This window comes from Dactylosporangium siamense (assembly GCF_016862795.1).
Taxonomy (GTDB): Bacteria; Actinomycetota; Actinomycetes; order Mycobacteriales; family Micromonosporaceae; genus Dactylosporangium; species Dactylosporangium siamense.
Genome location: NZ_BONQ01000091.1, coordinates 55,292 through 100,174 on the forward strand (window position 1 = coordinate 55,292; position 44,883 = coordinate 100,174).

The window sequence follows — 44,883 nt, forward strand, 5'->3', positions numbered from 1 at the left end:
CAGCCACTGGAGGCCATGGCCGCCGCTGCGGTGCGGATGCTGGCCCGGCAGGTGGAGGGGACAGCACTGGACACGCACCGCGTGGAGCTGTCGACCTCGCTGGTGGTCCGGGAGAGCTCGGGCCCGCCGCGCTGACGTTCCCGCGGCCCGGCGATCAGCGCGTCGGCGGTCGATCAGCGCGTCGGCGGGGCGGCGGTCGAGGCGCGGTGGACCAGCCGCACCGCGAGGCTGGTGTCGCGGCTGCTCAGCCTGGGCTGCTGGATGCGCTCCAGCAGATGCCAGACGGCCTGCGCCCCGAGCAGCTCCTTGTCGGCGGCCACCGTGGTGAGCGGCGGCACCGTGTGCGCGGCCATGGCGATGTCGTCGTAGCCGATCAGGCTGATGTCCTCCGGGACCCGCAGCCCCCGCGCCCGCACGGCCTCCAGGGCGCCCAGCGCCGACTCGTCGTTGGCGCAGAAGACCGCCGTCGGCGGCTGTCGCAGGTCGAGCAGCTCCGCCATCGCGGCCGCCCCGGTGCGGGTGTCGAAGTTGCTCCGCCGCACGTGCTCGGGGCGCTCGGTCAGCCCGCGTTCGGCCAGCGCGCGGCGGTAGCCGGCGAGCCGGACCTGGGCAGGCAGCACCTCGGCCCGACCGGTGATGATCGCCGGCGCCGGATCGGTGTGGCCGAGGTCGAGCAGGTGCGTGGTGGCCTGGTATGCCCCGGCCTCGTCGTCGTGGCGCACGTAGTCGACCGGCAGGTCGGTCACCTCGTGCTCGAGCAGGACGCACGGCATGCCGGTGTCGATGATGCGGCGCAGGAACGCCCGGTCGCTGGCGTGGCTGAGCACGAGCAGCCCGCCGACCTGCCGGCGCTGCACCGAGAGCGGGAGCCCGCCGGCGGCCGGGTCGAACACCTCGTAGTTGGTGGAGATGTTGAACCGGGCGCAGGCCTGCTGCGCGCCGAACAGCACCGAGGCGAAGTACGGGCTGGTGGGGACGAACATCTCACTGATCTGCGAGACGAAGCCGATGCTGCTGACACCGGGCGCGGCGGCGGCGGTCACGGGACGGCTGCTGCGCGGCCGGTAGCCCAGCTCGTCGACGGCCGAGCGGACCGCCGCGCGGGCCTTCGCCGAGACCCAGGTCTTGTCGGACAGGACCGCCGAAGCCGTGCCGATCGAGACGCCCGCGCGCTCCGCCACCTCCCGCAGCGTCGACCGTCCTTGTGCCTCGGTCACCGCTGCCCCCCATCGTCGTTCATCGAGTGCCAACCTTATCGAACTGCCGAGATCCGACCCTGGCGCCGTCAACCCCGGCGCTGAGCGACCTGCCCGCCGCCGGTGGCACGGGTGGTCGCGGCGGCGGCGCGCAGCGAGACATCGACGAGCGTGACCCGCCGGGGCAGGTCGGGCTGGCGGACGCGCTGCGCCAGGTGCCGGATCCCTTCGGCGCCGAGCAGCAGCCGGTCCGCGCCCACGACCGTCAGCGGCGCCGGATCGGGCGCGCCGATGCGGTCCAGCGGGTCGGGAGATGAGCTGGTGAGACCGTCGAGCGCGACCACCGAGACGGCGCCGGGAACGGCGATGCCACGCTCGGCGAGTGCGGCCAGGACGCCGCGCGCCAGTGCGACGCTGCCGCACACCACGGCGGTGGGTGGCCGGACCAGGTCGAACAGCGCGTCGGCGGCGGCGCGGCCGTCGGCCGTCGCGCTCCCGGCCGGCAGCCGCAGGTAGTCGGCGTGACCGCTGCGCTGGTGGTGCCGCAGCGCCGCGCGGTGCCCGGCGAGCTGGTCGGCGGCGGCGCCGTCCCGGCCGATCACCAGGGCGGGCGGCGGGATCCGGTGGCCGAGCCGCAGCAGGTGGTCGGTGGCGAGGAAGGCGGCGCGCCGGTCGTGCGGGCGCACGGCGTCCGCCGGCTGGTCGATGCCGCCGGGCTGGATCACCACGCACGGCACACCGGCCTCGCGCAGGTGACGGACCAGTCGCGGGTCAGGGGCGCCGACGAGGAGCGCGCCCTGCGGCCGGTCGCGTGGCACGGCCCACCGCACGACGGCGTCGCCGACCGGAACGACGGTGAGGGCCGCGCCCAGCTCCGTCGCCGCCTGATGGGCACCGACGTGCAGCGGGTCCGGCGAGCTGGTCGGCGGGTCGGTCAGCAGGGCGAGCGCGGTCACCGGCCGGCCGAGCGGCACCGCACGGCCGCGGGGGCGGTAGCCGAGGGCGTCGGCGGCCTTCAGCACGGCGTCGCGGGTCTGCCGGGCCACCGGCTGGCGGCGGGTGAACGTGCTCGACGCGGTCCCCATGGAGACCCCGGCCAGCGTCGCGACCTCCTGCAGCGTCGGTCGGCCACCGCCACGCATCGCGCGCCTCCAGAATGAACTTTCAAATTTCGTTCAATCGGGACGGTACGCCGACCCGGCCGAGCGGCGCAACGGCTGCCTGATCCGGCCGCGGATATTTCCAGGTGAAGCGGTCCCCGACGGCGGGTCGGGAACCTGAACCTTCAACTCGATCGTCGCCGGTCGGGGTTGAACGTGTCAGGGTGGCCGCGGTCCGCTCCCCCACCAGCCATCCGTCAGGAGCCACCGTTGACCCGACCCGCCGTTGCCGACCCCGCGTCCGCCATCCGTCCCGGCGTCTTCACCCGCGTCGGCCACCGGCTGTTGCGCGACGGCCGGCGGACGTTCCTGCTCGCCGACACCGCCTGGGCCGCCTTCGTGCGCGCCGAACCCGACGAGTGGTCCGGCTATCTGGCCCTGCGCCGCGACCAGGGGTTCAACGCCGTGCTGATCAGCGTGCTGCCGATCCCGCACGACCAGTCCGTCGGGCCGGCGGACCGCCACCCGTTCCCGGTCGACACCGCTGGGCGGCGCCGCTCGACCGAACCGGACCCCGGGTACCTGCAACGGGCCCGGCGGATGGTCGAGGCCGCGCTCGAGCACGGCATCACCCCGGTGCTCGCCCTGGTCTGGAACAACTACGTGCCCGGCACCTGGGGAGCCGAGCTCACCCCGCACGCACCGATGGACGCCGAGCAGACCCGCGCGTACGTCCGGCGCGCGCTCGCGGCCTTCGCCGGGCTCGACGTCATCTACTCGATCAGCGGCGACGAGGCGTACGCCGACACCGCCCAGACGGCCCGCTATCAACAGGTCCTCGACGAGGTCCGCGCGCACGTCCCCACCGGCCTGGTCACCGCACACCCGGCGACCGGGCTGCTGCCCCCGCCGGCGCTCACCCACCAGCTCGACCTGCTCGGCTACCAGTCGGGCCACGACGTCGAGCACCTCGGGCGCTGCCCGGACCTGGCCGGCGAACTCCTGCGCCGGCTGCCGGCGCGGCCGGTGCTCAACCTCGAGCCCTGCTACGAGGCGCACGGGCGGGTCGACGGCGTGGGCCGGCACGGCCGTGGTGCCGTGCGCGCCGCGATCTGGTCGTCGGTGCTCGGCGGCGCCACCGCCGGGGTCGGGTACGGCGCGCACGGGGTCTGGTCCTGGCACCGCCAGGGCGACACCTTCGGCAACGTGGCGTTCTCCCGCCTGCCCTACCCCATCGGCCAGGCCATGCACCTCGACGGCGCCCACGACGCCGCCCTCGTCCGGCAACTCGTCGAGCTGCACGACCTGTTCGATCTGCGGCCCTGCCAGGAGCTGCTGGTCGGCGGACAGCCCCGGGTCCGGGCCGCCGCCACCGCCGGCCTCGCGACGGTGGCGGTCTACGCCCCGCCGAACCTGCCGGTGCTGCTGCCCGATGCCGTCGCCGATCACTCGGTGCTCACCATCGACCTGAGCCGTCGCCGCCCGGTCGCGGCCCGGCGCGGCATCGACCCGTCGCGGCGACTCGTCCTGGACCCGGAGCCGTCCGGGACCGACCTGCTGCACCTGCTGCGCCGCCGGTGACGGCGGGTCCACCTCAGCCGCGGGCCGGCGGCGGGGCGACGGACTCGCGCAGGGCGAGCTGCACGTCGACGTAGGTGAGCCGCGGCGGCAGCTGCGGTTCGCGGATGCGCTGCACGAGGTGCCAGATGCCCTGCGCGCCGAGGAGCCGCTTGTCGACCCGGACCGTGGTCAGCGCCGGGCTGGTGTGACCGGCCAGGTCGATGTCGTCGAAGCCGAACACCGAGCACTGGCGCGGCACCGCGATCTGCCGCTCGCGCATCGACTGCAGCGCGCCGATGGCCGCGGTGTCGCTCCAGCAGAAGACCGCCGTCGGCGGGCGGGGCAGGTCGAGCAGCTGGTGCATCGCCAGCCGGCCACCGTACGGCTCGGCGTCCGGTGCCCGGCGCACGTACCGCGGGTCGAGCGTGACGCCGCTGGCGTGCAGCGCGGCCCGGTAGCCGGCGTACCGGTCGGCGATCGGCAGCAGATCGGTCGGTCCGGTGATGAGGGCGGGCGGCGGGTCCCGGTGGCCGAGCCGGATCATGTGCTTCGTGGCCAGGGCGGCGCCGCGCGCGTCGTCGGCGCGCACGCTGTCGACCGGCAACCCCTCCGCCGTGTGGTCGACCAGAACGCACGGGATCCCGGTGGCGACGATGCGCTCCAGCAGCCGGGGGTGGACCCAGCCGAGGATGAGCAGGCCCTGCGCGGCCCGGCGCCGGACCACCAGCGGCAGGGCGGCACCGGCACCGTCCACCGGTAGCGCCTCGTAGGTCATGGTGAGCCCGAGGTCCGCCGCGGCCCGCTGGGCACCCTGCAGGACCACCGAGTAGTAGGGGTTGGTGGGGCCCGGGTAGTGGATGGGCCGGGCCAGCAGCCCGACGGTCTGCAGCCCGGGCACGTCGGGAGCGCCGAACCGCGGCCGGGGGCGGTAGCCGAGCTGGGCGGCCGCGCCGAGCACCGCTTCGCGGGTCCGGGCGGCGACCGGCTGCCGCCGCGAGAAGACGCTGGAGGCAGTGCCGATCGAGACACCGGCCAGCGTCGCAACGTCCTGCAGGGTCGGACGGCCCGAGGAGCGCACGTACCCTCCTCGTCACTGAACTTCATTATGGATTTCAAACGATAGGGCGGCCATTCGACGGCGTCAACGCTCGGTTTCAGATTGTTCAGTCGTCCGCCAGCATGGAATCTGCCTGGAATTACGCTGCTCCGGCCAACGCGTACACGTATTGAACGTTCAATCGGGAGCTGCCGCATGACCACCGCCATCGCCTTCACCGGTGTCGACCGGGTGGAGGTCCGCCAGGAGACCGACGTTCCACCCGGCCCCGGCGAGTTCACCGTGGCGAGCACCGTCTCGCTCATCAGTTCCGGCACCGAGGGGATCTGCCTCGGGCGCCGCTTCGAGGCGGGCACGCACTGGGACGAGTGGGTGCGCTACCCGTTCGCCCCGGGCTACAGCCTCGTCGGCGTGGTGGCGGAGCTGGGACCGGGGACGACCCGGGTGTCGCTCGGTGACCGGGTCGCCGTCCGCAAACCGCACCGGGGCCGGGTCGTCGTGACCGCCGACGACGACGTCTACCCCATCCCCGACGAGGTCGACGATCTGGCCGCCAGCTGGTTCCACCTGGCGACGATCGCCCAGGTCGGGGTGCGGCGGGCCGCCCACCGGCTGGGCGACCGGGTCGCCGTGGTGGGGCTCGGCCCGGTCGGTCAGCTCGTCGTGCGCTATGTGCGGGCGGCCGGCGCCGCCGAGGTGATCGCCGTCGACCCGATCGTCCACCGGGTCGAGCTGGCGCGGGCGGGCGGCGCCACGGTGGGTCTCGCCATGGGCGTCACGGAGGCCGTCGAGGCGATCCGCGAGCACTGCGGCGGCGTCGACGTCCTCTACGACGTCACCGGGGCGGCCCCGGTGCTGGGTCAGGCACTCGGCGCCCTGGACCGCTTCGGCCGCCTCGTCCTGCTCGGCGACACCGGCAGCCCGTCGGCGCAGCACCTCAGCAAACACGTCATCGTCGAAGGTCTGACCATCGTCGGCGCCCACGACATGCACGGCGAGCACCCCGCGTCGGCGCACGCGCCGTGGAACAACCCGCGGATGGGCGAGCTCTTCTTCCGGTACCTGGCCCGCGGCGACCTGCGGGTCGCGGAACTGGTCAGCCACCGCTTCCCGGCGCACCGCGCCGGCGAGGCGTACGAGCTGGTCAGCCGCCGCGACCCAGCGGCCATGGGCATCGCCTTCGACTGGTCCTGATCGGCGTCTTAGTCCGCGGCGCCGAGCACCCGGACCCCGCCGGGCGGCAGCGTCACCGCGGTGCCGGCGTCGCCGCCGATGATCAGGTCCGGCCGCGACGCCGGGCTAGGAAATCCAGAAACTGGCCTCTGAACTGCAAGAACGGTGGTGCCCTCGGCCAGAGACCAACCTGCACGGCTCGACCTTGCCGTTGCCTACGTCGAGCTGGACCGATGCGCGTGTTGACCTCGTGTTTGAGCTGCCGAGAAGATTGCAGGTTGGTGGTTCCGAGCTGGCCTCGTGTGCACGGCCGACCCGTGGCCGGCAGGTCGCGGCGGATCGGGGACAGGTGGCGGCCAGATCGGCGATTATGGATGGGTCAGGTGTTTCGGCTGGGGGTGGGGGTAGGGCTCCGGCAAAGTCGTGCGGGTGATGCCGAGTCGGTTAGGGCGTTGTGAGTCAGCGGAGGTCGGCTGCGGGTGCGGGCGGGCGGGCCTCTGGGACGCCTCGGGCGCGTAGTGCGGCCGTCACCTCGGCTGGGCCGCCCGGGAAGAGTCCGACCTGCACGAAGTAGCTCCGCCGGCCGTCGCGTGTGCGCGTCCGGGGTAGCTGGCCGTCCGCGTCCTGCAACGCCGCTATCGCCGTCGATTGCGGGACAACGTCAAGGCCGGCAAGGACCGACCGACTACGGAGTGTCGCCGACTCCACGGCCGACCACGGAATCAGGACCGCCCGAGCGTGGGGCGTACCGATCTCCACGCCGGCCGCGGAGAGCCGGACCCAGGGCGGGCTGCGGATCAGCAGCGCGAGCGACACGCTGACGATGGTGACCAACGGCATGAAGACAGGCAGAAGGGTGATGAGGTCGACCGTGCGATCGACCGGCCGGCCGAGCAGCGCCGCCAGCCCCACGTAGACCCCGGCGGCGGAAAGCCCGACCAGAACGGCGACGCCGGCAGAAAACGCGAGGATCCGGCCCGTGGAGCTACGAAACAAGACAGCGTCAGGCGCTGGCGGCGGTGGGATCACCGCCTCATTGTGAGGGGAAGGATCCCAGGTCTTGGCAAAGTCGTAACTGCTGTCCGGCTTGAGATGATTGGCGAAGACACGCCCCTGCGGGCGGCAGCAGGGCGGGCATGACCGGTTCAACAGATCATCGAGGTTCCTACGCCTGGTGATCGTTTCCGAAGTGAGTCATGCCCGCGTCCCCGTCATCGCTGATCGCCTCGTTGTCTGCCGCACCGGCCGGATTGAGCCCACCGGCCGTGAGCACGGGTCTTCCCGCAGCCCTCGCCGCGGTGCCGGATCCACGTGCCCGCCGCGGTATCCGCCACCAGCTGACGGTCGTGGTCACTGCCGCGATCTGCGCGGTCGTGGCCGGCCACCGTTCCTACACCGCGATCGGCGAGTGGGTCGCGGACCTGCCAGAGGATACCGCGACACTGCTGGGCATCGACACCGGTCGCAGACCGTCGGAAGCGATGATCCGCAGACTGCTGCAGGCGATCGACCCCGACCTGCTCGCCACGGCGATCGGCGCCTGGCTCGCCGCCCACCTTCCCGCACCGGAACCCGGATCACGGCGGGCGATCGCCGTGGACGGCAAGACATTGCGAGGTTCCGGACCCGCGACCAGGCCACGCAGCACGTCCTGGCCGCCGCAGACCAGGACAGCGGCGTCGTCCTCGCGAGCACCGGCGTGGACACCAAGACCAACGAGATCACCCGCTTCGGCATCCTGCTCGACCAGATCAGCGACCTGACCGGCGTCGTGGTGACCGCTGACGCGTTGCACTGCCAGCGCGAGCACGTCACCTACCTCGCCGGCCGCGGCGCGCACTGGATCCTGACCGCGAAGGGCAACCAGCCCGCTCTCCACCAGCAACTCACCAACCTGCCGTGGCATCAGGCCCCTGTCGCCGACCGCGACACCGCACGCGGTCACGGCCGCCGCGAGATCCGCACCCTGAAGACCCTTTCGGTGTCCATCGGGATCGCTTTCACCGGCGCGGCCCAGGCGATACAGATCCGCCGTCGTCGGCGACGCCTCAATCAGCCCCGCCGGTTCACCACCGAGACGCTCTACGCCGTCACCGATCTTCTTGCCCACCAAGCGAAACCGTGGCAACTCGCCGACTACACCCGCAGGCACTGGTCGATCGAGAACCAGACCCACTGGGTCCGCGACGTCACCTACGACGAAGACCGCTCCCAGATCCGCACCGGCACCGGCCCCCAGGTCATGGCCATCCTCCGCAACGCCGCCATCGGCGCCCTCCGCTTGACCGGCGCCACCAACATCGCCGCCGCCAACCGCCACCATGCCCGCAACCCCAACCGATCACTGGCAATACTCGGGATCACCTAAGCACTTTGCCGGGGCCCTGGGGTGGGGGTTGGGTGTTGTCCGCTGGCTCGCCATTCGAGGGCTTCGGGTTGATCGCGGTATTCGATGAGGTGTTGGCCGGCGATGCGGGCCAGCGTCTGTCGGACTTCGGCGGGTGTGGCGTAGAAGAACTCGCGGTGGGTGTTGACGCGGTTGACACGTTGGGTGGTGAACTCGGTGTGGAGCCGGTTCTCCAGGCCGACGGCGTCATGGCTGAAGATCAGGGCATGGACGTCGAACCGGAACGGGACCGATGCGTCGCCGAGTTCCCGGACGCGGTCCATGGGCTCCAGCCGCCGGGTCATTCCAATTTTGATCATGTTCGGGCCGAAGGCTCCGATGTTCGAGATCACGTACACGTAGCCGGCGCGGATGTTGGCCGCGCGGTCCTGCACCCCGCGGATGGCCTCGTCGATCTCGCGGAGCTTGGCTTCCATCTCGGCGACCGCGGCGCTGTCGCCGGCGGCGTGAAGTCGAGCCAGCGCGGTGGCGTAGTGGTCGTGTTCACGGCGTAGCCGCTGGGTCTCGCGTTCGAGTTCGCGGCGGGCCGCGTCCTCCTCGCGTTGGCGTTCGCGCTCGGCCCGGGCCTGTTCCTTCTCCTCCTCGCGTTTGGCGAGGTAGTCGCCGGTAAGGCGGATCTCGTCCACGCGTAGTGCGTGGTAGGCGTCGCCGATGCGGATGAACATCGTGGCGCCGAGCCGGGCGATGGTGTCACGAGTTTTGTCCAGACGCTGCGCAGCCGAGTCGACGGTATGCGGACGGACGGTGCGTACGCAGTTGTCGGCCTCGGCGTTGTAGGCGCGCAGCATCAGTTTGGAGAAGTCACGGACCATCGTCATGCCCTGCCGGGCCGAGCCGTTGACCGTCCAACTGGTGGCGGCCAGCACCGCCTGCCGGTTGCGGGTCAGGAGCTTCATTTGGTCTTTGAGCTTCGCCAACCGGTCCTTGTACTGCTCGGCGTACTGCAGGGGATGGTGGTAGCGGTAGATTCCCGCTTCCTGCAGGATCAGCTCCTCGTCGGTCACCACGAGTTGGTGACGAGCCTCCTCGACCTCCCGCCGGGCCTGCATGACCTGGTCGATCAACGCGCGAAGCTCGTCTCGAGCCTGCTGCATCTGCTGTTCGCGTTGCGCCTGGTCGAGTGCGCCCAACTGCGCGAGTTGCGCACGTAGTTGCTGATTCTCCGCCTGGAGGTCGCTGCGGCGGGCGCCGCCGAACCAGCGTTGGCGTAACGGCTGCGCTGCGCCCACTGGTGGATCGACACGTCCAGGCCCGCCGGGATACGGCGGAACAGCAGGCGGCGGATCGGTCCAGTAGACCCATCCGGACGGCGGTGCCGGCCATGCCTGCTCGGGCGTCCAACCAGGCGTCGGTGTCCAACCGGCGGGTGGTGTCGGCCAGCCGGGTGGCGGCCGGAACAGCATGCCGGGCCATGGACGCGCTGGCACCTCGACCGCAGCGCCGGACACCGGCGACGAAGTCGCCGGATGAGGGTTCGTGGGTGACGTCGCCGGCAACGGTGGGCTCGCCGGCGGAGGTTCCGCCGCCGCCGCTGGAGGCGCTACCACAGGCGGCGGTGACGAGTCGGATTCGTCGGCGACAGAAATACCGAAATGGGCCGCCAGCCCGGCCAGACCCGATGACCATCCCTGCCCGACCGCACGGACCTTCCACCCGTCGGCGCGGCGGTAGATCTCGCTGACCACGACGGCGCGTTCCACACCGGCGGGTACGTCATACCGAACGACGGCCTGTCCGCTCGTATCGACCAGAGTCAGCCGCAAGCCACCGACCGCCGCCATGTCCACGGTATCGGTGCTGGCCGCGATGAACACACCCGTGACGTCAGGTGCGACCGTGGACAGAGTCAGCCGAATGCTCTGACGAGATGCACCCAAGGCGGCCGAGGTCGAACCCAGATGACGAACTGAGCCGTCGACCGAGACCGGCTGGTTGTAGAAGACGAAGTCCTCGTCAGAACGGACCCTGCCGCCGTTGACGAGAATCGCAGAAAGATCCACGACCATCGGATCGCCCGACCACTCCACCACGGCGTCCAAGTCGCCCACAGCCCAAACATCCGGCGGCAGTGCGACGTTCTCACCCATGCGTAGCGACACACCAACCACCGGCCAATCCTGGCACCGATGGAACACGAAAGACCCAGGGAACGTCGATGAACCGGTCACCCAGTCAACGCCGATCACCACCTCGGCAGTTGCCCCCGACCTACCGTCCGCCCGGATCGACCGGTCGACGAGGCAAACAAGCCACCAGCACGGTGCGACGATTCAGACACGGCAGGTAACGTCATCAGACCCGGCTCCGCGCGGCCCATCGGCTGCCGACCACCACCGCAGATGACTCGCACTACCGGCAATGTGCCGACCGTTTCGCGCGGACCTGCTTCCGCAGCGGAGACCGCAGTTTGACCCATCGTGACTGACGGCACGCTCAGCTCTCATCGCTCGCATCCGGCTGCCGGGTTGCTTGAGCCCGCGCGGATCTGGCGCGATCCGGCGCGTGCGGCGCCCCGACATCGAGCCAACGCGAGGATGCCCTGCAGGCGGCTGGCCTCGACGCCGAAGCCTACCTACCCCGGCATCAGCCGATCACTTCCGGCCGGCTCCGGAACGTCCGACACGGAGCGGGTCAGTATGTACGCCGAACAGGCCGCGACCACGGCCACGATGATGCCGATCAGGATCCGGTAGTCGACGATGGCCACGAGCGCCGCCCCGATGGCGATCGAGATGACCTGCGGGGTGCCGACGAGCATCTCCACCGCCGTCGCCACTCGCCCGAGCACGGCTACCGGTGTCCGGCGCTGGACGAGCGTCATCAGTCCGACGACCAGCCACGGGACGCCAAGCCCCAGCACCGCCATCCCGACGACGACAACCGGCAGGCTCGGCGGAATGAGCAACGCGACGCCAACGGCGAAGGCCGCCATCCCGAGGCCGACCGCCCGTGGCTCGCCGAGCCGCTTCATCATCGTCGCCGCAGTGGTCCCGCCCAGGAGGGCACCTGCGCCCTGGACCGCGACGAGCACGCCGATGAACGCCGCTGGACGGTCGAGCCCGTGCTCGACGACCGGAAAGATGATCGCCTCGGCAAAGCCGATGCTCAGCAGTGCAACCGCCGTGCTGAAGACCACCTGCCGTAGGGCGGTGATATGCATGATGTGCCGCATGCCGGCAGTGGCGTTGGACCAGAAATTCTGGCCGCCACGCTCCAACTCGGCCTCGTCCAGCCGAATCAGGCCAGTAAGGAGAGCGGCCAAGAGGAACGTCAGCGCGTCAACGACGACGATCGGGGTCATGCCGAGCGCCGCGAACGCGCCCGCGCCCAGGAGCGGGGCGATGAGCCGTATCCCCTCTTGAACGGTGCGCAGGGCACCGTTCATCTGCGGCAACAGCTCGTCGGGGAGCATCTGCGGCATGAGGGCGGTCTGGGCGGCGCTGATCAGGCTTGCTCCGACGCCATAGAGGAACATCACGAGATAGATCAGCCACAGCTGGTCTCCGTCACCGTGTCCGAATGTCAGCAGCAGGACGACCGCCGCGGAGGCCAGGTTGACCACGACAAGCAGCCGGCGCCGGTAGGTCCGATCCACGATGAAGCCCCAGATCGGGGCGATGATCTGGGGTAGCGCAAAGGCGAAGAACACGAGCGCGGCAGCGGAGTTGCTACCGGTCACGGTCTTCACCCACACCGCGACGGCCAGCCACAGTGCATTGTCACCAAGGGTCGACAGGGTCTGGCCCAGCAGATACAGCCGTGCATTGCGATCGGCGAGAAGGCGGACCACGGGGTCACTCCTCTGCAACGGGAGGGCGGAGCGGGAACTTGAAGAACGCGAGCTGGACCGGAAGGGCACCCGGAGGACGCAACGCCGGGTCGCGGCTGCGCTCCGGGTACAGGAGTAACAACTCGTCGATCTTGTCGTCGATGGCCGACAGTTCTTCCGGTGTCACCCACCAGATCGTCTCGGCGAAGCCTGTGGCCTGACGCCACTCGCGGGGGTACAGGTGCCGGGTCTGCGTCCATCGCTGGAGCCGATCAAGGGTGCGCTGATACAGCGCCTCGACCAGACCACGGGCCAGCGCGTCCCGCTCCGCATCCCCGGACGTCTCGGAAATGGCGGCGGACAGGCCCACCAGCCGCCAGGGCCTGTTCCGCCCCCGACGCTCGGGTGCCTCCTCGACAAAGCCGTACTTCGCCAGTTGCCGCAGGTGGAAGGAGCAGGCGGAGGGCGTCTCCCCGACCAGCTTGCCCGCCTCCGTTGCGGTCAGCGGTCCGGACACCGCGAGTGCGTCCATCAGCGCCAGCCGGACTGGATGCGCCAGGGCACGCATGACCCGAGCGTCAGTTATCTCCGCGAGTGACCCGGATCCCTCGCGGGCTGGTTCTGTAGCCTCCGACACGAAACGAAAGCTATCTTTCGAAAGATAGCTTGTAAAGACATTCGCCCCACTCTATGCTTTGGATCATCCAACTGGGGACGGCCCCGACGACCAACCACCGGCGATGCGCAGCAAGCACCTGACGCTGCCCGAATCGCCGAAGAGGAAGGTGCAGACGACCCACGTCGACGACCAGCCGACGGAGCCGTTGCCGAGTCATTCGGCGCCCGAGCGTCGTTCTGCGGCGTTCCGGTGCGGCGGGCCGATCGGGCGAACCCAGGGGAGATGGTAATCCTCGGCGCGCCGTTCGACTGGGGCACCAGCTGTTCGGCCACGATGACGTGGAGTTCCTCCGCTCGACCGTGCCATGAACCCGTGTCATGGAACCTGGCAAGGTTCGGGCCATGGAGGGATCGGCAGTGGACCTGGTCGAGCTCGTCATGGCGCGTCGGAGGCTGCTTGTCCTGAAGCCTTGCAATGCATCGAGGGGCGATGGCGTGGTCATCGGCGCGCGGTCCACGCCGAGCGAATGGGACGGCGCGGTGGCACGCGCGCTGAAGGAGCCGTATGCCGTCCAGGAACGGGCACAGCCTCCGACCATGCGCGTGCTGCCTGCCGATGGCGGCCCGCTCCGGCCCATGAAGGCGGGCTTGACTGCTTCGTCTTCGGCGGTCAGCTGGCCAGGCCGGACTGGTGAGCCCATATCGCGATCTCGACCCGATTGCGGACCTGGAGCCGGGTGTGGATGCCGGCGAGGTGACCCTTGACCGTGCCGACGGAGATGTGTAGCTCCTTGGCGATCTCGGCGTTGGAGCGGCCGGTGGCGACGAGCCGCGCGACGTCACGTTCTCTGCTGGTGAGAACGTCCGGTCCCGGTCGGTCCGCGTTTCCGGTTGCTGCGCCGCTCAGGTGCCGCAGCAACCGGACCGTCACCTGTGGGCTGATCAGCGTGTCGCCGGCCATCGCTGCCCGGATCGCTTCGATCATCAAGGTCGGGCCGGAGCGTTTGAGCAGGAATCCCGATGCTCCGTGGCGCAGCGCGGCGTGCACATACTCGTCGAGGTCGAACGTAGTGACAACCACGACCCGGATCGGGTCGACGACGTGCGAGCCGGCCAGTTCACGGGTGAGTTGCAGTCCGTCGAGGCCCGGCATGCGGATGTCGGCCAGAACGACGTCGGGGCGAAGGTGCCGGGCGAGTTGGAGCGCGGTGGTTCCGTCCGCGGCCTCGCCGACCACGGTCATGTCCGGCTGGGCGTCGAGGATCAACCGGAAGGCGGCCCGGATACCGTCCTGGTCGTCGGCCAACAGGATCCTCGTCGATGTCATGTTCGGCATGTCACGTCGTCGCACTGGGTTTCACGGGCGCGCGCCGACGTCAACGGCAACTGGGCGCTCAGTCGCCATCCGGCGTCGTGCCGCCCGGCGTCGACCCGACCGCCCACGGCCCCAGCGGCCGCGGCGAGCCCGGCCAGGCCGCGCCCGGCAGGCACACCTCGGGACGCTTGCTCCGCGGTCGCCGACAGATCGTTGGTGACAGTGAGGGCAAGGGTACTCAGGCCGGTGCGGGTCACGTCGACCGAGACCAGCGTGGCGGTGGCGGCATGGCGGCGGACGTTTGTCAGTGCCTCGGCCACGATACGGTAGGCAAGGGCAGCGACGGCGACCGGAACCGAGTCGGTCAGTGTGGGGTCGAAGGTCAACCTGGCGCGGACCGGCCCGGTAGCGTCGAACCGGGCGACCAGCGCGGGCACGTCTTCCAGCCCGGAGCCGGGTGTTGACGCCTGGGTCTCGAGCATGTGCACAGTGCGGTCAAGGGTGGCCAAGGCGTGTTGCCCGGCCTGCTCGATTCGCCGGAACAGCGCCACCGCGTGCGCCGGGTCGGCGCCGACGACCTGGCCGGCCTGGGCGCCGGCGACCATCTCGCTGACATCGTGAGCGACGAAGTCGTGCAGGTCTCGGGCCAGGCGTAGACGTTGTGCCCGGCGGGCCTCAGCGGCGTACCGTTCCCGGCGCTGGTCCTGGCGGCGGAGGTGGAGTCCCACCGCAGCGGCGACGGCAGCTCCCAGGCCCCACAGCCCACCCGCGCCGACCGTGGCCGGCCATGACGCCGGGCTGGTCAGGCGAAGGACGAGCAGGGCGATGGCCAGGCTGGCCGCGCCCGCACCAAGGAGCGCTGATTCCGTCCGGCCACGGTGGGCGAACCGGACGGTGAGTGCCATGAGCGCGGCCAGTTCGATCAGGGACGGCAGCAGTGAGGCGCCCCATTCCGGGGATCCCTCGCCAGGGGGCCGGCCGGCTGCGATACCAACGGTCACGATGACTGATACGACGGCTGCGGTGACCGCGAGGGTGGTGTCGGTCCGGCTGAGTGCACCGCGCATGACCACCACCACGGCAACGATCGTGAGCGCCGCCGAGCCCAGGGCCATCCACATCGTCACGGTTGCCAACCCTACTGAACCGGGAAGCGGGTCGCGCCTGCCGAACAGCCTGGACCGACGTGCGAATCGAACCTGAGTCCAGCCATTGGACAGGTACGCCCGGCGTGGCGTCGCGGCCACGCTGGTCGCATGCGACGAGACGCGAAAGTGTGGGCAGCGGTGGCCGCCGGGTGGTCGGCCGCCTCCGCAGTGGCCGGTCTTACATGGGCGATCGGTGGGCCGGGCTTTCCCTTCGGCGGCGGCGACCGGGCGACCCGGATGGGGGCGGTGCTGACCGGCCTGCAGCCCGGCCCAGCAGGCGCCGGCATCGTCGCGCTCGGCTTGGCCGGCATCGTGGTCGCCCTGGTGTTGCCGCACCGCCCTCGACTGCGGGTCGTCGGCTGGCTGACCGCAGCCGTGCTGCTGCTGGTCGTCCCCGACGGCCGACTGTTGCTGGCCGTCGGGGAACTGCTGGTGGGGCATGGCGAACGGGTCGAAGCGGCAGCCGTCGGGCAGGCTTGGTGCTCGGTTGGCGGGGTCCTGTGGGCCGGCGCCGCCCGCGCCACCGGGCGCAGGAACAGCCGTCCTGGTGATCCGGCGTGGGCTCGGCGGGTCACCCTGGCGGCCGCCGCGTGTCCGCTTGCGTATGCGGCACCACGCACGCTGTGGGCGGCCGGACTCACGTTCGGTATCGACCCGGCAACCACCGCGATGGTGTCCACCCCGACCGGACGGACACGGGAACTCGTCTTCGCCGCCGCCGCGGTATCCGGCGGGCTGCTGACACTCGGACTGATTCAGCCGTGGGGCACCCAGCTGCCAGCGTGGCTGCCACTGCTCCGAGGCCGACGGGTCCCCCGCTGGCTGGCGACCGTCCCGGCCACGGCGGTTGCGGTCGTCCTCACCGGCGCCGGGGTCACCATGTGGCGGGCGCTCACCGCAGCCGCACTCACCGAGTCGGCCGGCGACATCGCGTTCGACCGGGCCAACTGGGCAGCATGGGCGGGCAACCTGATCTGGCTGCCGTGGGGTGTCACCCTGGGCCTGGCGACCTGGGCGTACCACCGCCGCCGGGCCACACTCGCACCAGCCGGTCCGCCGCGCCACAACCGATCGGAACCAGGCCTGGGACAACGTCGCTCGATGTGAGCGTGGTGTACCCGGGGGATCCGTCATCCGGATCCCCGGGTGCACCTCAGGCCGGGTGGCGGGCGGGGACAATCGTGGCGTGGAGTTTCGCGACCTGTCCGTCTACACCTACGCCGAGTTCCCGAGCCTTCCGGGGGTGCGGCAACGACGGCGCCACCGGGTCATCACGGCCCAGCGTGCGGCTTGCCGTGGCGGACGTCGTAGGTGGAGCCGTCGGCGAACACCAGGGCCGGGCCGTCGTCGCGGTGCAGGCGGTGCGCGTCGCCCCGCTGGATGACCTGGCCTCCGTAAACGACCTCCGGCTCGACCGACATCGAAACCGGCCGGCGCGACACCACACACACATCGGTGCGCGGCCACCACCAGCCGGCGCCGCAGCGGCCCAGGTCTGCGATCTGGCCGAAGTACCGCACGTAGCCGGGCGCGTCCTCCGGCGGGCCCAGCAGACCCAGCCGCAGTGCCGCATCGTAGAAGCCGACCCACATCGCGCCGGTCCACGCCTCGCAGGGCGCGGGCACCGACCGGTCGGAGCACACGGCGTCGCGTACCGACACCCGCAGCAGTGCGTCAGCCTCGTAGCCGTGGGCGCCCTCCACCGGCGGCCCGTACCAGTCGTAGACGGTGACGCCGAACGGCTCGGCGATGTCCGCGAGAAGGTTCACGTCGACTTCACCGAGGTCGAAACCCGCTTGATGCAGCAGGGCCGCGTCGATCCAGATCACATGCCGCGGGTGCATCCAACCGGTGATGCCGAGCGGCTGATCCTTCCTGGGCAGGACGCCACCCGCCCGCTCACCGAGCTCGCCAAGCAGCCGCGCCGCCTCGCGCGGCGAGTCGACCCAGGCGATCCGCGGCGGCGGGGTCTCGAGGTCCGCATAGGCCGACCAGATCACCGCCTCGGTCGCCTCCCGGTCCAGCGGTCGGGACACCGCGGCCGCCGCCCGCCAGTCCCGCGCCAGCCCGGCCACCAGTTCGGCCTGCTCCGCGTTCAGCCTCATCCTGCGAGGCTGCCACAGCGCCGCAAGCCGGGGTCGATGCCAGCCAGCCCGAGGTTGGAGATCAAGTAAGGCACGCAGGTGCAGGGCCCGGACGACAGGGTCCGAGCGGCGTCAGCCCACCGTCGAGTCCGACCCGTCGACCACCCCCGCCAGATCGCCGCCGAGCGGGCGGTCGTTGACGCAGCGCAGCACCGACGGGTCGAGCAGCAGGTCCGGGTCGAAGCGGGCGGCGGTGCTGAGCATGATCACCACCGACTCCCCGGGCAGCACGCTCCGGCGCATCCGCTTTCAGGTCGGGCCGTAGCGTCGTCGCCTGCCCCGCGCCGTCCAGCACGCGGCCTGGGCCGCCGGCCGGGCCGAGGTCAGCCGGCACGGAGACGATCCTCGACGGTGGCGGCCAGATGATGCAGGCCGGCCTCCTGACACAGGCGCCGCGCTCGCCGGTACATGCCGTCGGCGTCTGCGGTGTCACCGCGGGCGGCGAGGACGTCACCAAGACCGCAGGTCGGATATACCATGTTGTAACGGTCGCCAATCCTCGCGAACAGCTCCAACGAGCCGCGGTAGTGGTCCTCGGCCTCGGCGAGGCGGTGTGTTCCGAGGTAGGCCAGACCGAGACTGTCCAGCGTGAACGCCGCGCCATAGACGTCATCGATCGAGTTCTGAAGCTTCAGCGCCCGGTCGAGTGGCTCGAGCGCCTCGGCGTACCGGCCGGAGCCGGCCAGCAGGTATCCGTAGGTGTTGAAACCCTGCGCCTGATCGGCCGCCGTGCCGTGCGTGGTGTACAGCTCGACCTGCCGCTCAGCGACCTCAACAGCCTCCGCGAAACGCTCAGCGTTGTGCAACGCGGTGGCGACGCTTCGGTATGCGTCAGCCTGACCCACGTGCATGCCGGCCTCGCGGTAGAGCACGGCGGCACGCAGGCCCGCATCTCGGGCGCCGTTCGTGTCACCGAGATATCCGGATGCACGCGAGATGCCGTGCTGAGCCAGTGCCTGGCCGATCCGGTCGCCGCGTCTGCTGGCGGCAGCCAGCGCGGTGCGGGACGCGACGATCACGTCGCCCCAGCGGCCAGCGCGCAGCGCGTAGTTCTCCATGTTGCGGGCGGTGCGAGTGGGATGCAACGCGACGGCGGGGTCTTCAGACGCGGCCGCCAGCGCCACGCTCGCCATCAGGGCGGCATGCTCGCCGGTGAACCACGCGAGCGCCTCGTCGCGGTCGTCGATGGTCTCTGGCCTGACGCCCGGCGCCAAGGGCGGCAAGGGAACCGTCCAGCGGAACGCGTCAAGATGCCGGTCCGCCTCCGCGGATGTGTGCAGATAGTGATCCAGCAGGCGGCGCACGCCGGCCGACGCTTCCGGATCGGTGGAGATCAGCTCGCGAGAGAAGGCCATGAGCAGATCATGAAACGCGTATCGACCCGGCTCGACCTCGACGAGCAGGTTCACCTCGACGAGCTCGTCCAGGGCGGCCGCCACCTCCTCCGGCCGGTCGCCAGCCAGGCTGGCGGCGACCGCCGCCGAGACGCTGCCGCCGGTGTGCAGGCCGAGCAGCCGGAACAGCCGCGCCGTCGGCCGTCGCAGCAGGCGGTAGGACCACGAGAAGACCGCCCGGATGTCGATGGTCGCGTCCGGGCTGGCCAATGAGTCGAGACGCCGTGCTCCTTGCCTCAACCCACGAGCGACGACGGCGAGGGATCTCCGGGGCGCAACGGCGGCGCGAGCCGCCGTGATCGCGAGGGCCAGCGGAAGGCCGGCGCATCCGTCGATGACCTCCTCGACCGCTGCTGACTCGAGCGCGGTCGCTGACCGGCCGAGCCGAGCGGTGAGCAGGGCTCGCGCCTCGTCGCGGCCAAGCGTGTCGAGCGGCAGCGACATGGCACCCTCGACCGCGACGAGGCCGGTGAGGCTGCTCCGGCTGGTCACCAGCGTCAGACAGCCCGGCGCCGCAGGCAGCAGCGGGCGGACCTGGGCCGCGTCTCTGGCGTTGTCCAGCACGACCAGCACTCGCCGGCCCGCAATGACACTGCGGAACAGTGCCGCGCGCGCGTCCAGGCCGACCGGCAGCCGCCTCGGCGGCACACCCAGCCCGTCGAGCAGCACCCGTAGCGCCTCTTCGGGGGTCTCGGCGTCCTCGGGAGGGCCGTAGCCGTTGAGGTTGACGTACAGGCAGCCATCGGGGAAGCGGTTCCCGGCATGGTGACCCCAGTGCACGGCGAGGGCCGTCTTACCCACACCGGCGGGGCCGGACAGCCCGACGATGACCGCCGCCTCGGTCACGGTGTCGGCGTACCGGTTGAGCTGCGCGATCTCCTCGACGCGGCCGATGAATCCGTGGACACCGAAGGGCAGTTGAGACGGCACAGTCCGCACGGACGTGAAGGCCGGCGGCGGGCCGTGTCCGGCGCGCCGATCGGGTCGGACCTGGCCGTGCTGCTGGCGAAGGACCCGCCGATGCGTGTCGACGAGGGCGGGGGAAGGATCGATGCCCAACTCGTCGACGAGTCGTCGGCTGATGTCGGCGTAGCTGTCCAGCGCAGAGGCCTGCAGGCCGCCGGCCGCGAGCGCCGCTATGAGCCGCGCGTGGAGCGGTTCGTGCAGAGGGTTGGCAGCGGTGAGCGCACGGAGGAGCGGCAGACACCGCTCGGGTTGGCAGTGGGCGAGCGCCAGATCGGCGTAGCAGAGGGTCGCCGCGATCCGTTCCTCCAGCACTGCGGTGACGATCGGGTGGCTGCTCAGCTCAGGCACGTCGTGAAGAGGGTCACCCGACCAGAGCGCCAGCGCGGACTCAAACATCTCCAGGGCCGCAGAGGGCTCCGCTTTGCGGGCTTCGTCGAGCCGACGGCGGAAATCGGTCAGGTCGAGGTCCTCGTCGTCGACGTTGAGCCGATAGCCAAGGGGTGTCCGGCTGACCACGCCCGTCTGAGTCTGCGCCTGAGCCTGGGGAAACGGCTGCAACGCCGCACGCAACCTGGACACGTAGGTCTGCACAACCTGCGCCGCCGTCGATGGCGCAGCACCGCCCCAGAGGACGTCGATCAGGTCCGTCTGCAAGACGGCATCGTTCGCGGACAACGCCAGGCGTCCCAGCACGGCCCGGCGCCTGCCTCTGCCCAGCAGCACGCGTCTCGGTCCTCGGTGGACCTGCAACGCTCCGAGTATCTGGATCCGCACGGACCCGGCGGCAGGTTGCACCGGCCGGTCCGGTGCGGCGCCGAACGCAGCCTGGCGGAAGTCGGCCTCGGCATCAGCGGTCAGCTCCAGCACGATGACAACGGCGTCCACCAGCGACCGCCGGGGCCGTGTGGTCCGTCCCTGCTCGAGATCGCGGATCGCGGCCAGGCTCACCCCCGCACGGCTCGCCAGCAAACGCTGGCTGATTCCGGCGCGCTGCCGAAAGGAAGCCAGCAACGGCCCCAGCCGATTGTCGCCCGCAGTCATACCCACGCCGTAACCCCCCGTTGCGTCGTTGACGGCGACCCTATCGCGAACACGGATCGCATACGGGGGCGCGCACGCGCGCATCGGATCGATCACCGACAAGACACTGCGGTCAGCACTATCAATGACCAGTTCCTCGAGCACCCGGCGGCGCTCGGCATCGCTACGACCGGAGCTGCCGCTGACCCGCCGTCGGTGCCGGGTCAGCGGGACGCGACCGGCTCGGTCGGACCGGACACCGTGGTGGCGGACACCAGCTCCGGGCCGGGTCCGGATGATGGTCGCCGGCGGCCGGCCACCCGGCCCTGGTGGCGCCTCGTCGCCGACTCGAGGGTGCACAGCAGGCAGACGATCGCCGCGACGACGACGCTGAGGGGCAGGGCGCTGATGAGCACCAGGACCGGGATGTCGCCGGAGCCGTTCAGGCCGCGCATGGCGAACGCGGACCCCAACGCCGTGACGGTGGCGAGCACACCGGCCAGCAGTGTCGAGGTGAGCAGGGCCCAACCGGATCCTGCGAGGGTGCCGCCGGACCCCGTCATGCGTCGGTGCGTGGCCTGGCCGAGGGCGATGCCGAGCACCCCGGCGACCACGGCGACGATGATGCCGAGCAGGGCGACGAGGCGCATCCAGCCGGCGATGTCCTCGGCGTAGCGGAGCGCGCCGAGCCACTCCTGACCGGGGAGGCTCACGTATGGCAGTGGCAGCAGGGTGAACGCGGCACGGGCAATGGCCTGGCGTCCGGCCTCGCCGTCGGCGTTGAGGACCAGCACGGCCCGCAGCTCGCCCGGTTCACCGACCGACGACACGAGCGCGCCGTGCGGGCCGGGTGCGATGATGCCCAGGGTGGTCAGCGCTCGGCCGAAGCTGCTCCACTGGGGGTAGAGCCCGTCCGTCGGTGTCGGCGTCGTCGGGCACGCGGCGCCGGATCCGAGCCGGGCCAGTGCCGCACAGGTGCCGACCAGCACGGTCGATCGGTCGCCGCGATACATCCGCAGGACCCGATCGGTGCCGACGGCGGTGAGGAACCGGTCCCGGCCGACGTGCAGACCGGTGCTGTTGACCTGGACGATCTGCGCGCCGACGGTGTCCCGCACGGCGACGGCGCGGCGCTCCTCCGCGCCGGTCACGGTTGCCCCGACCATGACGGTCGCGGGGACGACGAGCGCCAGAGCGAGCACGCCGGCGAACGCCCCGACCGACGTCGGACCGCGGCGCAGCCATCGTCCAGCGGCCGGGGCACCGGGGCTACGGCGGCGCTCGGCCCTCATGAGGAGCCACCGCCCGACTGCGGCGGTGCCGCGCCGGGTGATCGACGGCAGGGCGAGCAGCATGGTGAGGACTCCGCCGAGCAGCAGCCATTGCCCCGCCGGGGCACCGAGGGCAGCCAGGATCAGCAAGGTGGTTCCGGCGGTCGCCAGCCGGCGCGGCCAGTCGCTCGAGGTGATCCACTGGTCGGCGGTGCGGAGCCGCGCTGCCCAGCGGCGATCGGCGAACACTCCGCGCAGCGAGGCCAGCAGCGCGACACCCACGGCGGCGCCGACGACCGTGACGACGTGCACCGCGGCCATCGGCGCATCGGCGGCACCGACCAGCCGCTGGTCCGTGATCGACAGGGTGCCGCCGTGGTGGCGTAGCCACCACGCAAGCCCGCCGGCGACCGACGCACCGATTGTCGCCGCCGGCAGCGTCCGGGCGAACAACCGTGCGGAGCGCAGCGGCGCCCCGCGACGGAGCCGCCGAGATCCCGCCGCGACGGCCAGCGGCACCACCGGCACGACCAGCAGGCTCACCGCCAGGACCGTCAGCCAGGTCGGTGCCCGCAGACCGCTCGACAACGGCTGGAGCGGCCGTTGACCCCAGCCGCTGATCGAGGTCCAGGTGCCGTCCGTGGCGGCCGCGCCGTCCGGCGGTCGGTAGTAGACGAAGAGCTCGTCGCGGTCAGCCAGGCCGTCGGGCGCGATGCTGCCGGCGAATCGACCGTACCGGCCTCGAAGGTCACCGTGCCGGTCGGCGGCCACCAGCGCCGGGGACAGCCACGCCTCGCCTGGGGCGGGCCAACGGGGAAGCCCCGGCGGTGGTGGTGCCGCGGTGGCGAGCGGCACCAGTGCGATCACCGGGAACTGGCGCCCGTCGAGCACGTCGGCCGTCTCTCCGTACCGGGCGACCGCGGCAGCGGGACCGACCGGGACCGGCGAACGTGCGAAGTTCCGCTGCTGCGCCGCATTGTGGCTTTCGTGCGAGCCGATCGCCAGCCAGCAGGTCATTACTGCCACAGCGCTGGCGAACGCCACCGCGGCGGCTCGTAGGAACCGGGACACGAGCGTCTCACCTTCCTGATCGACGGGCCGGCGACCGACTGACCGGCCACCGGCCCGCCATCGGCTCAGTACCCGGTGTAGGCGTAGCTGGTGGCGCAATACCAGTCGACCCAGGCGTTGCGGCACGCCTTGAACCGGAAGATGTGCTCGGGCTCGTAAGCTGAGGTCCGGCACTGACCGTTGCCGGCGTCGTTCTCGACGGACCGTTCGAGGTAGCCGCGCACGCCGTAGATGGCCCGGACCTTCTTGCTGTCGGGGGCGACATCGCAGACGGTGACCGTCCGCGAGGCGTCCAGGTCATAGGCGTAGGACCCCGCGATGCTGGACGAGGCCGCTTCCGCGCTCGTCGGTGCCGCCAGCACCGACGCACCGGCGAACACTACGGCGGCGAGCCGCATTCTCCGTGCATGTCGAACCACGCATGCCTCCTTCATAGGAAAACCTCAATGGGCATGTTGATGGTCGTCGTCGGCGCTTGCCATTTCCGTTCGGTACGCTGCCCGTACGCAACCCGTACCGCGGGGCCGGTGGTACGCGACGGACGGCAGGGTCCGAGCGGCGTCAGCCCACCGTCGAGTCCGACCCGTCGACCACCCCCGCCAGATCGCCGCCGAGCGGGCGGTCGTTGACGCAGCGCAGCACCGACGGGTCGAGCAGCAGGTCCGGGTCGAAGCGGGCGGCGGTGCTGAGCGTGATCGCCACCGACTCCCCCGGCAGCACGGTGAGCAGCGCGTCGTCCACGGTCGCCGTCGGGTCCACCCGGTCGGCGAGCAGAGTGAGGTCGCGCAGCAGGGTCTGCGCGGCGACGGTGACCCGGTAGCCGCCCGGGACGGCCTCGGCCGTCGCCGTGAACCGGGCCCGCGGATAACGCAGCTCCCGGTCGCGGGCGAAGAACCACAGCGCCCGGGTGGCGTCCGGCGCCGAGGCCACCAGCAGCTCGGCCGAAGGCGCCGCCGGCTCGCTCAACGACGCGTCGAGCGGCCGGACCGCGGCGCCGCGCGGCGCGACGACGACGGTGACCGTCCGCTCGGCGAGGACCGCGCCGTCGTCGAGGCGGCGGCGGGTGAGCCGCACCGTCGCGGACCACGGCGTGGCGGTGTCGTTGACGGCGACCAGCGCCGGACGACCGTCCCGGGGCTGCAGCGTGACGAGCCGCGGCGCGTACGCCCGCCGCAGCGCGTACCAGGCGGGTTTGCGCCGCTCCTGCGAGTCGACCACGGACCACGAGATCGCCGGCCAGCAGTCGTTCAGCTGCCACAGCACCGTCCCCTGGCACCGCGGCCGGTGCGAGCGGAAGTGGGTGATCCCCAGCTCGATCGCCCGGGCCTGGTTGACCGAGGCCAGGAAGTGCCAGTCGTCGAAGCCGTCGGGGACGCCGAAGTGGTGGGCGAGTGAACGGTCGAGCTTCGCCATCCCGTGCTCCGCCTTCTGGTGCGCCACCAGTGCGGGGCTGTGCGGGTGCAGCGGCTCGCCGGGCAGCGCGTCGCGGAGGGTGGCGTAGGTGGCCGGTCCCTGGAAGCCGAACTCCCCGACGAGGCGCGGCACGGAGTCGCGGTAGTGCTCGTAGTCCAGCTCGTTCCAGACCGCCCAGAGGTGCGTCGTGCCGTGGTCGGGGTCGTTGGGGTGCTGCCCGGCCCCCGAATACGGGCTGCCCGGCCAGTAGGGGCGGGTCGGGTCGAGCTCGGCCACGATCCGGGGCAGCAGGTCGAGGTAGTAGCCGAGCCCCCAGCTGCGGCCGCGGGTGCCCGGCTCCCAGCCCCAGTCGCGCTGCGCCCAGATGTTCTCGTTGCAGCCGATCCAGAGCACCAGGCTCGGATAGGGCATGAGCCGGGTCACCGCCTCGGTGGCCTCGGCGGCCACCTCGCCGGCCAGTTCCGGCTCCTCCGGATACGCCGCGCAGGCGAAGAGGAAGTCCTGCCAGACGAGCAGCCCCAGCTCGTCGCAGAGGTCGTAGAGGTCGTCGCCGCCGAAGACCCCGCCGCCCCAGACCCGGATGAGGTTGGCGCCGGCGTCACGGGCCTGGGTGAGCCGCCGGCGCAGCCGGTCCCGGTCGACCCGGTGCGGGAACGGGTCGTCGGGGATCCAGTTCACGCCCCGCACGAGGACCGGCGTGTCGTTGACGACCAGCGAGAACCGGCTGCCGCCGGCGTCGGTGCCGGTGTCCAGCCGCACGGCGCGGAAGCCCACCGACCGCCGCCATGTGTCCAGGACCGTGTCGCCGTCGAGCAGCCGCACGGTGAGCTCGTAGCGGTCCTGCCCGCCGAGGTCGTGCGGCCACCAGCGGCGCACGTCCGGCACCGTGCAGTCCAGCCGGGCCCGGTCGGCGCCGGCCGGCACCTCGGTCGTGACGTGCCGGCCGGCGATCTCGGCGACCAGCCGCAGGGGCGCGTCGCCGGCCCGGTCCAGCTCGACGTCGATCCGTACCTCGCCGGTGCGACCCTCGACGGTGAGCTGGGGCCGGACCGCGGCGAGCCGGGCCACCGACCACCGGTGCAGCCCGATCGGGCGCCAGCTGCCGGCGGTCGTCAGATCCGGGCCCCAGTCCCAGCCGAAGTTGCAGGCCATCTTGCGGATGAAGTTGTACGGGTGGGTGTAGCTGCACGGCAGATCGCCGAGCTGCTCCCGCAGCCGCTGCGCCTCCTCGTCGGCGGGCAGGAAGTCGATGGTGAGGGTGTGGTCGCCGGGCGCCAGGCCGGTCACGTCGAAGCGGTGGGTGCGGTGCATGTTCCGGGTGTGCCCGAGGACCCGCCCGTCGACCGCGACCACCGCCACGGTGTCAAGACCGTGGCAGACCAGCTCCAACCGCTCGCCCGGCGGCGCCGCCTCGACCGGGAACGATCCCTCGTATCGCCAGGCGCAGCGGCCGATCCAGCCCAGCGTCGCCTCTACCCGACCCTCGCACGGCTCGTCGATGAGGCCGGCCGCGAGCAGGTCCGTGTGGACGGTGCCGGGGACCGTCGCGGGAACCGGCAGCGCCGCCGCGATCGCCGCCGGGGTGTCCGGCGCCGCCCGCAGCAGCGACAGCCGCCATCCGTCGTGAGGCAGGTGCAGCTCTGGCATGTGTGCTCGGCTCTCTGTGCGAAGGGGTGGTCAGCAATGAACCCGCGGCCGTGCCCCCGGGAACAGGGGCGCGGCCGCGGGGTGGGACGGTGCGTCAGCCGATGTGCAGTTCCGGCCGGCTGTCGCCGGCGTCCCGGGAGTGGAAGCTCGTCCACGTCCCGGAGCTGCTGGTCACCGCGATGGTGACCGTCGCGTCACCGGCCCGCTCCGCGCGGACCAGGTCGGTGACGTCGAGCTCGACCCAGCCGGCGCTGGCCGCGGCGGCGGTCTGCGCGACGACCGCGCCGGCGGCGGGCAGCGACCCGGGCGCGGTCGACTCCGACCAGCCGTCGTCGTCCACCCGGTGTGCGCTCACCGTCACCGGCCCGGCCTCGGTGTTGGCCCGGTACAGGCGCAGCCGGGCCGAGCCGATGTCGCCGGCGACGCCGGTGAGGTCGAACTTGAAGTACGCCGTCTGCCAGATGCTGGTGTTGATCCAGGCGTCGGCGCCGCCGGTGCCGGCGTAGTTGTCCCGGTCGGCGACGGGGTGCAGGGTGGCGGCGGCCGGCGGGGTCGACGTCCACGGCTGCACGGTGACCCAGCTGGCGGACAGCGGCGACTGGGTGGCGGCCGGGATCAGCCGCCCGGGCTCGAGGCCCTTGGCCCGCAGCCCGTCGATGATGCAGCCCACCGCGTCGACGGTGGCGGCGGAGAAGTCGTGCTGCAGCACGATCGACTGGTCCCGCGCGTGGCTGACCACGAAGTCGCAGATGTATGCCGGGTCCTGATTCTGCTCCTCCCAGTCGCCGGGCACGTTGTCGAAGACGACCTGGCTCATGCCCAGGCTGTCGCCGATGGCCCGCAGCCGGTCGTCGACCTCCCCGAACGGGGGCCGCCAGAGCCGCGGCCGGGGGACCCCGGCCGCGACCAGCGCGTCGGTCGTGCGCTGCAGCTCCGAGCGGACCTGCTCGTCGGTCAGCCCGCTGAGCGCGGGGTGGGTGAACGAGTGGTTGCCGATGTCGTGCCCGGCGTCGGACTCCTGCCGGGCCAGGGCGGGATCGGTGGTGGTGTTGTCCCCGCGCAGAAAGAAGGTCGCCCGGACCCCCTTCTGGGCGAGGATCTGCAGCAGCCGGCGGCTGTTGTCACCGGCGGGCCCGTCGTCGAAGGTCAGCGCGACGTAGCCGGTGGCAGCGGCCGCGCGGGTCACCGGGGCGGCGGCCGCCGCGGGCTGGGCCGGACCGATGAGCCCGGTCGCGGCCAGCGCGCAGACACCGCCGGCGGCGGCGAGGGTGCGCATCATGGGGTTCTCCTCTCAACTCGCCTTGATCTGCAGCAGCCGCACGTCGTCGAGGTAGACGGTGGGCTGCGCTCCGGCGGCGCCGGAGACGTCCTGGACGAAGACCATGCCGATCCGCGCCGGTGCGCCGAGGTCGCTCATGGAGATGAGCACCCGGTGCCACTGGCCGTCCGGCTGGATGGTCAGGTAGACCGGGGTGGTGCCCGGTGCGCCGTCACCGCCGTCGGAGGTGATGACCTGGAAGGTCCGCGGCGCGCTGGACGCGCCCGGGTGCAGCCACAGCTCGACGGCGCTGGCCGCGGTGGTCTGCGCCGGTGCGCCCGGGTTGCTCCATCCGACGAGGCCGTACGCCCCGGTGATGGTCGCCGCGAGCGACGCCGAGCCGCCGTGCACCGGGTCGGTGCCGGCCGCGGTGGTGGCCTGGTAGGTGAACTGGCTCCAGCCCGGGGCGGCGTCGTCGAGGAAGATCGGCACGGCCGGGACGACCGGGCAGCGCGGCGACGCCGCGTCGACGGTGGCCCGCGCGGGCGTCCCGCCGGCGGCGCCCAGCGTCCAGGTCAGCGGCGTGCCGTCGAACTCGACGAGGACCGCGTCGTCGTGCCGGCCCCGGGCGAAGAGCCGGGGCTGGCCCCGGTCGGCCGTCCCGGGACTGAAGGCGTTGGCCGGCAGTTCCACCCGGCCGTCGTTCGGGTTGTCGTAGCCGAAGTGCGCGGTGTACCGGCCGGCGCCGTCGTCGCTGACGCAGCCCGCCAGCGGGGTCACGGGCAGGCTCGTGGTCGCCATCCGCACGGTCAGCGCCACCGGCCCGATCGCCGACAGGTCCAGGTAGTTGTACTCGTAGCCGTACGCGGTGAGCTGACCGTCGCGCAGCCCTCCGGTGTCGTCGTCATCCACGGCGAGGTCGACCCCGATCCGGGCGCCCCGCTCGCCCGGGGTGATGCCCAGCGTCCGCCACGGGACCGCCAGCTCCACGGCGTAGCCACCCCGGGCCGTGGCCCAGGCGTACCGCACGCCGTCGGTCTTGCCGTTCTGCTCGTGGACGGCGTCGTCGTTCCAGCGCAGGAAGAAATGGCGGTCCGAGGCGGTGTCGTACTGCTTGGGCAGGGTGCCGGAGCCGTTGAGGAAGACCTCGACGGTGTCGTCCTGCCACGGGTCGATCGAGTCGCGGCGCAGCGTGCGGTCGGTAACCTGGACGGCGACGTAGATGTTGTCGGTGTCCCAGGTGACGGCGCCGCGCGCGGTGTCGTCGGTGTGGCCGAAGGTGGGCTTGGCCGGGACGATGGGCAGCTGCCGCCAGTCGGGCTCGTCGAGCCGCCCGTCGACGGTGACGGCGGCGCGGGTCTCGGCGGCGGTGAGCGTGGGGTGCTGTGGCAGCGCCGGCACGGCATCCCGGGGTGCTGCGCCGGGCCCGTCGCCCTCACTGTTGTAGGCCAGCACGGAGACGTAGGTCCGGACGCCGTCGGTGAGCCCGCCGAGCCGGTGCGTCGTGACCGGCCCGACGTCGATGCGCCCGTCGGTGACCGCCGGGGTGCTGCCGTAGCGCAGCACGTAGCCGGTCGCTCCGGGCACCGGGGTCCAGGACACGGCGAGGGTGTTGTGGTCCGGCCGCAGCGGGCGCAGCATCGGGGCCCGCGGGGCGCCGGCCATCGGGACCGCTGACACCGGCGCGGAGCCGGGGCCGGAGCCGGCGGACGTCCGGGCGAGCACCACGAACCGGTACGGCCGCCCGTTCGTCAGCCCGGCGATGCGGACCTGGGTGGCTCCGGTGACCGGGACGACCTGCTCGTCGCGGCCGGTGCCGTAGCGCACCTCGTAGCGGACGCCGGCCTCGGCGACGCCGGCCCAGCTGACCCGCACCGCCCGGTCGGCGGTGTCGACGGCGACCGCCCGGGGTGCGGCGGGCCGGCCGGCGGCGCGGGCGTTCAACGCGTCGAGCAGCGCGGTGAACGCCGGCTTGGCCCGGTAGTCGCGGTCGAAGGGCAGCGCGTCGCCGTAGCCGGGACTGGAGCCGGGGATCCAGGAGTACTTGTCGGTGAAGCCCCACGTGACGAACGCCGTGCAGGCCGGCTGGGCGAGGCAGAACCGGATGGCGTCGCGGTAGACGTCGGCCTGGGCGGCGAGCTTCGCCGGCGTGCCCGGCTGGTCGACGGCGACGTCGGCCTCGGTGAGGGCGATCCGCAGGCCGAGGGCCGCGAGCCGGTTGCCGTTGCGGTAGACGTCGTCGTCGACCCGCCGGTCGAGCCGGGAGTGCCACTGGATGCCGACCCCGCCGACCGGCACGCCCCGGGCCTTGAGGCCGCGCAGGAGGTCGTAGACGGCGTTGGACTTGGCGCCGAGGTCACCGGTCTCGTAGTCGTTGTAGTAGAGCACCGCGGCCGGGTCGGCCTCGTGTGCCCAGCGGAACGCCTTGTCGATGTAGTCCGGCCCGATCACGCGGGTCCACCAGGACTGGCGCAGGCCGCCCAGCTCGCCGTCGTTGATCGCCTCGTTGACCACGTCCCAGGCCTGGACCCGGCCCTTGAAGTGCCCGACCACCGTCGTGATGTGCTCCCGCACCACCCGCTCGGCCTCGGCCGGGTCGGTGATGGCGGTGACCCAGGCGGGCAGCTGCGAATACCAGGCGAGGGTGTGGCCGCGGACCTGCTGGCCGTTGCGCTCGGCGAGCTCCACCAGGCGGTCGGCGGCGGTGAAGTCGAACCGGTCGCGCTCGGGGTGGATCGAGTCCCACTTCATCGCGTTCTCGGCGACGACGAGGTTGTACTGGGCGCCGAGCGTGTCGTAGTAGGGCTGCTCCACGGTCCCGGTCAGCGCGTCGGTGCTGACGGCCGCGCCGACCTGGATGCCCCGTGCGGCGGCCGCCGCACGCAGCGAGGTGGCCGGCGCCGCGCCGGCCGGGGTGGTCGGGGCGATCGCGCCGACCAGGACGAGCAGCAGGGCGCCGGCGTGCGCCGTCCAGCGGCACCGTCCCGTGCTCCGGTCAGGGTTCACTCTGCGTCCTATCTGTTGGCGCGGCCCGGCCGGCGGGTGCCGGCCGGGCCGCTGTCGGGAAGGTCAGGAGGTCAGGCTGATCGCGTCGAGGTAGAGGTCGGTGCCGCTGCCGCCGGCCTGGAACTTCACGTAGGCGTTGCCGGAGGCGGTGGGGGTGAACTGGAACGTGTAGGTCTGCCCCGACGTGCCGAGGCTGGCGGTGCCGCTCAGGTACGCGGTGTAGGGCGCGCCTTCCTGCTGCACGAGGACGCCCACCGACCGGGCGGCGTCGGCGCGGCCCCGGAAGCTCAGCGTGTACTGCGTGCCGGCGGTGACCGGCAGGGTCTGGCCGACCTGCGCCTGCCAGTCGTAGCTCGCCCCGTTGGACAGGTCGAGCTTCAGCGCGTTGGCGCCGCTGAGCCCGGCCGCGCTGACGCCGATGGTGCCGGCGGCCGCCGTGTCGAACCACGTCCACCAGCCGGTGGTGCCGTTGTCGAACTCGCCGTTGCTGATCAGGTTGCCGCTGCCGCCCGGGTCGACGCCGGTGCCGGACCGCTCGAACGCGCCCCGGTCGTAGCCGCCGCCCTGCGGACGGGCGACGCTGCCGAAGAGGTTGGCCACCCCGCCCCGGCCGAGGATGTATCCGAAGTCCGGCGCCCAGCGGTACCAGGAGATCGGCTGGTCGCTCGTCGTCTGGGTCAACGCCTGCTGGTCGAAGACGAGCGCGCTGCCGGGCGCGTTCGACGACGTGCCGGTGTCGACGCTCGGCGACGTGCCCTGCAGCTGGAAGTTGGCGTCGTTCGCGTCGGCGAACGCCGGGTCCTGGTAGCCGTCCTGCCCGGCGATGGTGTTGTTGCTGACGGTGGAGTTGCTGAAGCCGCCGTCGGTGCGCAGCCCACTGCCGAAGGACTGGTAGACCACGTTGTTGGAGACGACCTCGTTGTTCATCGCCTCGCTGCCCCAGAAGCCCAGCCCGGTGCCGCCGTTGATGTAGGTCGGTTCCTTGCCGTTCTCATACGTGGTGTTGTTGACGATCCGGCTGTTGCCGCTGTGGGTCAGCTGGATGCCGGAGCCACCGTTCTCGAAGGCGACGTTGTTCTGGATCGTCACCCCGCCGTTGCCGTAGGTCAGGTCGAGGATGATCCCGTTGCCGTCGGTGTGGTACGACGAGACGTCGACGTTGTGGTAGGTGACGTTGCCGTCGACGCGGTTGTTGGTGCCGTACATGGCGTAGAGGTTGATGCCGCTGGACCACGAGCCGGTGCCGGCGTCCCAGCCCGTCCGCCCGATCAGGTTGTGCTCGACGGTGACGTCGCCGGCCTGCATGAACGTGATGCCGTTCTGCCCGGTCCGGTCGATGACGTTGTTGCGCACGATGACGTGGGAGACGCTCTGGTCGGTGGAGCCGTCCGCCGAGCAGCAGCCGATGTTGATGCCGCTGCGCCAGTAGTTGCGGATGACGAAACCGTCGATGACGACGTAGCTGCCCTTGCCGACGCCCTGGTTGCCCTCGCCGTAGTAGAAGGCCACCCCGGCGGAGCCGCCCCCGTCGAGCACCGGCGTCTCGCCGGGGTAGTTGCGGATGGTGATCCAGCCGTTGGCGTTGCCCGAGGCGGAGAGGTAGGTCTCCCCGATCGAGTACGTGCCGCCCCGGACGTAGACCGTGTCGCCCGGCTGGGCGAGGGCCATGAACTGGTTGATGGTGGCGAACGGCTGGGACTCCGTGCCGGGGTTGGACGTGGTGCCGTTGGTGGCCACGTAGTAGGTCGTGGCCGCGTGCGCCACTCCAGGGGTGATGGCGGTGGCCATGGCGGCGGCCACCAGTGACGCGAGTGTCAGGCCGATGATGCTCGATCTGCGGTGTCGCACACTTCCTCCTGATGCTCCTGCTGGGGTGCGATGGGGTGTGGGTGGGGTGTGGACGCGAATGCTAGATCGATCGATGTCGAGATCACACCGTTCACTGACCGGTAAAGCCGCCGCAACAATGCCGTGCGCGACCCGCTCCCGGGCTCATGAAGAGGCGCATTCGGGCAGCTCACGAGGGGTTCGGTCGGATGCACGGCGAGCGGCCGGACGGGCTCCGGGGCAGCTATGAAAGAACTGAACGGGAGCACCTATCGCCCTGATTCAGCCGGGTTTGGGCGGCGGCCGCTCACTGAAAGTTCAATTGCGTCTTCCGGGTCCGGGCGCTGCGCGGCCTAGGCTGCGGCATGGCCATCATCGACCTCACCGAGGCGCAGCTCGCCGACTACGACCCGGTCCGCGAGGAGCCCGCGGACTTCGACGCGTTCTGGCGGGAAACCCTGGCCGAGGCGCGCAAACACGACCTCGACCCCGTCTTCACCCCGGTGTCGACCGCGCTGGCCACCGTGCAGGTCCACGACGTGACGTTCTCCGGCTGGGCCGGTGACCGGATCAAGGGCTGGCTGCTGCTGCCCGCCGCGGCGAGCGGTCCGCTGCCCTGCGTGGTCGAGTACATCGGCTACAACTGCGGCCGGGCCACGCCGTACCAGTGGCTGCTGGCCCCGGCCGCCGGGTTCGCCACCCTCGTCGTCGACAACCGCGGGCAGGGCAGCTACCTGCCCGGCGACACGCCCGACCCCAACCCGGAGCCGCGCGGCGGGTCCGGCAACGGCTATCTCACCCGGGACCTGGGGGATCCGCGGCGGCACTACTACCGGCGGCTGATGACCGACGCCGTGCGCGCCGTCGAGGTCGCCCGCGCCCACCCCGCCGTCGACGGGAGCCGGATCGCGGTCACCGGCGGCAGCCAGGGCGGCGGGCTCGCCCTCACCGTCGCCGGTCTCGTCCCCGACCTCGCCGCGGTGGTCGCGCACGCCCCGTTCCTGTGCTACTACCGGCGCGCCAGCCAGGCGACCGACGCACACCCGTACTTCGAGATCACCCGCTACCTGCGGACCAACACCGACCGGATCGAGCAGACCTTCCAGACGCTGTCCTACTTCGACGCGGTCAACCACGCCGCCCGGATCACCGCGCCCACCCTCATCTCCGTGCCGCTCATGGACGACGTCTGCCCACCGTCGACCACGATGGCCGCCTACCGGCACTGCGCGGGTCCCAAGCGGCTCAAGGTCTGGCCGTACGGCGATCACTCCGGTGGCGAGACCCACTCGGCCGGGCTGACCGCCGAGTTCCTCGCCGAACACCTCGGCTGAGCGCGTTTCCACGCTCCAACTCTCATCGGAGACCTCATGCACTTCGGCACGTCCTGGTATCCCGAGCAGTGGCCGGTGCGGCGCTGGGAGACCGACCTGCGCCTGATGGCGGAGGCCGGGATGACCGTCGTCCGGCTCGGTGACTTCGCGTGGAGCCGGCTGGAACCGAGCCCCGGCCACTACGAACTGCAGTGGCTGGTCGACGCCGTCGACGCCGCCGCCGCACATGGCCTCGCCTGCGTCGTGACCACCCCGACCGCGGGGCCGCCGGCCTGGCTCACGGCCGGTTGGCCGGAGGTCCTCGCCGTCGACGCGCAGGGCCGCCGGGCGAGCCACGGCAACCGGACCCACGCGGCCCTGTCCAGCCCGCGCTACCGCGAGTTCTGCGTCGGGATCGCCGAGGCGATGGCGCGGCGGCTCGGCGACCACCCCGACGTGCTCGGCTGGCAGATCGACAACGAGATCAACACCGTGTCGTTCGACGACGCGACCCGGGCCACGTTCCAGCAATGGTTGCGTGGGCGCTACGGCACCACCGAGGAGCTGAACCGGCGCTGGAGCACCGTGTTCTGGAGCCAGGAGTACACCGACTGGGCCCAGATCCCGCTCCCCACCGGACCCGCCCATCCGTCGCTGGCGCTGGCCTGGCGGCGCTTCGTCAGCGAAACCTTCCGCGACCACCTCGAGGCCCAGGCAGCCGTCGTCCGGGCGCACGCCCGCCCCGGGCAGTGGATCTCCGCCAACGTGATGACCTGGTTCGGCGGCTTCGACCAGACCGCCCTCGCGGCGCAGGTCGATCTCGTCGGCCTCGACTACTACCCGGGCCACCTCGACCATCCCGACGCGGGCGGGGCACACGCCGCCGTTCGCGGCCTCAAGCGCCGCAACCACTGGGTGATGGAGGTCCAGCCCGGCAGCAACTGCTGGGCCGGGGTCAACCACACCCTCGACCGGGGCGAGGCCCGCCGGATCGCCTGGAACGCCGTCGGGCACGGCGCCGACGGGCTGCTCTACTGGCAGTGGCGCGCCGCTCCCGGCGGCCAGGAGCAGTACCACGGCACCCTGATCGGCGCCGACGGCGAGCCCCGGCCGTTCTACACCGAGGCCGCGGAGGTGGGCCGGGAGTTCGCCGCCGCGGCCGCCGCCCTGGCGGGCACCGAGGTCAGCACCGACGTGGCGATCCTGTCCGGGGACGAGGACCGCTGGGCCATCGGCAACCAGCGCCACCACCGCGACTTCGACCCGGTCGAGCACCTGCTCACCTTCTACCGGCCGCTGCGCCTCGCCGGCCTGCAGCCCGACATCCTCGCCCCGGACGCGGCCCTGCACGGCTACCGGCTGGTCGTCGCCCCGAGCCTGCACCTCGTCGACGACGCGGGCACCGCCGCACTGCTGGACTGGGTCCGGGCCGGTGGTCACCTGCTGCTCGGGGCCCGCACCGGGGTGAAGGACCGGGAGAACGCCCTGCTGCCGTCCCGGCCGCCCGGCCCGCTGGGCGTCGCCGGCATCCGCGTCGCCGAGTTCTACGCCCTGGAGCATCCGGTCCCGGTGAGCGGCCCGCTGCTCGGCGCGACCGAGGCGTCCGCGAGCATCTGGGCCGAGTGGCTGACGGTGACCGGCGGGGACGCCCGGGTCCTGTTGCGCTACGGGCCCGCCAACGGCTGGCTCGACGGTGAGCCGGCGGTGGTGGCGGTGCCGTTCGGGGCGGGCCAGGTGACGTACTGCGGTGCGTGGCTCGACCCGGTCGCCATGACCGCGCTGGTCCGGCAGGTCGTCGCCCAGGCCGGGCTCGCGGTGGCCACCGACGGCGCCGACGGCACCGATCGGGTCGAGGTCTGCCGCCGGGTCGGCCCGGACGGTGCCGACGTGCTGATCCTCATCAACCACGACGACCGGGAGCGCAGCGTGACGCTCCCGGTGTCGCGGCCGGACCTGCTCATCGGCGGGGACGCCGGCACCGTGGTGACGCTGCCGCCCGGCGGGGTCCGGGTGCTCGGCGCCGCAAACTAGCGCGTGCATCGACCAACCCACGACCTCGCCGCACAGGGTCAGAACAGGCCTCAGGCCGGGCGGTGGGTGACCGACGCCCGCGGGACGAGCGACACCCGCAGCCGGGTGTCGCGGACCGCGAGGCCGGGCTCGGCGACCCGCTGCACCAGGTGCCAGACCGCCTGGGCACCGAGCAGCCGCTTGTCGACCCGCATGGTCGTCAGCGGTGGATCGGTGTGCGCGGCCATGTCGATGTCGTCGTGGCCGATCACGGAGACGTCGTCGGGGACGCGCAGTCCATGGTCCCGCAGCGTCGCGAGGGCGCCGATGGCGAGCGTGTCGGTGCAGCAGAAGACCGCGGTGGGCCGGGTCGGCAGCGCGAGCAGCGCCGCCATCGCGGCCCGCCCACCGGCGATGTTGAGGTCGGCCTCCAGCCGCAGGTGGGCCGGGTCGACGGCGCGGCCGAACTCGGCCAGCGCGCGGCGGTAGCCGGCCACCCGGTCGCTCATCGACGTCATCGCCGACGGTCCGGCGACGATCGCGGGGACGGGATCGAGGTGCCCGTGCTCCAGCAGGTGCCGGGTCGCGAGGTACCCGCTGCGTTCGTCGTCGTCGCGGACACAGTCGATCGCCGGATCCTCGACCGCGTGGTCGACGAGGACGCAGCCGATGCCGGTCTCGATGAGCTGGTGCAGGTGGACCGGATCGTGGACGGAGACGGCGAGGACCCCCTGGACCCGGCCGCGCCGCACCATGACCGGCAGCTCGCTGCCGCCGTCCGGGTCGGGCTCGACGACCTCCAGCGTCAGGGACAGGCCGAGGGTGCGGCAGACCTGCTCGACGCCCTGCAGCACCGGGCCGAAGAACGGGTTGGCGGCCGAGGCCTGGTGCGACCAGCGGGTGATGACGCCCACCGCCGTGAGCGTGCCGACGGGCGAGCGGGACCGGCTGCGCAGCCGCGGCTCGTATCCGAGGTCGTCGGCGGCCGTGAGCACGATCGCCCGGGTCGCCGGGGTGACGAAGACCGTCCGGGAGAAGACGTGGGAGGCGGTGCTGACGGCGACGCCGGCCCGTGCGGCCACGTCACGGAGCGTAGCGCGGCGGCTCATCACACCTCCAGCGAACGTTCGATAGTTTCAGTGAACGTACGCTGAGCCCAGATGATCGTCAATACGTCCAGCACATCGGCCTTCCGCCCGGCCCCACCAGCCCCGGAACCGGCCGGCGGGGCGGTGTCGCGGTGGCCGGAAGCCGCCTATTGTCCGGCGTGAAGTTCGCAGATATTCGATGAAATTCAGCGTGAGGTGATGCAACGATGACCCTGGCCCACCTGCCCACCCCGCCCATGGGCTGGAACAGCTGGAACACCTTCGGTCCGACGGTCGACGAGGCCCTGATCCGGCAGACCGCCGACGCGCTGGTCAGCACCGGCCTGCGCGACCTCGGCTACCGCTACGTCAACATCGACGACCACTGGCAGGGCGGCCGGAACGGCGCCGGGCGGCTCGTCCCACACCCCGAGCGCTTCGCGGGCGGCATCGGCGCGCTCGCGGACTACGTGCACGAGCGCGGCCTCAAGCTCGGCATCTACTCCGACGCGGCGGAGCTGACCTGCGGCGGCGAGGCCGCCAGTCTCGGCCGCGAGGAACTGGACGCCGAGACGTTCGCGGCCTGGCAGGTCGACTATCTCAAGTACGACTACTGCCACGCACCGGTGGACCGGGGCACGGCGGTGCTGCGCTACACCGCGATGGGCCGGGCGCTGCAGGCGACCGGGCGGGACATCGTCTACAGCGTCTGCGAGTGGGGCGGGCGGGAGCCGTGGCTGTGGGCCGCGCAGGCCGGCGGCCAGCTGTGGCGCACCACCGGCGACATCTGCGACTCGTGGCACGGTGGGGAGCGGGTCGACCAGCACGGCATCGACGAGATCGGGTTCGACCTGCAACGGGGTCTGGAGCGGTTCGCCGGCCCCGGCCGCTGGAACGACCCGGATCTGCTGGTGGTGGGGATGGGCGGCCGGGGCCATGTCGCCGGCGACATGGGCTTCGGGGGCTGCTCGGTCGAGGAGTACCGCACGCACTTCAGCCTGTGGTGCATGCTCGCGGCGCCGCTGATCATCGGCGCCGACGTGCGCTCCCTCGACGAGACCACGGCGGCGATCCTGAGCAACCGTGAGGTCATCGCGCTGAACCAGGACGGGCTGGGCCGGCAGGGCTGGCGGGCCGGGACCCGCGACGGTGTCGAGATCTGGCTGAAGCCGCTGCTGTTCGGCGATGTGGGAGTGGCGCTGTTCAACCGGACGGGGCAGGACGTGGCGACCGCGGCGACGCTGGGCGACCTGGGCCTGCACGGTGAGTACGGGGTCCGCGACCTCTGGGCCCACGAGGACCTGCCCCCGCTCACGGATGCCGCGCTCACGGCACGGCTACCCGGCCATGGCTGCGCCGTCTACCGGCTGACGCCGCACGGAACGGCGCGGATGAGCATTCACCCGGCGCGCTGAACCAAGCAATTTGTTCAATATGTTTGACGCTGCAAGTTCATTGACGTTCACAAGTCGGCAACGATAACCTTCGGCAACAAGCTGTTAACACTCATCGATGGCTTGGTTCTCCGCCGATCGGCAGCGCAACGTATCGAACAACTCGAACGGGCTGCGGTGCGCCCATGGCGCCATGGACCCACCGCGGCCCGTCATCCGGGTGAAAGGGAATGCGCATGTTCAACGGATCACGAGGCCGGCTCGCCCGCCTCATCGCCCTACCGCTGGCCGCAGTGCTCGGCTCCCTGGCGATCGGGGCCGCCCCGGCGCACGCGAGCTGGACCAACACCTGCGACGACTGGCAGTCGCTGTTCTACGGCGGCAAGTATCAGACCATCAACAGCAAGTGGGGCCACACGCTGAACGGCTGGGGCACCGGATGGCAGTGTGTCGGCCGCGACACCGACAACACGACCAACGGCTGGCAGGCCGATCTGAGCTGGTCGAACTCGTCGTCGGTGGAGTGGGACGAGTACCACATCAAGGCCTTCCCGAGCACGGTGGTGGGCTGGCAGTGGGGCTACGCCAGCCCCGACCACGGCGGCCTGCCGGTGCACCTGTGGGAGAACAAGAACGTCTGGACCAACTGGACCTGGCAGAACCAGCTCACCGACCAGAAGAGCGACGCCATCTACGACCTCTGGCTCGACTGGAGCGACAACCCGTCGGGCCAGCCGACGGACGAGGTCATGATCTTCCTCGACTACACCGAGGGCGCCCACCCGGAGACCGACAAGGTCGCCACCGTCGCCCTCGCCGGCGCCAACTGGGACGTCTACCGGTCGGCCGACTCCTGGCAGGTGATCAGCTTCGTGCGCACCGCCACCACCACGAGCGTGAGCCTGAACCTCCGGGACTTCCTGGACTACAGCGTCGGTGCCGGCTGGCTCGACACCAACAAGTACCTGATCAGCGTCCAGGCCGGCTTCGAGGTCTGGCGGGGCACCGGCAAGTACATCACCACCGACTACAACGTCTCGATCTCCTGACCCTCGACGGCCGCTGCCGCCGGTCCCCGTTCAGGCGGGCCGGCGGCAGCGGGCTGTGATGCGGATCAGGCCGGGCGGAGGCCCGCCAGGCGGGGGTTGCGGGCGGGGTTGGGTGCGGCGGCGGCGAGCTTCTTGGTGAAATCGGCCTGGGGACGCAGGATCACGTCGTCGGAGGGGCCGCGCTCCACGATCTCCCCCTGGCACATCACCATGATCTCCTCCGAGAAGTGCCGGGCGGTGGCCAGGTCGTGGGTGATGTAGAGGACCGCCAGGTGCTCCTCCCGCTGCAGCCGCGCGAGCAGCTTCAGGATGCCGAGCCGGATCGAGACGTCCAGCATCGACACCGGCTCGTCGGCGATGAGCACGCGCGGCCCAGGAGCCAGCGCCCGGGCGATGGCGACCCGCTGCCGCTGGCCGCCGGAGAGCTCGTGCGGCTTGCGCTCGGCGAAGTCGGCCGGCAGGTTGACCCGCTCCAGCAGCTCCGCCACCCGGGCCTGGACCTGGTCGCCGGTGAGCCGGTGGTGCAGCTGCAGCGGGCGGGCGAGGTGGTGAGCGACGCTGTGGAACGGGTTGAGCGACGCGAACGGGTCCTGGAAGACCATCTGCACGTCGTGGCGGTAGCGCGCCAGGGACCGGCCACGGCGACCCGCCAGCTCTCCGTCGAGCCGGATCTCCCCGCTGGTCGGCTCCTCCAGGCGGGCGATCATCCGGGCCACCGTGGACTTGCCGCTGCCCGACTGCCCGACCAGGGCGACGGTCCGGCCCTTGGTCAGCTCGAACGAGACGTCGCGGACGGCGTGCAACTGGGTGCGGCGCCGCCCGTCGCGCAGGGTGAAGACCTTGTTGAGCCGTTCGACGGCCAGCTCCGCGGTCATCGCGCCGCTCCTTCCACCGTGCGGCCGTCGGCGTCGGCCGCGGCGTCGGTCCCGGCGTCAGCCGTGGCGTCGGCCGCGCTCGCGTGCTCGCCGGTCGCGGTGTCGATGTCGATGTCGGTGTCGGCGTCGGTATCGGTCACGCGCTCGCCGGTCAGGGTCGGGAACGACCCGAGCAGCGCCTTCGTATAAGGGTCCCGCGGCGCCGAGTAGATCCGGTCGACCGTGTCGAGCTCGACCACCAGCCCCTCCTTCATGACGGCGATCCGGTCACTGATCTCCAGCAGCAACGGCAGGTCGTGGGTGATGAACAGGACGGCGAAGTGCAGTTCGCGCTGCAGTCGCTGGATCTCGGCGATGATGTCGCGCTGCACCAGCACGTCGAGGGCGGTGGTCGGCTCGTCCATGATGATCAGCTGTGGACGCAGCGCGAGCGCCATGGCGATCATGACCCGTTGCCGCATGCCGCCGGAGAGCTCGTGCGGGTAGCTGTGCCGGCGACCCGGGTCCACCCCGACCAGCTCCAGCAACTCGGTGCACCGCTCCTCGGCCGCGGCCCGGGACAGCTCCGGGCGGTGGGTGGTGAGCACGTCGCGCAGCTGGGCCGAGATCCGCAGCACCGGGTTGAGCGAGTTCATCGAGCCCTGGAAGACGATCGACGCCTTGTCCCAGCGGTACGCCCGCAGCGCCTTGCCCTGCAGCGCCAGCACGTCGATGTCGGTGCCGTCGCGGTCGTGGAAGACGACCGAGCCGCCGGTGATCTGGGCGGGCGGGCGGAGCAGCTGGTTGATCCCGTAGGCGAAGGTCGACTTGCCGCAGCCGCTCTCCCCCGCCAGGCCGACGATCTCGCCGCGGCCCAGTTCGAGGCTCACCCCACGGACCGCGGTCACCGGGCGGGCGCCGTGGTACTCCACCGTGAGGTCCCGCACGGTCAGGACCGGGTCGGACGTGGTCATCGGCGCTCCTGTCGGTCCTGCCGCGGCATCCGGTAGGTCCGCAGCCGAGGGTTGATCACCTCGTCGAGAGCGAAGTTGACGAGGGCGAAGCCGCAGCCCAGGACCGCGATCAGGACGCCGGGCGGCACGAACCACCACCAGGCGCCGAGCAGCAGTGCCTGCCCGGCCTGGGCGCTGGCGAGCATCGTGCCCCAGGTGATCGAGTCGGAGGCACCGATGCCGATGTAGGAGAGGCCGGCCTCGGCCAGGATCGCCCCCACCACGCCGAAGACGAAGCCGCTGGACAGCACCGGCAGCAGGTTCGGGAAGATCTCGACGAGCAGGATGCGCCACATCTTCTCCCCGGCGACCCGGGACGCGGAGACATAGTCGCGGCTGCGCAGCGAGAGCGTCTGCGCCCGCAGCACCCGCGCCCCGCCGGCCCAGCCGGTGAGCGCGATGACCAGCGCGACCATCCAGAGGCTCTTGTGCTGCACGTACGCCCCGATGATGATCATCAACGGCAGTCCGGGGATCACCAGCAGGACGTTGGACAGCAGCGAGAAGGCGTCGTCGACCGCCCCGCCGACATACGCCCCGGCGACGCCGAAGACCGACGTCAGGATGGTGATCAGCACCGCCACGAGGATGCCGATGGTGAGCGAGCCGCGCGCGCCGTAGGCGAGCTGGGCCAGCACGTCGGTGCCGGTGTTGGTGGTGCCGAGCAGGTGCGCCGCGCTCGGGCCGGTCAGGCCGTCGGAGGAGACCGCGTGCGGGTCCTGCACGAAGAATGGCCCGACCACGGCGAAGAGGACGACGGCCAGGATGATCACACCGCCGATCACGGACTTCGGCCGGATCCAGTGCGGTCGGGAACGCGCCGCCGCCACGTCGACGGCGACGGCCGTCTCGGCGGTCACAAGTTGGGTCATCTGCTGCTCCTCATGCGTGCACCCGGGTCCGCGGGTCGATCAGCCCGTACAGGACGTCGACGACCAGGTTCGCCGCCAGCACCGACACGGTGATCACCAGGAAGAGGCCCTGCATGAGCGCGTAGTCGCTGTTGGAGACCGCCTGGAGCATCGCCCGGCCGATCCCGGGGTAACTGAACACCTGCTCCATCACCAGCGAGCCGCCGACCACGAAGCCCAGTGAGATGGCGAAACCGGCGACCGACGGCAGGACGGCGTTGCGCGCCGCGTACATCGTCATGACCCGCAGCGGCCGCAGTCCCTTGGCCTCCGCCGCCACGACGTAGTCCTCGGAGCGCACGGCGACCATCATGTTGCGCATCCCCAGCAGCCAGCCGCCGATGGCGCTGACCAGGATGGTGAGCGCGGGAAGGATCGCGTAGTAGGCGGCGCTGCCGATGAACGCGAACGACAGCTCGGGCACGAACTCGTTCGAGTCGTAGCCGCCGCCGAGAGGGAACCAGCCCAGCGTGACGCCGAAGACGTACAGGAAGATGAGCGCCACCCAGAAGTACGGGATGGATTGCAGCACCGTGGTGGCCGGCACCAGCGAGTCGATCCAGGTGCCGCGCCGCCAGCCGGCGATCGTGCCGAGGGCGGTCCCGAGCACGAACGTCAGCACCGTCACCATCCCGACGAGCACGAGCGTCCAGGGCAGCGATTCGGAGATCACGGTGGTGACCGGTGTCGGGAAGTAGGTGACGGAGGTGCCGAGGTCGCCGTGGGCGATGCCGGCGAGGTAGTCGAGATACTGCTGCCACCAGGGCCCTCCGGTGTTGCCGAAGAGCACCTCGAGCGCGTGCCGGGACTCGGGATCCACCGGCCCCTGCTGCTGCAGTTTGGACAGCACGGCGTCGACCGGGTCACCGGGAAGGAGGCGGGGCAGCGCGAAGTTGAGCGTCAGCGCCACCCAGAGCGCCACCAGGTACTGGGCGAGCTTACGGACCAGGTGCAACGTTGACCTCCTCGGTCGCCGGGGAGGCGACGGCATGCCGTCGCCTCCCCGGATCGTGACGCGGTGTGGTTCAGGAGGGGCGCAGGCGCATGAAGACCTGGACGTTGTCCGGGGAGTTGCCGTAACCCGCCGAGGCGTAGGGGTCCGACTCCGTGGGGAAGCCGGCGAACTTCGCGGTGTTGAACTGGGCGTACTGTACGTTGTTGATGATCGGGATGTACGGCAGGTTCTCGGCCAGGATCGGCTGGATCTCGGCGTAGATCTTCGCCCGTTCCTTGGGGTCCTCGGTGCCGGCGGCCTTGGCCACCAGGTCGTCGACCGTGGGGTTGCTGAACCGGCTGAGGTTGCCCAGCGAGGAGGCGTCCTTGTCGCCGACCTTCGCGGTGTTCTTCGTGCCGAAGTAGTACTCGTAGACGTAGTACGGGTCCGGCGCCGGGGTGAAGCCGAGCACCGTCATCGCCAGCTGGAAGTTGCCGGAGGCGGTCACCGACTGGTTCTCGTTGTAGGAGACCTGCTGCATGGTGAGCCCGATGCCGGCCGCCTTGAGCTGCTGCACGAGTGCGGTGAGGGCGGCGATGTAGTCGGTCCAGCCGCTGACCACCTTGATGGTGAGGTTGAGCTTGGCGCCGCCCTTGGCGTAGAGCCCGTCGGAGCCGAGTGCCCAGCCGGCGGCCTCGAGGGTCTGCTTCGCCCCGGACACGTCCGGGGTGGTGGGGATCGGCGTGCTGAACTGGCTGGAGATGAACTGGTCGTCGCGGCCGGGGACGGCGAAGGAGGCCGAGACGGGCTTGCCGACGTCGTTGAAGGCCAGCTTGTTGATCTGACCGCGGTCCATCGCCTGGGAGATGGCCTTGCGCACGGCCGGGTCCGTCTGCGGACCGGCGCAGCCGAGCGCGGCGTTGGCACAGGTCACAATGTTGATCATGATGCCGTTCCCGGACTGCGCGTAGGCCAGCCCGGGCTTGCGCGCCAGCACCTTGGTCATGTCCGGGATGAAGCCCTGCGTCCAGTCGAACTCGCCGGCGAGGAGCTTGTCGGTGACCGCGGTGTTGGTGGCGGTCGCGGTGAACCGCACCCCACCGACCTTGACCTTGTCGGCGTCACGGAACTTCGGGTTGCGCTCCAGCAGCCAGGACTGCGCCGTGTAGGTCTTCAGGATGAAGGGACCGGTGCCGACCGGCTGGGTGTTGGAGTCCTTCGCCGGGTCGGTCTTAGTCTTCCAGACGTGCTCCGGGACGATGTTGGTCGTGCCCAGGATGCCCGGCGCGTCCATGAAGGAGGCGCGGGTGAAGACCAGCTTCACGTGGGTGTCGTCGACAGCCTCGGCCGACGGCGGGTTGCTGCTGGTGCGCAGCGCCGGGTTGTCCTTGCGGGTGTTGAAGGTGTAGGCGACGTCCTTCGCGGTGAACGCCGTGCCGTCACTCCAGGTGACGCCGCTCTTCAGGGTGATGCTCAGCTCCGTGCCGGCGGCGTTCCACTTGAAGCTGTCACCAAGGTTGCCCAGCGGCTTGTCGGCGAGGCCTTTGATGTTGTTGTAGAAGAAAAGCGGCTCGTACATGAAGCCGTCGGTGCCGGGGATCCGGGTGGGCGAGAACGGGTTGAAGTTCTCGGTGCTCTGATCCCCGCCGGGGATGTTGAGGATGGGGGCGCCATCCTTCTTGCCCGGCGAGTTCGAAGAGGAGCAAGCGGAGGTGGCGGCCAGCAGGACCGTTACGCCCACGATCGCGGCCGCCAGGCGGCGCGTCTTTGCGATCATCGTGACCTCTCAAAAAGGGGTGCCCGCCCGGGCCGATGACGGCCCGGTGGATGTGATGCCGACCATAACCCAGATTCTTTCTTAGCGAAACTATCTCAGCGAGGTTTCCTGTTCACGTCCTGTCGATGTCTGCCTGGGCCGCAGACATCGACGCACACACAGACGCGGCCGACCGGCCGG

General features: G+C 71.3%; 34 protein-coding genes (1 of these 34 running past the window's edge). 10 read left to right on the top strand and 24 right to left on the bottom strand.

Going from position 1 to position 44,883, the window contains the following annotated elements:
* Positions 1–135: the final stretch of a LacI family DNA-binding transcriptional regulator gene (locus tag Dsi01nite_RS30200; protein WP_203849694.1), read on the top strand. The gene continues 864 nt to the left of window position 1, outside the view; only the last 135 of its 999 coding nucleotides appear in the window; the start codon falls outside the window, past its left edge; it ends in the stop codon at positions 133–135.
* Between the two features lie 38 nt (positions 136–173).
* Here the strand turns inward: Dsi01nite_RS30200 and Dsi01nite_RS30205 are convergent, their stop codons facing one another.
* Together Dsi01nite_RS30205 and Dsi01nite_RS30210 are read right to left on the bottom strand one after the other, a co-directional pair.
* Complete coding sequence (locus Dsi01nite_RS30205) at positions 174–1,217, bottom strand: LacI family DNA-binding transcriptional regulator (RefSeq protein ID WP_203849695.1); 1,044 nt, start codon at positions 1,215–1,217, stop codon at positions 174–176.
* A gap of 68 nt (positions 1,218–1,285) precedes the next feature.
* Positions 1,286–2,338: a LacI family DNA-binding transcriptional regulator gene (locus tag Dsi01nite_RS30210; protein ID WP_203849696.1), complete on the bottom strand. Its 1,053-nt coding sequence runs from the start codon at positions 2,336–2,338 to the stop codon at positions 1,286–1,288.
* 228 nt (positions 2,339–2,566) lie between these two features.
* Between Dsi01nite_RS30210 and Dsi01nite_RS30215 the strand changes: the two genes are divergently transcribed.
* Positions 2,567–3,877 (top strand): glycoside hydrolase family 140 protein, encoded by a 1,311-nt coding sequence (locus Dsi01nite_RS30215; RefSeq protein ID WP_203849697.1) that lies wholly within the window; start codon positions 2,567–2,569, stop codon positions 3,875–3,877.
* A gap of 13 nt (positions 3,878–3,890) precedes the next feature.
* On the opposite strand, the gene Dsi01nite_RS30220 is transcribed toward Dsi01nite_RS30215, so the two are convergent.
* Positions 3,891–4,934, bottom strand: a complete 1,044-nt coding sequence (locus Dsi01nite_RS30220) for a LacI family DNA-binding transcriptional regulator (RefSeq protein WP_203849698.1) — start codon at positions 4,932–4,934, stop codon at positions 3,891–3,893.
* 174 nt (positions 4,935–5,108) lie between these two features.
* Between Dsi01nite_RS30220 and Dsi01nite_RS30225 the strand changes: the two genes are divergently transcribed.
* Positions 5,109–6,107 carry a zinc-dependent alcohol dehydrogenase gene (locus Dsi01nite_RS30225; protein ID WP_203849699.1) on the top strand — a complete coding sequence of 333 codons (999 nt, stop codon included), beginning with the start codon at positions 5,109–5,111 and terminating at the stop codon, positions 6,105–6,107.
* 438 nt (positions 6,108–6,545) lie between these two features.
* Here the strand turns inward: Dsi01nite_RS30225 and Dsi01nite_RS30230 are convergent, their stop codons facing one another.
* Positions 6,546–7,115 (bottom strand): hypothetical protein, encoded by a 570-nt coding sequence (locus Dsi01nite_RS30230; protein ID WP_203849700.1) that lies wholly within the window; start codon positions 7,113–7,115, stop codon positions 6,546–6,548.
* 167 nt (positions 7,116–7,282) lie between these two features.
* Here Dsi01nite_RS30230 and Dsi01nite_RS57595 point away from each other — a divergent pair, with 167 nt between their 5' ends.
* Both Dsi01nite_RS57595 and Dsi01nite_RS30235 read left to right on the top strand, forming a co-directional pair.
* Positions 7,283–7,849, top strand: a complete 567-nt coding sequence (locus Dsi01nite_RS57595) for a transposase family protein (RefSeq protein WP_239136288.1) — start codon at positions 7,283–7,285, stop codon at positions 7,847–7,849.
* Complete coding sequence (locus tag Dsi01nite_RS30235) at positions 7,738–8,454, top strand: ISAs1 family transposase (RefSeq protein ID WP_239136290.1); 717 nt, start codon at positions 7,738–7,740, stop codon at positions 8,452–8,454. Before Dsi01nite_RS57595 ends, Dsi01nite_RS30235 begins: the two co-directional genes overlap by 112 nt.
* Here the strand turns inward: Dsi01nite_RS30235 and Dsi01nite_RS30240 are convergent.
* The 5 genes from Dsi01nite_RS30240 to Dsi01nite_RS30260 all read right to left on the bottom strand — a co-directional run bounded on the left by Dsi01nite_RS30240 (position 8,451) and on the right by Dsi01nite_RS30260 (position 15,310).
* Entirely contained in the window at positions 8,451–10,580 is a 2,130-nt protein-coding gene (locus Dsi01nite_RS30240) for an SNIPE associated domain-containing protein (protein ID WP_203849701.1), read from the bottom strand. The two genes, Dsi01nite_RS30235 and Dsi01nite_RS30240, sit on opposite strands and share 4 nt — an antisense overlap.
* A 485-nt stretch (positions 10,581–11,065) precedes the next feature.
* Positions 11,066–12,283 (bottom strand): MFS transporter, encoded by a 1,218-nt coding sequence (locus Dsi01nite_RS30245; RefSeq protein ID WP_203849702.1) that lies wholly within the window; start codon positions 12,281–12,283, stop codon positions 11,066–11,068.
* A 4-nt stretch (positions 12,284–12,287) separates the two neighbouring features.
* Positions 12,288–12,830 (bottom strand): ArsR/SmtB family transcription factor, encoded by a 543-nt coding sequence (locus Dsi01nite_RS30250; protein ID WP_203849703.1) that lies wholly within the window; start codon positions 12,828–12,830, stop codon positions 12,288–12,290.
* 720 nt (positions 12,831–13,550) lie between these two features.
* Entirely contained in the window at positions 13,551–14,207 is a 657-nt protein-coding gene (locus Dsi01nite_RS30255) for a response regulator (protein WP_373318870.1), read from the bottom strand.
* On the bottom strand, positions 14,204–15,310 hold the full coding sequence (locus Dsi01nite_RS30260; protein ID WP_203849705.1) for a sensor histidine kinase: 1,107 nt from the start codon (positions 15,308–15,310) through the stop codon (positions 14,204–14,206). The genes Dsi01nite_RS30255 and Dsi01nite_RS30260 overlap by 4 nt, the downstream gene beginning before the upstream one ends.
* Positions 15,311–15,451: 141 nt before the next feature.
* Here Dsi01nite_RS30260 and Dsi01nite_RS30265 point away from each other — a divergent pair, with 141 nt between their 5' ends.
* Positions 15,452–16,450: a hypothetical protein gene (locus Dsi01nite_RS30265; protein ID WP_203849706.1), complete on the top strand. Its 999-nt coding sequence runs from the start codon at positions 15,452–15,454 to the stop codon at positions 16,448–16,450.
* Positions 16,451–16,614: 164 nt separating this feature from the next.
* On the opposite strand, the gene Dsi01nite_RS30270 is transcribed toward Dsi01nite_RS30265, so the two are convergent.
* From Dsi01nite_RS30270 to Dsi01nite_RS30310, 9 genes are all read right to left on the bottom strand, one after another.
* Complete coding sequence (locus tag Dsi01nite_RS30270; RefSeq protein ID WP_203849707.1) at positions 16,615–17,448, bottom strand: DUF6745 domain-containing protein; 834 nt, start codon at positions 17,446–17,448, stop codon at positions 16,615–16,617.
* Between the two features lie 111 nt (positions 17,449–17,559).
* Positions 17,560–17,730, bottom strand: a complete 171-nt coding sequence (locus Dsi01nite_RS30275) for a hypothetical protein (protein ID WP_203849708.1) — start codon at positions 17,728–17,730, stop codon at positions 17,560–17,562.
* An 80-nt stretch (positions 17,731–17,810) separates the two neighbouring features.
* Positions 17,811–21,032: a BTAD domain-containing putative transcriptional regulator gene (locus Dsi01nite_RS30280; RefSeq protein WP_203849709.1), complete on the bottom strand. Its 3,222-nt coding sequence runs from the start codon at positions 21,030–21,032 to the stop codon at positions 17,811–17,813.
* Between the two features lie 59 nt (positions 21,033–21,091).
* Positions 21,092–23,209 carry a hypothetical protein gene (locus Dsi01nite_RS30285; protein ID WP_203849710.1) on the bottom strand — a complete coding sequence of 706 codons (2,118 nt, stop codon included), beginning with the start codon at positions 23,207–23,209 and terminating at the stop codon, positions 21,092–21,094.
* A gap of 65 nt (positions 23,210–23,274) precedes the next feature.
* Positions 23,275–23,628, bottom strand: coding sequence for a hypothetical protein (locus tag Dsi01nite_RS30290; RefSeq protein ID WP_203849711.1), 354 nt, complete (start codon positions 23,626–23,628; stop codon positions 23,275–23,277).
* Between the two features lie 142 nt (positions 23,629–23,770).
* Positions 23,771–26,269, bottom strand: a complete 2,499-nt coding sequence (locus Dsi01nite_RS30295) for a glycoside hydrolase family 2 protein (RefSeq protein ID WP_203849712.1) — start codon at positions 26,267–26,269, stop codon at positions 23,771–23,773.
* Between the two features lie 94 nt (positions 26,270–26,363).
* Positions 26,364–27,548, bottom strand: coding sequence for a polysaccharide deacetylase family protein (locus Dsi01nite_RS30300; RefSeq protein WP_203849713.1), 1,185 nt, complete (start codon positions 27,546–27,548; stop codon positions 26,364–26,366).
* Between the two features lie 12 nt (positions 27,549–27,560).
* Positions 27,561–30,533 (bottom strand): endo-1,4-beta-xylanase, encoded by a 2,973-nt coding sequence (locus tag Dsi01nite_RS30305; RefSeq protein WP_203849714.1) that lies wholly within the window; start codon positions 30,531–30,533, stop codon positions 27,561–27,563.
* A gap of 63 nt (positions 30,534–30,596) precedes the next feature.
* The gene (locus Dsi01nite_RS30310; RefSeq protein ID WP_203849715.1) at positions 30,597–32,381 is read right to left on the bottom strand and encodes a right-handed parallel beta-helix repeat-containing protein; all 1,785 of its coding nucleotides are present in this window, start codon (positions 32,379–32,381) and stop codon (positions 30,597–30,599) included.
* A gap of 344 nt (positions 32,382–32,725) precedes the next feature.
* Between Dsi01nite_RS30310 and Dsi01nite_RS30315 the strand changes: the two genes are divergently transcribed.
* Both Dsi01nite_RS30315 and Dsi01nite_RS30320 read left to right on the top strand, forming a co-directional pair.
* Positions 32,726–33,694, top strand: a complete 969-nt coding sequence (locus Dsi01nite_RS30315; RefSeq protein WP_203849716.1) for an acetylxylan esterase — start codon at positions 32,726–32,728, stop codon at positions 33,692–33,694.
* Between the two features lie 36 nt (positions 33,695–33,730).
* Positions 33,731–35,704, top strand: a complete 1,974-nt coding sequence (locus Dsi01nite_RS30320; RefSeq protein WP_203849717.1) for a beta-galactosidase — start codon at positions 33,731–33,733, stop codon at positions 35,702–35,704.
* A gap of 50 nt (positions 35,705–35,754) precedes the next feature.
* On the opposite strand, the gene Dsi01nite_RS30325 is transcribed toward Dsi01nite_RS30320, so the two are convergent.
* Entirely contained in the window at positions 35,755–36,765 is a 1,011-nt protein-coding gene (locus tag Dsi01nite_RS30325; RefSeq protein WP_203849718.1) for a LacI family DNA-binding transcriptional regulator, read from the bottom strand.
* A 233-nt stretch (positions 36,766–36,998) separates the two neighbouring features.
* Here Dsi01nite_RS30325 and Dsi01nite_RS30330 point away from each other — a divergent pair, with 233 nt between their 5' ends.
* Positions 36,999–38,186, top strand: coding sequence for a glycoside hydrolase family 27 protein (locus Dsi01nite_RS30330; RefSeq protein ID WP_203849719.1), 1,188 nt, complete (start codon positions 36,999–37,001; stop codon positions 38,184–38,186).
* Between the two features lie 215 nt (positions 38,187–38,401).
* Complete coding sequence (locus Dsi01nite_RS30335; RefSeq protein WP_203849720.1) at positions 38,402–39,214, top strand: GH12 family glycosyl hydrolase domain-containing protein; 813 nt, start codon at positions 38,402–38,404, stop codon at positions 39,212–39,214.
* 65 nt (positions 39,215–39,279) lie between these two features.
* On the opposite strand, the gene Dsi01nite_RS30340 is transcribed toward Dsi01nite_RS30335, so the two are convergent.
* The 5 genes from Dsi01nite_RS30340 to Dsi01nite_RS30360 all read right to left on the bottom strand — a co-directional run bounded on the left by Dsi01nite_RS30340 (position 39,280) and on the right by Dsi01nite_RS30360 (position 44,703).
* Positions 39,280–40,089 carry an ABC transporter ATP-binding protein gene (locus Dsi01nite_RS30340; RefSeq protein WP_203849721.1) on the bottom strand — a complete coding sequence of 270 codons (810 nt, stop codon included), beginning with the start codon at positions 40,087–40,089 and terminating at the stop codon, positions 39,280–39,282.
* Positions 40,086–41,042: an ABC transporter ATP-binding protein gene (locus Dsi01nite_RS30345; protein WP_203849722.1), complete on the bottom strand. Its 957-nt coding sequence runs from the start codon at positions 41,040–41,042 to the stop codon at positions 40,086–40,088. Before Dsi01nite_RS30345 ends, Dsi01nite_RS30340 begins: the two co-directional genes overlap by 4 nt.
* Positions 41,039–41,953 (bottom strand): ABC transporter permease, encoded by a 915-nt coding sequence (locus tag Dsi01nite_RS30350; protein WP_203849723.1) that lies wholly within the window; start codon positions 41,951–41,953, stop codon positions 41,039–41,041. The genes Dsi01nite_RS30345 and Dsi01nite_RS30350 overlap by 4 nt, the downstream gene beginning before the upstream one ends.
* Positions 41,954–41,963: 10 nt before the next feature.
* Positions 41,964–42,947, bottom strand: coding sequence for an ABC transporter permease (locus Dsi01nite_RS30355; protein ID WP_239136289.1), 984 nt, complete (start codon positions 42,945–42,947; stop codon positions 41,964–41,966).
* Positions 42,948–43,017: 70 nt separating this feature from the next.
* On the bottom strand, positions 43,018–44,703 hold the full coding sequence (locus Dsi01nite_RS30360; RefSeq protein WP_203849725.1) for an ABC transporter substrate-binding protein: 1,686 nt from the start codon (positions 44,701–44,703) through the stop codon (positions 43,018–43,020).
* Between the last annotated feature and the right edge of the window lie 180 nt (positions 44,704–44,883).

What these genes read in the sequence shown, in the direction of transcription:
- Dsi01nite_RS30265 (WP_203849706.1), top strand. Translation starts at nt 15,452, where the DNA reads ATGCGACGAGACGCGAAAGTGTGGGCAGCGGTGGCCGCCGGGTGGTCG.
- Dsi01nite_RS30300 (WP_203849713.1), bottom strand. Translation starts at nt 27,548, where the DNA reads ATGATGCGCACCCTCGCCGCCGCCGGCGGTGTCTGCGCGCTGGCCGCG.
- Dsi01nite_RS57595 (WP_239136288.1), top strand. Translation starts at nt 7,283, where the DNA reads ATGCCCGCGTCCCCGTCATCGCTGATCGCCTCGTTGTCTGCCGCACCG.
- Dsi01nite_RS30360 (WP_203849725.1), bottom strand. Translation starts at nt 44,703, where the DNA reads ATGATCGCAAAGACGCGCCGCCTGGCGGCCGCGATCGTGGGCGTAACG.
- Dsi01nite_RS30270 (WP_203849707.1), bottom strand. Translation starts at nt 17,448, where the DNA reads ATGAGGCTGAACGCGGAGCAGGCCGAACTGGTGGCCGGGCTGGCGCGG.
- Dsi01nite_RS30320 (WP_203849717.1), top strand. Translation starts at nt 33,731, where the DNA reads ATGCACTTCGGCACGTCCTGGTATCCCGAGCAGTGGCCGGTGCGGCGC.
- Dsi01nite_RS30350 (WP_203849723.1), bottom strand. Translation starts at nt 41,953, where the DNA reads ATGACCCAACTTGTGACCGCCGAGACGGCCGTCGCCGTCGACGTGGCG.
- Dsi01nite_RS30210 (WP_203849696.1), bottom strand. Translation starts at nt 2,338, where the DNA reads ATGCGTGGCGGTGGCCGACCGACGCTGCAGGAGGTCGCGACGCTGGCC.
- Dsi01nite_RS30250 (WP_203849703.1), bottom strand. Translation starts at nt 12,830, where the DNA reads ATGCGTGCCCTGGCGCATCCAGTCCGGCTGGCGCTGATGGACGCACTC.
- Dsi01nite_RS30330 (WP_203849719.1), top strand. Translation starts at nt 36,999, where the DNA reads ATGACCCTGGCCCACCTGCCCACCCCGCCCATGGGCTGGAACAGCTGG.
- Dsi01nite_RS30240 (WP_203849701.1), bottom strand. Translation starts at nt 10,580, where the DNA reads ATGGGTGAGAACGTCGCACTGCCGCCGGATGTTTGGGCTGTGGGCGAC.
- Dsi01nite_RS30260 (WP_203849705.1), bottom strand. Translation starts at nt 15,310, where the DNA reads ATGGCCCTGGGCTCGGCGGCGCTCACGATCGTTGCCGTGGTGGTGGTC.
- Dsi01nite_RS30315 (WP_203849716.1), top strand. Translation starts at nt 32,726, where the DNA reads ATGGCCATCATCGACCTCACCGAGGCGCAGCTCGCCGACTACGACCCG.
- Dsi01nite_RS30275 (WP_203849708.1), bottom strand. Translation starts at nt 17,730, where the DNA reads ATGCGCCGGAGCGTGCTGCCCGGGGAGTCGGTGGTGATCATGCTCAGC.
- Dsi01nite_RS30225 (WP_203849699.1), top strand. Translation starts at nt 5,109, where the DNA reads ATGACCACCGCCATCGCCTTCACCGGTGTCGACCGGGTGGAGGTCCGC.
- Dsi01nite_RS30295 (WP_203849712.1), bottom strand. Translation starts at nt 26,269, where the DNA reads ATGCCAGAGCTGCACCTGCCTCACGACGGATGGCGGCTGTCGCTGCTG.
- Dsi01nite_RS30335 (WP_203849720.1), top strand. Translation starts at nt 38,402, where the DNA reads ATGTTCAACGGATCACGAGGCCGGCTCGCCCGCCTCATCGCCCTACCG.
- Dsi01nite_RS30340 (WP_203849721.1), bottom strand. Translation starts at nt 40,089, where the DNA reads ATGACCGCGGAGCTGGCCGTCGAACGGCTCAACAAGGTCTTCACCCTG.
- Dsi01nite_RS30255 (WP_373318870.1), bottom strand. Translation starts at nt 14,207, where the DNA reads ATGACATCGACGAGGATCCTGTTGGCCGACGACCAGGACGGTATCCGG.
- Dsi01nite_RS30345 (WP_203849722.1), bottom strand. Translation starts at nt 41,042, where the DNA reads ATGACCACGTCCGACCCGGTCCTGACCGTGCGGGACCTCACGGTGGAG.